We start from the raw sequence: 57671 nt of genomic DNA on the forward strand, positions 1-57671 counted from the left end.
GCGTGTGCCCATCGCCCGTTTCCGGCCGCCACGCTTGCGGACCGACAGCCCCTCTTCGCGATAGAGCCGGAACAGCTTCTTGTGGTTCATCGCCATTCCTTCCCGGCCGAGCAGGATATGCAGTCGCCGGTAGCCAAATCGCCGTCGCTCCTGAGCCAGTTCGCGCAGCCGCCCGCGCGCTGTGGCATCATCCGGGCGCCGGCGATGCTGCCGCGTATTCAGGCCAGAAAGCGGCATGCCGCCTGATGCCGCGTTCCTCCTGCGCGATGAAGCCCAGGGAGAAACCGGCCGCTCCGGCGGCGTCTTTCAGGGTCAGGCCACGCTCCTGGCGGACGGCACGCAGCCTTTATCCTATTGGAGCAACGCCATCCGCCTGCGCTAGTCGAGAGGTGCGTTAACCCTGTTGAGACATCGCAGATCGCAGCATACACAGTTCGTTCCGTGATGCGATTGAAATGTTCCTTCAAAGTGTCAATCAGAATTTTAGTATGGGTAAAATTTTGTTCGTGAGGAGGTTCGGGTAATGAGCCTCTCTCTCATGGCGTGCTGCCGGCATGGTGTGTTGCTGGCGGAAGGTGGCAGCGGCCGGCCCACTCATGGATCACGACGGCAAACAGGATGGTTGCCAGGTCGGCCGAAGCAGTGGAAAGGTGATGCTGCCCTCCGAACGGGCCGGCGCGGGAGAGAACCATCAGGCCCGTGAAATAGACGAAGATCCAGCCGGCATGGCGCAGGTCGTGACGCAGGGTAACGCGCCCGTCGCGTCTGAAGCGCAAGGCAAGCATGATCGTTGAGAGCCCGAGCAGCATGGGCAGCAGCCATCGCAGGGTCGGCCAGCCTGTCCAGAGTAAGACCAATGTTGCGATGGCGAATGCGAGCGGAGAAAGCAGGGTAAAGCCTATGACGCGGAACGGACGCTCCATGTCTGGGCGGTTGCGTCGCAGTGCGACGGCGCAGATCGGTGCGAAGGCGTAACTGAGCATGAGAGCGGAGGATACGACGGAAATAAGTGCCTGCCAGGATGGAAAGGGCAATGTCCAAAACAGCGCCAGCCCGAAGGTAAGGAGCAGGGCGCCGTTCGGCACACCGGTACGGGGATGTACCCGGGCGAAGGCGGAAAAGAACGTGCCGTTCCGGGCCCATGCATAGATGACGCGGGGCGTCGCCGACATATAGATGTTTCCTGTGCCCGCGGGGGACAGCATGGCGTCCGCGACCACGAAGGTTGCCAGCGTGCCGAGACCCAGCGCCATCGCGATGTTGTGGAATGGCAGGGGTAGCCGGGTGCCGATGTCTGTCCAGCCGCCGGCTAGGAAGGCCATCGGCAGGGCACCGATGAAAGCAGCCTGCAGCAAGACGTAAACGATGCTGGAGAGCCCGACGGATGCGATCAGGGCGATGGGAATGGTACGCTGTGGATGGCGCACTTCGCTGGCAACGGACAGGATCGGTGTTAGACCGAGATAGGCGAAGATGATGCCGCCGGTGGCGACGGCGCTCTGCACGCCCGCTGCCCCCTGCGGAGCGAAACCGTGTGCGGTGAAATTGCTGCCGTGCAGATGGGCCAGCAACACCACGACGACCATGGCAGGTACGCAGAATTTGAAGATCGTCATGAGGGTGTTGACGCGGGCGAAGGTCGCGATGCCGCGCCAGTTGATCCAGAACAGGGCAGCGAGCAGGGTCGCCTGCGCGCACCAGCCGGCGATCGTTGGATCGCCCGCCGCGTCGCGCGTCAGGCCGCCAATCCAGGCGCCGGCATATTGGCGCGCGGCGACGATTTCGATCGCGATCAGACTGGAGAACGCGATGGTGGTGATGAGGCCCATCAGGAATCCGGCGATCACACCGTGAGACTGTTCGGGATAGCGTACCACCCCGCCCGTGAGCGGCAGCGCCGCGCCGAGTTCACAGTAGATCAGGCCGATCAGGAGCACCGCGACGCCGCCTATGACCCAGGAGATCAGGCTGGCAGGCCCTGCGATGTCCGCAACATGGGCGGCTGCGAACAGCCAGCCGGACCCGAAGATCGCGCCGAATCCGATCATGGTCAGATCGAGCAATCCCAGATCGCGTTTGAAACCGTCAGGGGGCATGCATGCCAAATTCTGTCTGCTCGCTGTTGTGGGGGGCTGTGTGGATCAGTCCGTGCCGTCGATCATACGGTGGAGCGCCAGGGGATTGCCGTCCCGCAGGGCTGCCGGCAGCAGGGCGTCGGGCAGGTCCTGATAGCAGACCGGACGTAGGAAACGCTCGATGGCGCCTGTGCCGACCGAAGTCGTGCGGCCATCGCTGGTGGCGGGGAAGGGGCCGCCATGAACCATGGCCGGGCAGACCTCGACGCCGGTTGGCCAGCCATTCGCCAGGATGCGGCCCGCCTTGCGTTCCAGCACCGGCATGAGCGCCAGGGCCTGATCGGTGTCGGTCGCGTCCATCTGGAGGCTGACGGTCAACTGGCCTTCCAGCCGACGCGCGACGGTGTGGAGCGTCTCGAAATCGGGGCAGGAAACGATCAGGGCGCAGGAGCCGAAAATCTCGTGTGACAATACCGGATCATGCAGGAAGGCGTCTGCGTCCGCAGTGAACAGGGTGGCGTGGCAGGCTCGTGGTCCTGACTCGGGGCCGGTTGCCAGCAAATGGACGCCAGGACGTGCCGCCAGCGCGGCGACCCCGGCCTTGTAGGTTGCGTGGATGGACGATGTCAGCATCGTCTGGGGTGTTACGGTGGCCAAGGCCCGTGCCGCGGCGGCCTTGAAGCGGTCCAGGCTTTCTCCCGCGATCGCCAGGACCAGGCCCGGTGAGGTGCAGAACTGGCCGGCGCCCATGCTCAGGGAACTGATGAAAGCGCTGGCCAATGCATCGGCGCGCGTGGCGAGAGCGGCAGGCAGCAGGAAGACCGGATTGATGCTGCTCATCTCCGCGAAGACGGGAATCGGAACCGGGCGTGCCGCCGCGATGGCGGACAGGGCGAGGCCGCCCGCGCGCGAACCGGTAAAGCCCACGGCCGCGATGGCACCGTCGCTGACCAGTGCAGCGCCGATGGCGTGGGCGGGGCCGCCGAGCAGCGAGAACACGCCATCTGGCAGGCCGCATCGTTCCACCGCCCGCAGGATCGCCCGGCCCGCGAGTTCGCTGGTTCCCGGATGGGCCGGGTGGGCCCTGGCGACGACGGGGCAGCCGGCGGCAAGGGCGGATGCCGTATCGCCGCCGGCCACGGAGAAGGCGAGCGGAAAGTTGCTGGCGCCGAAAACCGCCACCGGTCCTATGCCGATGCGGATCTGGCGCAGGTCGGCGCGCGGTATCGGCGTGCGTTCGGGCTGTGCCGGGTCGATACGGGCGTCGACGCAGCGTCCGGCGCGCAGAAGCCGGGCGAACAGGCGCAACTGGCCGGTGGTGCGCGCCCGTTCGCCCAGCAGGCGCGCCATCGGCAGGCCGCTTTCCCGATGGGCGCGCTCGGGCAACGTGTCGCCCAGGGCGTCCAGTTCTTCCGCGATGGTGTCCAGGAACCGGGCGCGCTCCGCGGGGGATGTCGCGCGGTAGGTGTCATAGGCCGCGTCGGCCAGCATACAGGCCTCGCCGACGTCCTCGGCCGTCGCGCATGAGAAGGCGGTGGGCAATGTCTGGCCCGTGGTGGCGTCCACCGCATGGAAGGTCTCGGCGCGCGCGCGCGGGCGTGAACCGACAAGAAGCTCGCCTGTCAGGGTCATGATGTTCCCCTCATTCTGGGATGAAACCGATCTGGAGACAGGGCAGGCGGAATCGGCGTGCCCTCCAGCATGTGGGCCGCCATTTGCTCAGCGGTGGTGGCTGCCAAGGTCAGGCCCAGATGATTGTGCCCGCATGCCACGAAAAGGCGCGGCTGACCGGCCGGTCTGCCCAGCATCGGAAGATAGTCGGGCAAGGTCGGACGCGACCCGTGCCAGCGTGCGATCTCGGAGGCGATCGGCAGGCCCAGCGCATGGACATGTCGTTCGAGTGCTGCCCATTTGCGCGGGTCTGGCGGTGCGTCGTGGTGCGTGAATTCGACGAAAGACGTTGCGCGGAGCCGTTTGCCGAAGCGGGTTACCACCAGGGCGCGGTCTTCGAACACCATGTTCGGCAGGTCATAGGCGTCGCCGTGATCCCATTCGATATGATAGCCGCGTTCGGCAATCATGGGGAGCCGAAGACCGGGAAGCAGGCGCCTCGAGGTGACGCCGCCTGCGACCAGTACGGCGTCGGCCCGCAGGACGCGATCCGTGTTGCTGACGGTGATGCCGTCGGCGTTTGCGTGCAGGACTGTCGCTTCGTCGGAAATCCATGTCCCGCCCGCATTGATAAAGGCCTCGGCAAGTCGTTCCAGCAATTCAGTGGGTGAGACGACATGGGCCGTGCCGCCATAATGTACGCCCGCCGCGACCAGCGCGTGCAGGCGGCTATTGATCTGGGCGCATTCGCTCTCGGTCAACGGCCTGGTGGTCGCGGTGCCGCAATCGGCCTGGCAGGCCGCGTGGGCGCGCAACGCGGCGCCGCTGCCTTCCCAGAGCTTCGTCGTGCCGTCGCGCTGGAGCAGCGTGGGGCCGGGCAGCGAGTGATCGAGTCGTTCCCATGCTGGAAGGGACTCTGCCTGAAGGGCGCGGAGCGCCTGGCGCCCGCGCGTTACCTGGTCCGGCAGGCAGGCGCGCAGGAAACGGAACGACCAGGGAAGCCAGGCTGCGGGATGGTGCCAATCGACCGCCACCGGACCCCGGGGGAACCGGAGGCGCGGAAGGGACAGCAGGGTCGAAACTTGGGGCAGGGGCTCGACCTGTTCCGCCGCGATATGGCCGGCATTGCCGAAGGACGCCGGCACGGCATCAGGTTTGGCGATGATCGTGACGGCGACGCCACGGCGTTGCAGGGCCAGGGCACAACTGCGGGCGATGACACCGCCACCGACGACGGCAACCGATTTCAGGCCATGGGTCATGTCGTCTCCGCCGGTCGTTCAATGCCCGAATGCCGGCGATGTGGAATATGGCAACCGTCCATGCTTTCTCATTTTCACACAAAAACGAATTACGTATACGATAGACGTAGTGCGCTTTTCCTGACAAGGTATGACGCGATGCGTCAAGGGGGAGAGGCGATGAAAATGCTTCGGCATCCGCGAGCGGGCTGTGCGACGCGATCGGTGCGGGGGCGCCGCAATGGTCGCGCGGACAGCGTGGTGCGCGGATATCGCCTTTCGTGCGTGTGGCGATCATGTCGTAACGGGACTTGCGGGGATGCATCATGATCAAAGTGTTGTGGATCAACCCCGTTTCCGATTCCGGGCAGAATGCGGGCATTGCACGGGAACTGGCGGCCATCCGCCAGCCCGGGACGGAAATTCACGTCTGCTCGCTGGATCTTGGCGATCTCGTTCTCTCAAGTATAGGGCGGCGCGCGCCACAGAGTGCCGTCTGGTTTCCGATCGTGTCGTCTGTCTATCATGCGCAGGCCGAAGGAATTGATGCGATCGCCATCGGCTGTTTTTACGATACCGCTCTTGATGAGGCGCGTGAGGTCTCGGGTTCGGCGATCGTCTGCGCGCCATGCCACAGCGCCCTGGAAATCGCGACCAGGCTCTGTCATCGCGTGTCCATCATTATTGCCGATGGATCCTATCGCGTGCAGATGGAGGAGACGATCCGGAAGTATGGCTTGTCCCATCGTATCGCCTCGTTTCGTGCCATCGACGCAACGGTCGAGAGTCTGCAGCAAGACGGTGTCGCGACTTATGAGCGCCTGCGTCGCGTGATCGGTGCGGCCATCGTCGAGGATGGTGCCGAAGGAATTGTCCTGGGATGCACGAGTGCGTTCGGCTATGCGGTCCGCCTGCGCGAGGAATTCGGCATTCCGGTCGTCGATTGCCAGCAAGCCGCGTTCAAATGTGCCGAATTCATGGGGCGGGCCCGTGAGGCGCTGCACTGGCTTCCAAGCCGGAAGGGAAGCTGTCAGGCGCCGACGAAGGATTTTCTCGAGCAGTCGGGTCTCTTCGGGAAACCGTCTCCTCTTGCGGGACGAATCGTTGTCCCGGCGGTCTAGGGCATTTCCACCGAACGCAAGTTCGGTGGAAATGCCCTGGTTTATTGTTTCTACACGCATCTTCACCTGTTCGAACGCAAACGTTCAAACAGAATCTGTTCCAGGTCGCCAGCGGAACCAGGATGGGCCCATGGATATCTCCCACGACGAATATGTGCAGACACCTGTTCCATATGAACGGCGCGGCAATGGCTGGAGCGTGTTTCTCATCATCCTCGGCACGCAATGCGGCCTGCCGGGGATTATTCTTTCCGGAGAGATCTTCAGGTCCATGGGGATCGGCATGGGGTGCCTGGCCATTGTCGCGGGTACGCTGCTGACGGGGGTGTTGTCCAGCGGCACGTCCTATCTGGGGGCGAAGAGTGGATTGAGTTTCGCGGTCATAACCGAATCCGTTTTTGGACGTCGGGCCTCAATGCTGGTGAAATTGGCAATCGGCCTGGCGCTGGTAGGGTGGTTCGCATCGACATGCGGTCTGCTTGGGCAGAGTGCCTCGGCCATCCTGCGGGCCCATTATGGCCTCGATATCAGCCCGCTGGCGATTTCGGCTCCGATCAGCGTCCTGATTGTCGCATCGGTGCTGTTCGGGGCGGAGGGACTGGAGCGGATCGGCACCATCGCGGCTCCTGCCGTCGGGCTTGCGATCACGGGTGTGATGTGGATGGTCTGGCGAGGGGGAGTCCCGCATCACGCCGAGGCGGCGGCTTCGGCGGGCATCTGGCATGGGTCGTCAGAATTCGGTCGCTTCGTATCGGCCGTTGTCGGGTCGTACGTCGTTGGCATTCTCATTCAGCCCGATTACAGCCGTTATGTCCGCAGGCCGATCGATGCGATGGCCGGCACGTTCGGCGCGCTTTCGATCGCCTGGCCGCTGGTCATGATCGGTGGCGGAGTTCCGGCCGCGATCAGCGGCCATGCCACGCTGATCGAGGCGCTGCCTGACGCGGGCCTGACGCTTCTTGCCGTTCTGATCTCGGTGCTCTGTGCATGGGTCGATGCGGCGGCCTGCCTCTATTCAGGCAGTCTTGCGCTGGCGAATCTTGGAGGATGTGTTGCAGCCTTGCGGGGCGGGGATTGTGGTGCCGGCCGCCGATGCGGTGGCGCTGGCCGACGCCATGCAGGCGATGCTGACCCCCGGTGTCCGCGACGGGATGGCGGAAGCTGCGTTGAAGGTGGTGCGGGAGACGCTGAGTGCGCCCGCGCAGTCCGCGCGGCTGGAGGCGCGGCTACTGTCTCTGCTGTAGATGTTCCGAAAAGTCACGCTTGCATAGTGACTTTTCGGAATGAATTTTATAGATGCCAGTTGAGTGTCATACCGATCAGGCGTGGTGGCATGAGGTAGATCTGATCGAGCGATGGGGCGCCGTTGAGATAGCCCATAGTCACGCCCCGCGACTGGTTGAGGTTGTTGACGTAGAGGCTGATGGACGAGTTGCCAATGGCGCTGTGGAAACTGCCGGTGACCCGGACATCGACCGTATTATAATTGCCGATCCTGAAGCTGTTGCCCATCAGGCCAGGCGCGCTGCCCTGGTAATGGTGCACTACCGAAAACTGCGGATGTAGCGGCAGGCTCTCGCTCTGGTAGGTCAGGACCTCGCTGAATTGCCATTTCGGACTGGAGGCCAGTTGTGATCCCTTGGCTATGATGTTGCCAAGGCCACCATTGATGTTCTGTGTCGTATGAGCGTCGGTATAGGTTGCGTTTGCATTGAGGCTGAGGCCGGGGAGGGGGGTGGCCCATGTACCGGAAAATTCGAAGCCTCGACTGACGGCATTGCCGACATTTGTCCCATACGTAATGCCGTCGGGCCGTGCCAGGCGGGCCTGCATGTTGCTCCAGTCAATCCAGTATAAGGTCGGTTCCAGGACGAGGTGGCTATTGAGCAGGGTCAGGCGGGTGCCGACTTCGTAATTGATCAGGCTGTCGGATTTCGTGCCCTCGGGCGTGGGGTATTTCGGATTGACTGGATTGGTGTTGGGCGCGCCGAACCGATAGCCCTCGGAGAGTTGGAAATAGGCCATGATCTGGCGGTTTGGCTCGTATTTGAAGGAGAATTTCGGCAGGGCGCTGGTCTGCGAGACGAAACCGGCGCCGCGATGATACAGCGTACCATAATCCAGATACGCGCCATAGCCGCCGAGCTGGCTGGAGGAGTTCTGCGCCATGTTGAACACGCGCGCGCCGCCGGTGACGGTAAAATCCTTCAGGAAACGGTAGGACATTTCGCCGAAGATGGATTTTTCCGTCCCGTCGTATTTGGCCATGTCCGGGTTTTCCCAGTCGTCGCCGTTTCTGACCATCTGCTGGGCAAGCGCCGCCCCGTAGATTCCGGTCAGGGCGGTTTCGATGCCCGGTGTCAGGACGGGGGCGCTGATGCGCTTCCATGTGTCGTAATAGGCAGCGCCGATCAGCCAGGTGAAGGGTTTGTGCTGATGCGATGTGAGCCTGACTTCGTAATACATCGCCTTGCTGTCGCCCTCCTGCGGGGCGTAGGTCGGGCTGTTGAGGCCCGGTACGACCGAGCCGAAGAAGGGGGTGTCGTCCCAGTAGCTGCTCTGCCCCTTGCGCAGGAATGCGCCCATGGCCGACAGCGTGGCGAACGGCAGCTCTTGGTCCAGCCGGAGTTCGTGCATCTGGGTCTGGGTATAGACGCGCTCGGTCGTCAGTCGCTGCTTGACGTAATTGCCCAGCGCCTGCGGTTCCGAATAGGGATCGTCCGATACCTGGACGCTCTGGCCCAGATAGGTATAGGCGAGCTTTGTGCCTTCGAATGGCGTGAAGACAACGCTGACCCGAGCATTGCGCGTATAGGTGGTATTGGTGTTGCGGCCGACGCCCAGGTTGGTGATGTACCCCGGGTCCTGCCGGTAGTCGAGCACGCCGCGAATGGCGAGTTTACCCTTGATGATGGGAATGTTGATCATGCCCTTCTCGCCATATCCGACTTCGTGGCCGGGCATGCCGTCGATCGTAGATTGCGCGGCGGCATCCAGTTTTGAACTGTCGGCCTGGTTGGGAATGTAGTCGATGGCGCCGCCGAGTGTCGCGGAACCGAACAGGGTGCTCTGCGGGCCGCGCAGCGCCTCGACGCGGGCGACGTCGAACGTATCGATATTGGGAATGTTGATGGCGAACCCTGGCTCGGTCAGGGGAATGTCGTTCAGAAAATAGCCTGTCGTGCCCTGGCCCTGATCAAGACCTGCCGTGGTGGAGATGCCGCGGAAGGTGATGGTGGAGATGCCCGGAACCGTGGGCGTGAAGGTCGCGCCGGGGATCAGCTTGATATAATCCTCGTAGGACTGGGCGCCGAGTTGTTCGAGCTTTTTGCCGCTCAGCACCGTCACCGAATCCGCGACGTCGTGCGTCGTGGTACGCCGGCGCGTGGCGGAGACGGTGATGGCCTCGCCCGGTATTTCCTTTTCCTCGGCGGCCGGCTGCGGTGCCTGGGGTGGAGCAGCCTTGGCGGGCACGGGGCGGTGCGCGACCTTCGTCGTCGCCGGGTCGCTCGATTGGGCGGCGGCGGCATGGGTGAGGGCCAGCATGGCCGCGCCTGAGGCGAGAAGACCCCGCCTCAGGGAGAGGAAGGTACGTGTTTTCATGGATTCTTTCCCGTCAGGGACGCGATTGCGGATGGGGGCTCATGGCGCGGCGCGGGTGCCCGCGTAGGCACTCGGCGCTACGCCGAAGATCTTGCGGAAGACGGCACTGAAGGCGCTGGGGCTGTCGTAGCCCACTCCGTAGGCGGCCTCGGTAACGGAGGCGCCCTGTTCGAGCAGCGCGATCGCCTCGACCATGCGCGCCTGCTGCCGCCAAGCCGCGAGGCTGGTGCCGGTCTGTTCGCGGAACTGGCGGGTGAAGGTGCGGCGGCCCATGGCAGCCTCGCGCGCCCAATGGTCGAGATCGTGCATTTCCGTGGCGTCGGACAGGATCGCTTTGCAGATCCGTGCCAGGCGGGGGTCCTTGGGCATCGTGACCTGTAGCTTGAGCTCCGGCATACGGTCCAGTTCGTCCAGCAGCAGCGCCGTCAGCCGTCCTTCTCGGCTTTCGGGCGCGTAAGGGTGAGTGAAATACAGGATCTCGCCCACCAGGGCACGGACGAGCGGCGTGGTGTCGAAGACGCGGCAGTTCGCCCCCCACTGCCGGAGCGCATTGTCGATATAGAGCGTGTGGAAATGCACCGTTCCGCGCGTCGTGACCTGATGATGCGTCGAGGCCGGAATCCACATGGCGCGAAAGGGCGGCAGAATGAAGCTGTTGTGTGCCGTCATCACCGTCATCATGCCCGACAGCGTCAGGACGAGCTGGCATTGTTCGTGGGCATGCAGCGGGTCCATGAAGCCCGAAGGGTAGCGGTCCTCCAGCCCGACGACCGGCTGCGCGCCAAGCGGCAGATCGGCGCTGCGCTTGAAAGGCACGATTCGAGCCTCCTTCGTCATCGCGATTTGCTCCCGTTACATTCCATATGAGAAACGTAATGGAAGACGGTCGCCGCTGTCTTCTTCGCGAGGGCCAACAGCAATCTTGAAAGGGCCATGCGCGGCGATCGCGCCGTCGCATTCAAGCCGCAAATCCGTTCCCACGGGCCAAAATTCGGGCGGCTGGCGCATCAAGATACTGGGGCGGAATGATTTTCTCGGAGTGGGGGGCTTGGCGGCCGGGGAGGGTGCATGGACATTGGGCCGGCGTAATGGAACATTTTCCATCATGTTCAGTATTTTTTCGCCCCCTCGCCGTCTTTCCCTGTTCTGTTGCCTCGTTCTGCCTCTGGCCTTCATCCCGTCGGCACAGGCCGCCCCGGTGGCCGAGGAGGTGACGCCCGAGTCCGTCAGCCACTTGCTGCGCCCCGAGAACGTGTCGCTTTCGGCGGATGGGCAGCATTTCGTCCTGGATGTTGCCGGCTTCTCCAAGGCCGGGGCGCCGCCGGTTTCGCGCATCGTCATGGGCGACGTGCAGGCGCCGGGCCGGGTCGTGCCATTGCGTTGCGCGGCCGACGGCGATCACGATCCGGCCTGGTCGCCTGATGGCGGGGTTCTAGCTTTTGTGGGTAAGCATGGAGCCGCTGTTGCCGGCCTGTGGATCTGCCGGCCGGGAGAGACACGTGCCCGGCGGGTGGCCACGCCGCCGGGCGGGGTGGTCGCCTTTCGCTGGGCCCCTGATGGCCATGCGCTGCTCGCGATCGTGACCGATGCGGCGAAACCGCCGCCCTCTGGTGCGTCGGTCACTGGAGCCGCGTCCGGCGGGGCGGTGTTCATCGTGTCGCTCGACGGCACGGCGCCCCGGCCCGTGAAGGTTGGACAGGGAGTGGTCTTCGATGCCGACTGGTCGCCCGACGGGCGGCGCCTTGTTGTGCGGAGCGGCGACGATGCGGGGCTGGACGCGCTTTGGTACCGATCGCGGCTGTCGATCGTCGATCTGGACGGCAGGGTTGTGGCGACGCTGCCCGTTCATGCCACGGCGGTTCATCCGTCCTTCTCGCCCGATGGGCGGCATCTGGCCTATGGCGCGTTTGACGAGGACGGCATCACCGGTGCGGCAGGGCGCTATGACCTGGATGACGGGTCGCTCCATCCGCTGGGCGGCCGCTGGGACGGCTCGATCCGCGCCATGCACTGGGATGCCGACGGCATGAGCCTGACCGGCCTGGGACTGGATGGACCGTCGCCGCGCATGATCAGGATTTCCGCTGCGGATGGCGCTGTCACGCCGGGTGCCCCATTGGGCGGCGAGCCGTACGGATTTTCGGCCGCGGCCGATGGGACGGTGGCCGTGATCGCCAGTGCGCCCGATGACCCGGACAATGTCTGGCTGGTCCAGGGAGAGCGCAAGACACGTCTGACCGACTTCAATCCGCAGGTGCGCCGCTGGTCGCTGGGGGCGCAGAAGATCGTCCACTGGCGCAGCAGCCGCGACGGGACGGTTCTGGACGGTATTCTGGTTCTACCGCCGGGCCGCCAGACGGATCTGCCGCTGGTGGTGCAGATTCATGGCGGCCCGTACGATGCATGGGCAGATGGCTGGCTTGCCTCGTGGCACGACTGGGCGCGGCTTCTGGCTGCACACGGCATTGCGACCCTGATGCCGAATCCACGGGGCTCGGACGGCCGGGGCCGCGCGTTTGCCGACGCGACGCGCCACGGCTGGGGCGACCTGGACGGGCAGGACGTGCTGGATGGTGTCGACGCGCTGGAGCAGGCGCATGTCGCCGATCCGAAGCGGCTTGCCATCGCAGGGTGGAGTTATGGCGGGTTCATGTCGGCGTGGCTGGCTGGTCATGGCGATAGGTTCCGTACCGCCATCGACGGGGCGGGGCCGGTCGAACTGGCAGGGATGGCGTTGACCACTGATGTCGCGACCGGTTTTCTGCCGCCCTATTTCGGCGATCCGGTCCGTGATCGGGCGGCGTATGAGGCGCGTTCGCCGCTGTCGTTCGTCGATGCGATCCATATTCCCGTCCTGCTGCTGCACGGTGCGGCCGATGCGCGGGTGCCGCCCGACCAGAGTTTGATGTTCTATAATGCGCTGAAGACCCGTGGGGCGACGGTGACGCGCGTGACCTACGCGGGGGCGCCGCACTGGTTCGGCGGTTCCGTTTCCGCAGCGACGGAAATCGATGTGCAGCAACGCGTGCTGTCCTGGCTCCAGCATTCTCTTCTGCATTGACGGCCGTGAAAGGGATCCCCGATGACTGTTCCTGCTGAGACGGGTCCTGCTGGTCTTCGGCGCCACCTTGGCACCGTCGACCTGCTGCTGCTGGGAGTGGGATGCGTGGTGGGGGCGGGCATCTATATCCTGCCCGGTGTCGCCGCGGCCGAATATGCCGGGCCGGCGATCTCGGTCTCGTTTCTGCTCGCTGGGCTGTGTTGCAGCCTGACGGGGTTCTGCTACGCGGAACTGTCGTCCGCCATGCCTGATGTCGGGGCGGCCTATCTCTATACCAACCGGGCCTTCGGCGCGCGGGCCGCGCTGGGTGTGGCCTGGATGCTCATGCTGGAGTACTGGCTGGCCGGGGCAACGGTCGCGACCGGGTTCGCCGCCTATCTGGAAAGCCTGCTGGGCAATGTCGGACTATCGGTTCCGTGGGCCCTGCGCACCGCGACCCTATCGCCGCCGAGTGAGGCCGGCGGGACGGGCGTGTCGCTGAACACGGTTGCGCTGCTGGCGATCCTGCTGCTTGCCTTTGCCCTGACGCGCGGCATTGCCGCGACCGCGCGGGTCAATACCCTGCTGGTCACTGTCAAGATCGGCGTGCTGCTGATCTTTCTTGGCATCGGGGCTTTGCATGTGAATCCGGCATTGTGGCACCCGTTTCTGCCTCCTACCGAAAGCGGGTTCCGTTACGGCCCGGGGGGCGTGCTGCGGGCCACCAGCATCGTCATCTTCGCCTATCTGGGCTTTGACGCCGTTGCCAATGCGGCGGCGGAAACGCGCCGGCCGAGGCGCAGTGTACCCGTGGGGCTGATCGGCACGTTGCTGGTCAGCACGCTGCTCTATGTCGCTGTGTCGCTGGTTATTACCGGGCTGGTGCCCTTTCGCGCACTCGACGTGCCGGACCCGGTGGCGCGTGCGATGGCGGCGATCGGGTATCCGCAGGTCGCGATCATCCTCAAGATCGGCGCGTTGACGGGGCTGGCGTCGGTCATTCTGGTCAATGCGTATGGTCATTCGCGGATCTGCATGTCGATGGCGAAGGCTGGCATCCTGCCTGGATGGATGGCGCGCCTGGATCGCCGCACGGGGGTTCCGCGACTGGGGATCATGGCGACGGCGCTGGCGGCGGGACTGGCGGCGGCGCTGTTTCCCATCGGCATGTTGGCCGATGTCGTCAGCGTCGGTACGATGTGCGCATTCGCGAGCGTGGCCCTGAGCACGATGCGGTTGCGCGTGACCGCCCCGGAGATGACGCGCCATTTCCGTGTGCCGCTGGACGGTCCGGTCCGGTTCGGGTTGTGGTGTGGCCCGATACCGGTGGCGGCGCTGGTCGTCTGCGTCGTCATGATCGCCACGGTTGTCAGCGATCTGATCCTGCAGGCACGCCACGGGCATGCCGTGGCTCTGACGTTCCTTGTCCTTTACGTGCTGGCCGGTGTCGGGCTGACCGAAGCCCTCATGCGTCGGACAGGCCAAGCGTGTGATCGGCGGATGCCAGACCGTCCATAGCGCGCGCGACGCGGCGTTGCTGCAATGAGCCCCGCGCCAGCCGGGCCATGACGCGTAGCCGGTCGTCGTTGCTGTTCTGCTGCCCCAAGCGCAATTGGCCGACCAGGTGGGCGACCGGGATTTCGAACCCGACGATGGCGGGCAGCAGGCGGTCGATATAGGCATCGACATCGTCCGGGCGCCAGGTGGTGTGCGGCCCGGTGGCCAGGTCGCTCGATTTCGCCACGATGTCGCGCACCCCGTCACGCGAGCGGATCATGACCGGCCGGCCGCGGGCCTCGACCGCGACATACAGCCAGGTTGGCACGCGCGGGGCGGTGCCGTACCAGTCCGGGGACACGCCGCTGTCTGGACCGACGAAGGAGACGATCGTCTCCGTTCCATTGTCCAGCGCGGAGACGTGGGGATTGCGGATGTCGAGATGGCCGATCAGCGTCCCGAGACGGCCGCGCGTGCGGTCCAGCAGGATCGGCAGGTGGCTGACCTGGATCGTCCCGTTGTCGTCGACTGAAATGACCGACCCGAGCCTGATGCCCTCGATCAGCGGCCAGAGGTGCTGCGGATCGTCGACATGGTAGGGGGGTGGTGCGAACATTGCGCGAAATCCTCTCGAACAATCAGGAACCACATCATACAGACCGTTGTGGCGCGTTGAATGCGCGGTCGCGTCACTTGGCCCGTGCCAGCCGAACTTTGTCCTGTCTCGTAGAGCCTGAAATGCGTGCGATGGTAGGATTTCAGACATGATCTCGATGATTGCCCTGCCATGACGCGCGCCGCGCTCGACCCTGAAATCGCGGCTTTTCTCGATCGTATCGAACGTATCCGTTCGGATCTGCCGCCGTCTGATCATCCGACGATGCAGCAGGTGCGCCAGCAGGCCGAATATGTTCGATCCCGTCTGCGGAGCGCACCGCCGCATCCGACGATCCGGGTGGAGGAATATGTGCTGCCCGGGATTTCGCCCGCTTTGCGTATTCGCGTCTATATACCGCCGGGGCCGGCCGGCGGCATGCTGGCTTATCTGCATGGTGGCGGCTGGGCGCTGTTCAGCCTCGATACCCATGATGCGCTCATGCGCGAATATGCGTGGCGTTCGGGTGGGATCGTCGTCGGTCTTGATTACGCCCTGGCGCCGGAACATGTCTTTCCCGTTGCCCTGGAGCAGATCGTCGAGGCGTTGAAGATGCTTCGTGGATCGGAGATTTTTCCCGAGCAGGCGGGGCTTCCGCTCTGTGTCGGTGGTGATTCGGCGGGCGGCAATCTTGCGCTCTGCGCCGCTCTGTCCCTGCGCGACCAGGGAGAGACGGGGTGTGTCAGCGGGTTGCTGCTGACCTATGGCGTCTTCGATTCGGTGTTCGGTCGGTCGTCATTCGATCTCTATGACGGCAGCGACTACATGCTCACGAAGCAGGAGATGGAGACATTCTGGGCGGTGTACTGCCCGGACGAGGCCATGCGGACGTCGCCGCAGGTCGCGCCCTTGCGGGCCGCGTTGCAGGGGCTGCCGTCGGTTTCCATGACCATTGCGACGCATGACGTGCTTGTGGATGAAAACATGCTCATGGTGGAGCAACTGAGGCAGGCCGGCGTGGATGTGGTCTGGACTGTCTATCCGGGTACGACGCATTCCTTTATCGAGGCGTTCGACATGGCGGAGGTGGCGCAGCGCGCCGTTCTCGACCAGTCCCGGTGGCTCCGCCTTATCTGGAGCGGGCGTACGGACGGCCTTGCCTGAGAGGCTGACCGTCCAATGCGCGCTGGTGGCGATCCAACCTGCGTTTCCTATGCTTCGGTGCTTTCGGCCATCAAGGCCGATCCGTGCGGGTGCCCGGAAACACACGACGGCCGCGGCCCGTTCTGGGCCGTTCTCGCGCATCAGTCCACATTTTCGGTCAGGCTCTGAACGGTTCTGTCCGAGGCGTATTGCATCAACGACAACGAAGGATAATGGTTGGCGCGCGAATGCCATGCGACCATCCGGCTGAAGGCCGGCGGCCGGGGGGCTAGCAAGGAGAATCAGGACCGCTATGACCATCGATCTGATTACGGCGTTGCGTGCGCGGCTGGGGGAAGACCGGGTTTCGACCGCGGAGGCGGTGCGTGAGCAGCATAGTCATGGCGAGGGCCATCATGCCCCGAGCCTGCCGGGGGCGGTGGTGTTTGCGCAGAGCACCGATGACGTGGCGCAGACGCTCGCGCTGTGCAGCGCCCATGGCGTGCCGCTGACGGCGTTCGGGGCCGGGACGTCGCTGGAGGGGCACGTCAATCCGCCGGAAGGCGGGATCAGCCTCGATCTGTCGCGGATGACGGACCTGCTGTCGGTCCATCCGCAGGATATGGATTGCCGGGTGCAGGCGGGGATCACGCGGCAGGCGCTGAACCAGATCCTGCGCGATACCGGGTTGTTCTTCCCCGTCGATCCGGGTGGGGAGGCCACGATTGGCGGCATGTGCGCCACGCGCGCTTCCGGCACGGCGGCGGTGCGCTACGGCACGATCCGCGAGAATGTGCTGGGACTGACCGTGGTGCTGGCCGATGGGCGGGTGATGCGGACCGGCGGGCGGGTGCGGAAATCCTCGACCGGGTACGACCTGACGCATCTGCTGATCGGCTCGGAAGGCACGCTGGGGGTGATTACGGAAATCCATTTGCGGCTGCACCCGATTCCCGAAACCATTGCCGCCGCCGTGGTGCAGTTCGAGACGCTTGCCGATGCGGTGGCGACGGCCATCGACATCCTGCAGTTCGGCGTGCCGATCGGGCGGGTCGAACTGCTGGATGATGTGCAGATGGATGCCAGCATCCGCTATTCCAGCCTGACGGGATTGCGGACGCTGCCGACGCTGTTTCTGGAGTTCGTCGGTGGCCCGGATTCGGTACGCGAGCAGATTGCCGCGGTGGAGGCCATCGTGGCGGATCGCGGGGGGCTGGGTTTCGACTGGCATACCGATCCGGACCAGCGCGCCGCGCTCTGGCGGGCGCGGCATCATGCCTACTGGGCCTGCCTGGCCTATCGGCCTGGTTATCGCGCCATGACGACCGATGCGATCGTCCCGATCTCGGCGCTGACGGAACTGGTGACCGGGGTGAAGGCGGATATCGCGGAATCCGGCCTGACCGCGCCGATTGTGGGCCATGTCGGGGACGGCAATTTCCATACGATCATCCTTGCGCCACCGACGCCGGAAGGGCTGGAGCAGGCCTGGGCGCTGGATCGGAAGATCGTCCGGCGGGCATTGGCGCTCGGCGGGTCGTGCAGTGGCGAGCATGGGGTGGGATTGGGCAAGCGCGCGTTCATGGCGGACGAGCATGATCCGGTGGCGCTGGACGTGATGCGGGCGCTGAAGCGCACGCTTGATCCGAACGATATTTTGAATCCGGGGAAGATGTTGCCGGGGAATGTCCGTTCAGACAGGTGAAGACGCTCGTGGGAAAAATAAATTAGAGGATGTTATGTAATTTTTGCGTGATTGGTTCGGTAGTGACGGGTGGTGCGAGTTCTGAAACTGTATTCCGCTGACGTATTGGATGAAGAGTAGCTGTTGGTTGTCCTCTATCTTGTTCTGATGTGTGAAGACACGGAACAGAGGCGCCATAATTTACGCGAACTGTTCAACGGTCTGCGCTACGTGATCCGCTACGGGATTGCCTGGCGCACCATGCCAAAGGATCTGCCGCCCTGGTCGGCGGTCTGTCAGCAGTCTCGTCGTTGGATGGAGGCAGGTTGTTTCGAGATGCTGGCATCCGACCAGCGGATTGTGCTGCGCAAGGCCGGATCCAGGGGGCCATCCTCGGTTGCCGAACCTTGCGTTCGACACCGGAGAGCGCAGCGCGCGCCGGCTATGATGGGGCCAAACGCAAAAAGGGGGTCGAAGCGGCATATGGCCGTGGACATGTTTGGCCATCTGATGGCACTGCGCGTCACGCCAGCCAACCGGGATGATCGCGCCGAAGTCGGAGGTCTCGCCGTCGCCATTGATGAGGTGACGGACGAAACTATCTAAGAGTCTGACCGAAAATGCGGTCTGGTGAGCGAGAGTGGCCCGTCAGGGCCGCGTCCGGCGTGTGTTTCTGAGCATCGGAACGGAGCGGCCTTGATGGCCGTGAGCACCGAAGCGCAGGAAACGCGCGTCGGATCGCCACCAGGGCGCATTTTCGGTCAGGTTCTAACTGGTCAATGTCGATCAGGGATGCGGAGGCGAGAAGCCGGCCGAGGCAGCACGGGCTTATGGTAGCGCCCTTGATGTCGTCAAATTGGCGGAAGACAAACTCGGCTTTGTCCTGCTGCTGCGCCGATGGGGCGTAGAACGATCTTTTGCATGGGCGGAACTGGTCAAGGTCCCACCGGCAACACTGATGGAATGCCAGTGGAAGCGACACGATACCGTAGACTCGTCGAAGATTACGAGCGCTACGCTTCAACGCTCGCAAGTCTCCATGTCATCTTCTTCGCACGCTCCATGCTCAGGAAGAGCCACTCGTAATCCAAGCCTCTGCCAACGCCTGTTTCGACATGTGGGGGAGCAGATGCCGGCGTGATGCCGTCTCCGATGGAGAGACGGCAGGACGCAGGGGTGGGAAGATTTCTCTTCAGTTAAAATTAATATCATTAGAAATCAATTTGTTGGCTTTTCCTGGCAAAAAAAATACTGAAAAATTTCATTGCAAAACCGGATATTATCTCTTATCGGAATAACGACATCGTATCGATATTGGATAATCGAATAGTGGGGATGCATGGCCGGTCATGGAACTGTTCGCACAGTGCAAACGCGCAAACTGCACCTGATGGTGTCGGCCCTCGGCATCACGCTGACTGTTGGAGCTCCGCTATTCGGCGCGCATGCGCAGAGCACTCCCCGCGATACTGAAAAGGGCAGCCACCGCCACGCGCCGCGTGCCAGGAGAAGTGTGCCGCACGCGGTTTCTGGTGAGGGCGGCAGTGATGCGGGGGAAGCGATCACCGTGAACTCTACACGGCCAGCCTTCAGTTTTTCAAAAGCCCAGCATGAGGCCGATTCCGTCACGCATATTTCGGCCGACACGCTTGTCAACAGAGGGGTATTTGACGTCAAGGGGCTCCAGCGTGTTGCACCGAATGTCACCATCCAGAGCATGAATGGAACCGGTACCACCAACTTCTTCATCCGTGGCATCGGTTTCAACGATTTTACGCAAAACAATATGTCTTCGGTGATGACCTATATCGATGACGTCGCGTTTCCGCTCAGCACCATGATGAGCGGACAGATGTTCGACCTCTCCAATGTCGATGTCACACCGGGGCCGGTCGGATTTACCCACGGCATGGCCGATACGGGCGGCGAGGTTTCCATTCATACCAATGATCCCACGTCCGACTGGCATGGCGGCGTGACGGAGGATATCGCCAGTTATGCGCGATCGAGAACCGATCTGTTCATTTCCGGTCCCATTGCCCGCAACCTGTCCTTTCGTATCGCCGGCCAGACCGTTCATGGGGGCGGCTGGCAGTACGATCCGCAGAACCATACGCATCTGGGCAATGCCAATGATGGCGCGCTGCGCGCCAAGATCAAATGGACCCCGGACGCGCACACCACCATCAAACTTACCGGCCACTGGATGCAGGATGACGATCAGGTGGTGACGGGGCGCCCTATGCTGGGTTTCGTTGCCTCCCAGCCCATTCCGAAACTTGGATATCAGCAGGCCCAATGGAGCCTGCGTCCGCAGTTTGTCCAGATGATCGGACGATCGGCCAGCCTTATGCCCAGCGAACACAACACGCTCTGGGGTGCCGACCTTAATATGAGTCATGATTTCGGAAAGGTGACGCTTTCGACCATCAGCGCCTATGAGACGGAGCGTGTCGGCGAGTTTACGGACCAGGATGCGACGGCACTTTCGACCGGCGACACCTACCGTAATATCGTCGCCAATGTGTTCTCGCAGGAGGTGCGGCTGCATAATTCAAGCGCCAGTGACCGTCTGCAATGGGATGTCGGAGCGTTCTATAACCGTACACGCATGTTGCAGAACTACTATTTCGATTTCACCGACTATCTGCCGCAGCGCGGTTATCTCAGTGAGACCGCATTCCGTTCCACTCAGCAGAGCATTTCGGAATACGGGCATATCAGCTACAGGCTGCCGTACAATGTCACGCTGTTCGGAGGGCTGAACCACACGCTGGATCAGCGCGCGCTGATCGGCCTCAGTACCGTGCACTTCGGTATCAACGACAAGCAGTTCAATAACGAATCGACTCTCTCTGCACAGGTATCGGGCGTTCTGGGCGTGCAGTGGCAGGCCACGAAGGGAACTCTGCTCTATTTCAAGGCCAGCAAGGGCTTCAAACCTGGTGGCTTTACGGCCAATAATACCGTATCGCAGGCGCAGCTCGCTCCGTTTGAACCTGAAACCGTTCTGGCGTTCGAAGCTGGCTTCAAGAGCGACCTCATTCCCAACCGTCTGCGCCTGAATGCAGCCGCCTTCTATGACGATTATCATGGACAGCAGGTCGTTGGTACCTTCCTGGTGCCGAATTACGGGCCGCTATCGCAGATCGTCAATGCGCCGAAATCGGAAATCTGGGGCTTTGAGACAACCATTGAGGCGCATCCTCTTCCACATGTTTTCCTGACGCAGAATCTTGGATGGGAACGCGGTACCTATCAGGTCTTCAACAATATCGATCGTGGGCAGACCAATGCCTACTTCGCGAAGACAGGAATCTGGCAGGGTTTCTACGACAGTTTCGCTGGTGTCGATTCCGGCATTCCCAAGCTGACCCTGAACGGTGAAGCCGATTATCGTAGCGACGTCTTTGCCCGCTACAATGTCGAAGGTGGCGTGGACTGGATGTACCGTGACAGCCAGGCGATCACGCCGGGTGGTGTCGGGGTTTACCGTCTACCGACCTATTTTCTGCTCGGCGCGCATCTGACGTTCCGGCCAAAAAATGGTCCATGGTCCGTCACGGCCTATGCGAGCAATATCCTTAACCGGCAATATGCCGAAACGGCCGGGAATGCCTCCACCACGTATTTCTATATTCCTGGACCTCCCCGCTTCATTGGCGGTCGCATGTCGCTGACATATTGAAGGTCGAACACATGAGCCCGACACCCGCATCGTCCCGAAGGAACATCGTTGGTGCCGCCGTCGGAAACGCGTTTGAATTGTTTGACTTTACGGCCTATGCCACGTTCGCGACCATTATTTCGCACACCTTCTTCCCCGCCGGGCACAGTGATACCGCGCTGCTACTGACGCTTGCCACCTTTGGCATCGGCTTTTTTGTCCGCCCGCTCGGGGCTTTTATCATTGGCGCCTATGCGGACCGGCACGGTCGCCGTGCGGCTATGACACTGACTGTCTGGGTCATGGCGGCGGGCAGTGCGATCATCGCCTTCCTGCCCGGTTATGCTACGATCGGCATCGTCGCGCCATTCGCCCTTGTCGTCGCGCGGCTGTTGCAGGGGTTCGCTGCAGGCGGGGAACTCGGCGCGGCGACGTCCATCCTTGTGGAAAACGCCCCAGAAGAACGGATGGGCCTTGCCGGAAGCTGGCAGACTACGGGGCAACATATAGGCGCGTTGATTTCCGGGCTTCTGGGATTGGTTCTTTTTCTATGCTTCGATGAGTATACGATTCGCGAGTGGGCGTGGCGGTTGCCGTTCGTCTTTGGAATGCTGATCGCTCCGGTCGGGATCTATCTCAGGAAAACACTGGAAGAGGCCGTTCCGTCCGATGACGAGCGCTTGTCTTTTGCCGATTTCCTGCGGCGGTTTCACGGCCATGCGGTCAGGCGCCTGCCCATCGGAATCGTCTATGAGGCTGGAAGCACCATCCAGCAATATTTCTTTCAGTTCGTCGTTACATATGCGGTCCATACGTTGCATATGCCAATTCGCAAGGCATTGCTGATCAATATCAGCAATGGTGTCGTCGGGTTTGCGGGTTCGGTCGCCGGTGGTCTGCTGGCCGACAGGTATGGTGCGCGCCGGGTGATCGTCATTTCCAGACTGATCAATGCAGCGATTTATTTTCCCGTCTTCTGGCTCATGCTTCAGGCGCCCTCTCTGGGCAGTCTCACCCTTGCGTGTGCCATTCTCATGATCGGCAATGCCGTATCAGGCGGTGCGGGCATGGCGTTCCTGGCTTCGCTATTTCCGAAGGAGCAGCGGGCCTTCGGCATCGGTCTGTCCTACTCTATCGGTGTCACCCTGTTCGGATCCACCGCGCAACTGGTCTTTGCGTGGATCATCGGCCTGACGGGCAGCCGATTGTCATGGATCGGATATGTGATAGCCGTCTGCGTCCTGTCCGCCATGATCCTCGTATCCGCACAGCGGACTGCGAACATGCATGTTGCAAGCAAGAAGAAAGAAAGAGCAATATGACGTCTTTCCTGACACGCCCTGAACTCTCTGGCACCTTTGGTGCCGTTGCCAGCACGCACTGGCTCGCCAGCAGCGTCGGACAGGCTGTACTGGAACGAGGGGGGAATGCATTCGACGCTGCCGTCGCCGCCGGATTTGCCTTATGGGTCGCGGAACCGCATCTGAACGGGCCGGCCGGAGATGCTCCTATCATCGTCAGTCATGCCGAAACCGGCCGGCAGCATGTGATCTGCGGGCAGGGTGTTGCTCCTGCTGGCGCGACCATAGACGCCTATCATGCTCTTGGTCTGGACGAGATTCCGGGAACCGGGCATCTGGCCGCCGTCGTTCCCGGCGCCTTCGATGCCTGGTGCCTGATGTTGCGTGAGTTCGGCTCCTGGGATTTCGTGGACGTTATTGAATATGCGATCTTCTACGCCGTGCGGGGGGTGCCCGTCATGCCGCAGATGGTTGCGACTATCGCCAGCGTGGAGAGTCTTTTTCGGGAACACTGGCCTGAGAATGCGAGGACTTTCATGCCTGACGGCAATGTTCCGGCCGTGGGTTCGCTTCTATGCCGTCCGGTGCTGGCGGAGACTTTCGAACGTCTGAAGAGTGCTGCAACCGGTGCGACGCGTGAGGATCGCATCGATGCCGTCCGGCATGCCTGGTATAATGGCTTCGTCGCGGAGGCTATCGACCGTTTCTGCCGGATTCCGATGATGGACAGCAGCGGAACGGCGCATGTGGGGTTTCTGACGTCGGCGGACCTCGCCTCATGGCGGGCTACCGTTGAGGAACCGGTTTCATTGCGAGATGGTCGGTATACCGTTCTGAAATGCGGTGCATGGAGCCAGGGGCCGGTGTTTCTTCAGCAGCTTGCGCTGATGCAGGGATTTGATGTCACGGGCATGGATCCTTGTGGCGCCGATTTTCTCCACACCGTTACCGAATGCGCCAAACTGGCCTATGCCGACCGCGAGGCCTTTTATGGCGACAGTCCTGATGTCCCGCTCGTAACGCTGCTTTCCGATGGCTACAATACTGTGAGAAGGGGGCTGATCGGAGATCGGGCTTCGCTCGAACTGCGTCCGGGACACCCGGAAGGCAAGACGCCGGAGTTCGGATTCTGGCCTGTTGCGCAGTTGGATGGTGGCAATGCAAGCGGTGTCGGTGAACCGACCGTTTCCAATATGGGGGTCACGAAGGGGGATACCTGTCATATCGATGTGGTGGATGCCCAGGGCAACATGGTGAGTGCCACGCCATCGGGCGGGTGGCTCCAGTCCGCGCCCGTGATCCCGGAACTCGGTTTTGGCCTTGGCTCTCGTGCCCAGATGTTTTCGCTACGGTTGGGGCATTCAAATGTCCTCATGCCCGGTAAACGCCCCCGGACCACCCTGACGCCCAGCTTCGTGCTCAAGGATGGAAAACCATGGATGGCTTTTGGCACGCCGGGTGGCGACCAGCAGGATCAGTGGTCGTTCATCTTTTACATGCGCATGACCCGTTTCGGCATGAACATTCAGGAAGCGATCGATGCCCCTAGCTTTCATAGCGAGCACTGGCCCGGCAGTTTCTGGCCGCATATCGCGCATCCCGGACGGCTTGTTGTCGAAGGTCGCTTCGGTGCGAATGTCGTGGACGATCTTCGGGGCCGTGGACATGATGTCGTGGTCGGTGGGGACTGGAGCGAAGGTCGGCTCTCTGCGGTTCGTCGCGAGGCAGACGGCAGGCTTTACGCAGGGGCCAATCCGCGCGGCATGCAGGGCTATGCGGTCGCCCGTTGAGGTGTCGCAAGCGCCGCAGGGATCTCGCCTCCCTGCGGCGCGACGCGTGAGACGTTTTCCATCAATGTGCGCATCAGGGCTCTGACCGCCCGTGTCGAGCGTCCCGGCACCAGAAGAAATTCCAGTTCTGGCAGCGGAGGCAGTTCGGAGGCTTCCACGGGGACGATGCTGTCGTCGATCAGCAGCGCGGACTGCATGAATACCCCGTAGCCAGCCCGGACGCCCGCGATCAGCGCGCTCAGATGGTCACTGACGAATGAGAGTTGCCACGCGAGACCGGCCTGGTTCAGGGCCTCGATCGTCCGGCGGCGATTCAGGCTTTCTTTTTCATATGCCACCAGCGGTACGGGCATGCCCTCTTGCAGGTCGAACCCTCTGGCGCCGAGCCAGCGCAGCCGTTCGCGCCACAATACGCATTCGCCTTCGAATACTTCGCTCGATGGCAGGAAACGTTTTGTGCAGGCGACATCCAGTTCCCCCGACTGCAGGCGGTTGTTGAGTTCCGAACTTAGTCCGACGACCAGGGAGACGTGCACGCTCGGGTACATGGAGCGGAATTCGCGCAGGACTTCGGGCAGGTGGGAGAGGACCAGATCGTCCGATACGCCGAAACGGATATGACCCGAAAGGAAATCGGGTTCGAATTCGTCGAACGCAGCCTCGCATGCCGCGAGAATCTGCTTGGCATGCGGAACGAGCATCTGCCCGTCCTCCGTCAGCCGCGTGTCCTTTGTGCTGCGCTCCAGCAGGGAGCGGCCGAGTATTTTTTCCAATCTGTTGATATGCTGACTGATCGTCGACTGGCTGACCCCACGCATATGCGCTGCCGTAGTGAAGTGAAGCGTGTCCGCTACGGCCAGAAAAGACCGGAGCAACTGAGGATCGAGGTCGTGGTCGCGGGACATGCGCAGTCGTCTTTCAGCGTATCCGGTGTATCGGTCGTCAGCGGGCAGTTCCCGTAGCACATTCGCTCCTGGACTTCATATTGCTGATCCGTCTGCGGAGAGGCGTGTCTGTTCCGGTGCGGCGGAGCCGCCAGTATCGAGGAAGCGTCTGATACGTCGTGGCGGTGTTTTATTCGGGACCCTCGTCCTCGCTGGTTTCGACCATTCGCACGCCGTCGATTTCGCTTAACCTCTCGACGAGATGCGTTATCGGGCGCTTGCCCCTCACGCGCATGAACAGGGTTACGGTTGCGGAGTGGGAAATGGGTGCCACGGGGCTGCCGTCGCGCGTGAGTGGCTCTTCGTCGTTAGAAAGGTGGCTGCTTACCCGGACCTGTTCGATCGTGAAGCGGCATTGGGTGCAACGGAGTAGAATCGTACGCAGGAGGCCGCGTCCATCTTCGTAGACCAGGCGCAGGATCGTGTCGTTCTTTCGGTTGATCCGGAGGCGGCTGATGATCTTCGGGAAGCCGAACATGATGACGAAATGGCCGATGGTGGTGGCGATGGCGAGGAGCGGCATGCCCGCGCCGCAGGCCATGCCCAGCGCGGCAGTGAGCCATACCGACGCCGCCGTGGTGAGGCCGCGCACGATGTCGCGGCGCATGAAGATGACGCCGCCGCCGATGAAGCCGATGCCGGAGACGATCTGGGCCGCGATGCGCGACGGGTCCACGACGATGGCCTGCGGGCGCAGCACGTCGTCGAAGCCGTATTTGGACACCAGCATGAACAGCGCGGCGGCGACGCCGACCAGCGTGTAGGTGCGCACGCCGGCACTTTTCTGCCGGATTTCGCGCTCGATGCCGATCAGGGCCGACAGGACGAAGGCGAGGGCCAGTTCGCCGAACTGGGGCCAGCCCTGGCCGTGGAGTGCATTCATCGGACCCTCCCTGCCTGCAATGCCTCTGGGGAGAACGCGGGGGACGGGCATTAAATTCCCCGGTGACGCGATTTCGGGGAAATCCCGTGTCTGGTGCAGGGCGGGGGATCGTCGTGCGGTCTTGTCGGGGGAGGGGGATGGGAGTACCTCGCGGGGAGGCGACAGGCTGCGAGGGACCGATGCATTACGACCTGATCATCCGCAATGGGATTTGCGTGCTGCCCTGGGGCGAGGCGCGGACCGATATCGGCGTGCGTGGGGGGCGGATCGCCAGCCTGTCGGTCAGCATGGCGGACGAGGCGGACGAGGTGATCGACGCCGCAGGGCTGCATGTGCTGCCGGGGCTGATCGACCCGCACGTGCATCTGCGCGATCCGGGCAATGCGGCGGTGGAGAGCATTCCGACCGGCACGCGGGCGGCGGCGCTGGGGGGCGTGACGACCGTGTTCGACATGCCCAATACCGCGCCCTCGATCACCGACGGGGACATGCTGCGCTGGAAGCAGGAATATGCCTCGCGCGAAAGCTGGGTCGATTTTGCGATGTATGTCGGCGCCACGCGCGGGAACACACCGCGTCTGGGCGAGTACGAGCAGTTTGACGGTGTGTGTGCGGTCAAGGTCTTTGCCGGGTCTTCGACCGGCGACCTGATGATCGAGGATGACGAGGGCATCCGCCAGGTGCTGGAGCACGGGCATCGGCGCGTGGCCTTTCATTCCGAGGATGAATATCGCCTTCAGGCGCGCAGAAAGCTGCTGACCGAGGGGATGTCGTACGAGAGCCATCCGTTCTGGCGCGACGAGGAATGCGCCTTTCTGGGCACGCGGCGCATCGTGGGGCTGGCGCGGCGCGCGCGGCGGCCGGTGCATATCCTGCACACCTCGACCGCGGAGGAACTGGACTGGCTGGCGGGGCATCGGGATATCGCCACTGTCGAGGTGCTGGTGAACCATCTGACCCAGGTGGCGCCGGACTGTTACGAGACGCTGGGGGCGCTGGCGGTGATGAATCCGCCGATCCGCGACCGGCGGCATTACGAAGCCTCGTGGGAAGCGGTGCGGAGCGGCATGGTGGACACGATCGGCTCGGACCACGCGCCGCATTCCCTGGAGGCGAAGGCGAAGCCCTGGCCGGCCACCCCGGCTGGGCTGACGGGCGTGCAGACGCTGGTGCCGGTGATGCTGGACCACGTGAATGCTGGCCGGCTGTCCCTGGGCCGGATGGTGGACCTGATGGCGGCCGGGCCGGCGCGGGTTTACGGCCTGCAGGCCAAGGGGCGGATCGCCATGGGGTATGATGCCGATTTCACGCTGGTCGACATGGCGGCGAAGCGGCGGATTACCAATGACTGGATCGCCACCCCGGCCGGCTGGACGCCGTTCGACGGCATGGCGGTGACCGGCTGGCCGATGGCGACGATCGTGCGCGGGCAGGCGGTGATGCGCGAGGATACGATCCTGGGCGCGCCTGTGGGCCGGCTGGCGTGCTTTGCGCCCTGATTTCGACATCTTGTCGGCATAGGCGGCACCGTCCGCGATTTCCGTCATCGTGACGGCGGGACCGTAGTCGAGAAGGATGTGTCTTGCGTGCTATGATATCGGCCCGGTTGTCGGGTTGTGCCGCTGCCCTGTGTCTGACCGTGGCCCTGGCGGGCGGCCCTTCCGTGGCGCGTGCGGCGGATGCCGCGTGGGCCGCGCCGGCCTGCGGGAAGGAGCCGGTGGCGCCTGCCGTCGATTCCAGTTCCGTGGCGAAATACAATGCCAGCGTGGACGCCGTGACGGCGTATGAAAAGGCCGCGCGGACCTACAACGCCTGCGTCAGTTCCGCCGCCGCGCGCGACGAGAGCGCGATCAGCGCCGAGGCCAAGGCGCGGATCGGGCAGGTCCATCAGACCAGCGTGGCCGTGCAGCAGCGGATAGCCGGGCATTTCGCGAAGCTGACGACCGACCTGAAGGCCGGGGCCGCGCGCTTTTCGCACCCCTGAACGGGCGCGCCGTCCGCGCGCCTGAACCGGGGCGGCCTGATGCACGCGGGTTTGTTGCCCGCGTGCGCCGGGACGGCTATGGTCCGCGCTTGGAATGACGGGCCATTGTCCGTTTGGGCTGGATGCGGAGAGCGGTTGAGACGTGGCTGACGACATCTTCAGGGAAGTCGACGACGACATGCGCATGGAGCGTTTGCGGCTGATGGCCCGGCGCTATGTCGGCGCGGCAGTGGCAGTGGTGGTGGTGGCTGCCGTTGGTGTGGGTGGCTGGCAGTACCATGCCTGGCGTGGCCGGCAGGATGCCCAGGCATGGGGTGCGACCTATTTCGCGGCGCTGCATCTGGCCGATACCAGCCATATCGCCCCCGGCGAGACCAGTGCGCTGACGCCCCAGCAGAAGGATGCGATGGCGCGTCTGGCGACGCTGGACACCGTGCCTTCCGGATTGCGTACGCTGTCGCGGCTGGAACGCGCGGCGCTGCTGGCCTCCAGCGGCGATACCAAAGGCGCGCTGGCGCTGTGGACGCAGGTGTCCGACGACCAGGCGACCGACCCGCTGCTGCGCGGGCTGGCGAGCCTGCTGTGGGTGCAGCACCAGATCGACGACGGGGACCCGGCGGTGCTGCGCTCGCGTCTTGCCACGCTGGACGGCGCGGGCAAGCCTTGGCGCGGACTGGCGCAGGAAAGCGAGGCGATGCTGGACCTGCGGCAGGGGCATCTGGCCGATGCGCGCCGGAAGCTGAGCCAGATCACGACCCAGATCGACGTGCCGGAGGGCCTGCGCAGCCGGGCCGGCGGCATGCTCCAGACGTTGAACGCCGCGCCGTCCTAGTCCGTATCCGGCCGGGGCGGGGCGCATGGATGCGTCTTCTCCGGTCGATCTCTCTACTGGCGGTGTCGCGCGGACGGTGTTTTCATGCCGTTGGGCGTACCGAGACCGAAATGGCCCCATTTTCCTTTCGTAGCGCAGGATTTACATGAACAAAGTTCTGACCCGCCGGCATGCGCTTCTTGGTGGCGCGATGGTGCCGGTCCTGGCCGGATGCAGCCTGTTCGATGATGACGAAAAGCCGCTGATGGCAGGCAAGCGCGTCGACGTTCTGACGACGGGTGCCGGCCTGATGGTCGACCCTGAGGACAAGACGCCGATCGCGCTGCCTGCCCAGACCACGATCAGCGAATGGTTGCAGCCGGGGCGCGTGGCCTCCCACGAAGGGGTCAACATGGCCTGGGGCGGCCAGATGCGGCGCGAGTGGTCGCACGGCATCGGGGCCGGGGTGTCGGAACCCGAACTGCTCTCGTACGCAGCGCTGGGCGATAGCGGACGTGGGGTGTTGCAGGCGACGCCGATCGTCTCGGGCGGGCGGATCTTCGTCGGTGACGCGCAGGGGGTGATCCGGGCCTATGAATGGCCGCGCATGCGCCAGATCTGGCAGTTCAAGCCGAAGCCGAAGAAGATGCGCTCCAGCAATCTCGGCGGCGGGATCAGCATTGCCGGCGACACGCTCTATATCGTCGACGGCGTGGGGCAGGTGCTGGCAGTCGAGGCCGCGACCGGCAAGGTGAAATGGCGGGTCGATATCGATGCACCGGGCCGCTCGGCGCCGACGGTGGTGGATGGCCGGCTGTTCTTCGGTACGATCGACGAGCGCCTGATGGCGCTCGACGCGGCGACGGGGAAGGTGCTGTGGAGCTACACCGCCACCGAGGCCGTGACCGTGATCTTCGGCCAGCCGGCCCCCGCCGTGGTGGGGGATGTGGTGGTGGCCGGGTTCGGCTCCGGCGATCTGGTCGCGCTGCGGGTGGCCAGTGGCGAGGTGGTGTGGAGCGACACGCTGGGCAGCACCAACGGCCAGGAATCGACGGTCGATTTCTCCTGCGTGCGCGGGATGCCGGTGATTGTGGACAATACGGTCTATGCCATCAGTGCCGGTTCGGTGATGGTGGCGGTCGATCTGCGGTCGGGCCGCCGGCTGTGGGAACGCACCGTGGCCGGGCAGGACACGATGCTGGTGATCGATAACTGGGTCTATGTCATCTCGCTGGACCAGCAGCTTGCCTGTCTCGACCGGGTGAACGGCCATGTGCGCTGGATCACCCAGTTGCGGCGCTATCGCCGGGTCGAGGCGCAGAAGGATGGCGTGACCTGGACCGGGCCGATCATGGCCGGGGGCAAGCTGGTGTGCATCAGCACCATACCGGAGACCGGTTATGCGACGGTCGACCCCGCGACCGGGGCGCTGCTGACGATCGGCAAGCTGCCGGGGGTTGCCACGGTGGCACCGATCGTGGTGGATGGCCGGCTGCTGATCGTGACCGATGACGGCAAGCTGAACGCCTATAGCTGACGCTGTGGCCGACGCTGCAACGGAGCCTGATCGCCCTGGGTCGCTGCGACCCGAGGCGTGAATCGGGCTCTGAAACGATGTAAAGAGAGAGCGGGATGCGCCAGCATGGGCGAACGCATCGTTGCTCCAGGGACAGTTTCATATCTTGGCCAAGCTTCCTTCCGTTCCGACCGGGGATGACCTGCCGATCGTCGTGATCGCCGGGCGTCCGAATGTCGGCAAGTCCACCCTGTTCAACCGCCTCGTGGGGCGGCGGCAGGCGCTTGTTGCCGATACGCCGGGCGTGACCCGCGACCGCAAGGAAGCCGAGGCCACCGTGCGCGGGCGGCGTGTGCGGCTGATCGATACCGCCGGGCTGGAGGAGGCCGCGCCCGATACGTTGTATGGGCGGATGCGTGCGTCGTCGGAATCGGCGGTGGCGCAGGCGGATCTGGTGGTGTTCTGCATCGATGCGCGAGCGGGCATTACGCCGGCCGACGAGCATTTCGCCGCGTGGATCCGCCGCCAGGGGCGGCCTGTGTTGCTGGTGGCGAACAAGGCCGAGGGGCGCCAGGGTGCGGCCGCCGCGATGGAGGCGTTCGCGCTGGGGCTGGGAACGCCGCTGGCGATTTCCGCCGAGCATGGCGAGGGCCTATCGGAACTGATGGGCGAGATCGCGGACCGCATGCCGCCCGAGGCGCCGCCGGAGCCGGTGGAGCCCGTGGCCTATGGCGAGGATGGCGAGGAACTGGACGAGCGGCCGCCCGGCCCGCTGCGCCTGGCGATCGTCGGCCGGCCCAATGCCGGCAAATCGACCCTGCTGAACCGCCTGCTGGGTGAGGAACGGATGATCACCGGGCCGGAGCCGGGGCTGACCCGTGATTCCGTCACCGTGCTGCTGCATGACGAGCAGGGGCCGATCCAGCTTGTCGACACCGCCGGGCTGCGGCGCCGGGCGCGGGTGGAGGACGGGCTGGAGAAGATGTCCACCTCCGCCACCATCGAGGCGCTGAAGATGGCCGAAGTGGTGGTGCTGGCGCTGGATGCCACGCTGGGGGTGCATGAGCAGGACCTCCAGATCGCGCGCCTGATCGAGCGCGAGGGGCGCTGCTGCGTGCTCGCGCTGAACAAGTGGGATGCGGTGGAAGACCGGATTGCCACCCGGCAGGCAATCTCCGACCGGATCGAGACCTCGCTGGCGCAGATGCGCGGGATTCCGGTGGTGTCGTTCTCGGCGCTGACGGGGGCCAACGTGCACAAGTTGCTGCCGGTGGTGCGGCGGGCGCATGAGGTGTGGAACAAGCGTATTCCTACCGGCGCGCTGAACCGCTGGTTCGAGATGATGCTGGAGCGGCATAGCCCGCCGCTGGTGAGCGGGCGCCGGCTGAAGCTGCGCTATATGACGCAGGCCAAGGCCCGGCCGCCGACCTTTATCCTGTTCGGCACCCGCGCCGAACTGCTGCCCGAGGATTACCAGCGCTATCTGGTGAACGGCCTGCGCGAGGAATTCGACCTGCCCGGCACGCCGATCCGGCTGCTGCTGCGCGGCACGCGCAACCCGTATGCCGAAGGGGGCTCCTGACTCCGCAGGCACCCACCCCCTGCGTGGGTGCCTGGGGTGACGTGTGGGCGCGGGTCAGGCCAGGTCGTCGATAATCTGCCTGACGGTGCCGACCATGTCGCGCAATTGCTGCGGTGTGGAGATGAAGGGCGGTCCGAACGATACCGTGTCGCCGGTGCAGCGCAGCAGAAGTCCGTGTTTCAGGCCCTGTTCGAAGAGGGCCGTGCCGCGGGCGCCGGGTGCGTCGGGTGCAGGTACGAGGTCGATTGCCGCCGTCAGGCCGATATTGCGTATGTCGGCGACGCCCGGCCGGCCGTCGAGCGTGTGGATGGCGTCTTCCAGCACCGGCTCCAGGCTGCGGACCCTGGCGATGAGGGAATCCTGCTCCATCGCGTCCAGCACCGCGTGGCCGACCGCCGCCGCCAGCGGATGGCCGGAATAGGTATAGCCGTGAGCGAACTCGATGGCGTTTTCCGGGCCGGTCATGAAGGTTTCGTAGATCGCATCGGTGACGATGACGCCGCCCATCGGGACCACGCCGTTGGTTACCGCCTTGGCGAAGGTGATCATGTCCGGTTTGACGTTGAAGCGCTGGGCGGCGAAATTCTCCCCCAGTCGTCCGAAGCCGGTGATGACTTCGTCGAAGATCAACAGGATGCCGTGACGGGTGCAGATCTGCCGCAGGCGTTCCAGATAGCCCACCGGAGGAACCAGCACCCCGGTCGAGCCCTGGACGGGTTCGACGATCACGGCGGCGATGGTCGAGGCGTCGTGCAGGGCGACCAGGCGTTCGAGGTCCTCGGCGCGTTCCATGCCCCATGTCGGCTGGCCCTTCGAGAAGGCCATGTGCGCCGGATCGTGGGTGTGGCGCAGATGGTCGACGCCGTTCAGCATCGCAGTGGCGAACATCCTGCGGTTGGGTACGATGCCCCCGACCGACATGCCGCCGAACCCTACGCCATGATAGCCGCGTTCGCGCCCGATCATGCGGAAACGGCCGCCTGCGTCGCGCAGGCGGTGGTAGCCCAGTGCGATCTTGAGCGCGGTATCGACCGATTCCGAGCCTGAATTGGCGAAGAAGACGTGATTGAGCCCGTCGGGGGCAAGGTTGGCAATGCGTTCGGCGAGCCGCACCGTGACCGGGTTGGTCATCTGGAAAGCCGTGCAATAATCGAGCGTTTCGGCCTGCTGCTTCAGGGCTTCGACGATTCCGGGGTGCGCGTGGCCCAGCGGCGTGCACCACAGGCCCGACAGCGTGTCGAACAGGGCGTGGCCATCCTGCGTATGGTAATATGGCCCGGCGGCGGATGTGATGATGCGTCCGGCGGGATTCGCGCGGACGCGCCTGTTCGCGGTGAAGGGCATCCAGTAGGTGCCGTTGGCGATTGTCTGCTGGCAGTCGAATGTGTTTGCGCGGTCGTTCATCGTGAGGTTCTTCCGTCGGTCGGTCTGGCGGTCAGGATTGCGCGGCGTCCGGTTGCACGGTCAGTTGCAGGAGCAGGCCGGCGAGAAGCCTGGCGCGTGGCAGCAGGCTGTCGACCTGGAGATGCTCGTCGAGCGTGTGGATGCCGCCGCCGAGGACACCCAGCCCGTCGAGCGTGGGAATGCCCATTGCGCCCGTGAAATTGCCGTCCGATCCGCCGAAGCCGCTTTCGGCGGCGGTTGCGAGGCCGAGCGTGTCGCAGATTGCCTGCGCGTGCGTGACCAATTGGCGGCATCCGTCTCCCGGCGTCCAGAGGGGACGCATGACGGTGGGCGTGATGGTGAGCGCCACGTCCGGCGAGGACGGCTGGAGCGCCAGGAGGCGCGCGATGCCGGCCTGACGCTCTTCTTCCGTCCGGGCGCCGCTCATCAATATCCGGGCGTCGCAGGTGGTGGCGACGCAGTTTGCCCATTCGCCGCCCTGGATGACACCGACGGAATAGGTGCAGCTTTCCGAGGACAGGTCTTCGATCCGCAGGACCTGATGGCACATTTCGCGGATCGCGCTGCGCCCTGCGGAGAGATGGGCTCCGGCGTGGCTGGGGCGGCCGGTCGTGCGGATGGCGAAGCGCGAAACCGGATAGCGTCCACTGGCGAGATTGCCGAAAGGGGTGTCGCCTGGTGTACCGGGCTCGGGCACGAGGACGATTCGGTGGCGTCGGGCTTCGGCCTCAATGATGTCCTGGGTGCTGGGGGTGCCGATTTCCTCGTCCGGCGTCAGCAGGACGGTGACGGGCAGTGCTGTCCGCAGTCCGGCGGCATGGATCACGCGCAGGACTTCGACTGCGAGCCAGGTTCCGCCCTTCATGTCACAGACGCCGGGACCGAACAGTTTGCCGCCTTCAACGCGGATCGGCAGACGGTCGCGCGTGCCCAGTGGATGAACGGTGTCGAGATGGGCGAGAATGAGGATGCCGGGTGTGTCCTCCGCATTGCCGAAACGGGCGCGGACGCAGCCCCCGAGCCCCATACGACCGGGCAGGCGCTCGATCCTGCCTCCTGCGATGGCGAGGTCGCGTGATGCCAGATCGAGCATCCGGTCGACGGCGCAGGCATCCCATGTCGGGCTTTCGCAGGCGGCCCATTCCGAAATGCCCTGCACCGCGGCTTCGAGATCGAAGGGCAGGGAGGTCAGGGGGGCCGGGCTTTCGTGCAGGACAATGGGCATCGGAGGTCTCCTGATGACGAGAAGACCGTTTTGCCTGAACATGACATTGCGAATCCATAATGATTATGATGACACTGCGCCACGGTTTTCGATCCACTGATGCGGAGTGTTGGCATGCATGTAAGAGCGTTCGATTATCTGCGCGTCATTGCGGAAACTGGCTCGTTGCGCGGAGCGGCCCAGAAGATCGGCGTGACGGCGACCGCGTTGACGCGGCAGATCGAGCATCTGGAATATTTCTTCCGTATGAAGCTGTTCGAGCGTGACCAGCGTGGAATCCGGCTGACGGCGGCGGGCGAGGTCGTGATGGAGACGGCCGAGCGGGTTTCGCGCGAACTGGATGTGACCCGCCAGCGGGTGGACGACCTGAAGGGATTGCGCAGCGGAATCGTGAATATACGTGTTTCGTCGAGTACTTTGACCAGTGTGCTGGTACCTGCCCTGACTGCGCTGAACGATGAATATCCGGGTTTGCGCTTTATGGTCGAAGTCGCGACGGCACCGCTGGTAGGAGAGGCGCTGGTGGCGGGAAGGGCCGATCTGGGGCTGACGATCTTCGCGCCGGACCTGTCGGAACTGACGCTGTGCGCACGCATGCCGGTGGTTCATTCGGCCATCATGGCGCCGGCGCATCCGTTGGCCGGAAACGACACGATCTCGCTGCGCGACTTGCAGGATCATCCGCTGTCGATGCCTGACAGTGCCTATTTCGTGCGGCGTGCGTTCGACCGGGCGGTGAAATCGAGCGCCATGTCGCTTGATCCGGTGTTTGTCACAGGGTCGTTTGAATTGCAGATCGAACTGGCGATGCGGGGACGGGCCATTCTGTTTCTGCCCGCCTTTTCCTGCCGGACCTATATCGAGCGCGGCCAGTTGTGTGCGGTGCCGCTCGGCCCCGATCTGCAGGTGCCCACGTCGCTGGACCTGCTGAGAGCGTCGCACAAGCCGCTGTCGGCCGCGGCGCGGGTTGTGAGTTCCCGGATCGCCGATGTCATGGCCAGTATGGATGCGGCAGGGCACTGGGCCGGATAGAGATTTATTTTCAAAGAGAATTTTTTGTATTGTCCTATCGTTTCCGCGTCCAGTTCGGCCGCCTGAACAGATTGGTTGTGCAACGAATAGCGTGGCACGCTGCCCACAAAAAGTAGGTATCCATGATACAATCGGGTTCGTAACGTTATCGCAGGGCACGGACAGCGCCGATGCCCCGGTAGAAATCGACGCGGGCGGACGATTGACGTGCATGCACGATCATACTGTTCCGACGCCCGCTTTTCTTGTGTCAGCGCCCGGCAGGGCGGGGCATTGCTAATGCGAGAGACGGGAAGGGGCGGCGATGTGCCGGGAGCCCGATCCGAACGGTTCAGAACGCGATCAGAGAGGGTGAGACGAGCGATGGTGAAGCGCACATGCCGCAGGTCGATGCTTCTGCTTTCCAGCATCTTCGTCTCGGCCCTGGCATTGCCGCGTGCCGCCGACGCACAGGCCGTATCGGTACACAAGACCGACGCGCATCCAGGCAAGAAGGATGCGGCGATACCGGCGGCCAGGGCAGCAGGGAGTGCGCGCCCGACGCGGACGGACGATGCGGTTGCATCGGCCGGTGCTCCCGCGACCGCGGCGCCGGAGCAGATCCTGGTGCATGGTGCGCAGAATAACGGAGCGCGGCTGCAGCATTCCGGTGTGGCTGTTTCGTATCTGAGCAAGGAGGTGTTGGCGCGCGCCGGCGTGACCACCATCAACGACCTGCAACGGCTGGTGCCGAATCTGCAGATCGAGCCGGCGATGGGTGGCGGGCAGCCGCAGTTCCATCTGCGTGGAATCGGATTCTTTGATTATGGTTCGAACAACATGCCCGATGTCATGACCTACGTGGACGGCGTGGCGTATCCGTTCGGTATCATGACGCAGGGTGTGATGTTCGATCTGGCAGGGGTCGAGATCGAACGGGGGCCGACCGGCGTTGCGTCGGGGCGCAATACCAGTGGTGGCGATATCGATATCATTACCGCCGAGCCGACCCATCGCTGGACGGCCGGAGTGATGGAGGACATTGCGAATTATGCGCGTAGCAAGACCGACCTGTATGTTTCCGGACCGATTTCGCGCAAGGTGACGTTCCGGCTCTCGGCCGAGACCAACCATGGCGGCGGTTATCTGCACAACCGCGACACGGGCGAGCATATCGGCAATGCCAACCGGGGCGCCGTGAGAGGCAAGCTGAACTGGGAAGTGGACGAGACGACCAGGGTTTCGCTCAACGGCCACTGGGCGATCGATCGGTCTGATGCGACGCCTGGATATCTGATCAAGCCGCTGGCGACGGCGTTGGGCAATGGACCGACCATTCCGGCAGACCGCGACCATTACGCGACGGGGTGGGGAATTTCGCCGGAATTTGCTAACATGATCGGCGTATCGCCCGACCAGAAGCCGTTCCGCAACAACCAGAGCTGGGGTATCGACCTGTCGCTGACCAAGGATTTCTCCTGGGCGCGTCTGAGTGCGATCAGTGCCTTCGAGGCGATGGCGCGGCGCGAGATGAATGACTGGGATGCATCGTCATCCTTCGAGGCAGACAATTTCTTTGACAGCAATGTCAGCGTTTTTTCGCAGGAGCTGCGTCTGGCATCGCGTCGGCAGGGACCGATTACATGGTCCACTGGGATGTATTTCTATGAGTCGTCTCTTCAGGACAAGATGATTACCGACTATATGTCGACGCATCATTTCATCAATACGACGCGCTATGGACAAGGGAGCCAGTCTCTCTCGGAATTCGCGCAGATGGTCTATCGGCCGATTCATAACCTTCGGATTATTTTTGGACTGCGGCATGAGAATGCGTGGAAGTATCTGAACGATTATTACACCCAGCGCAGCACGCTGCCGCGCGCCAACCGCTATGACCGTTTCGTCGGCATGGACCAGGTGACGGGCAAGGCGGGGATCGAATATGACGTGACGCGCGATGTCATGGCCTATTTCAATGTCCGGCGGGGGGCGAAGGAGGGCGGGTTCTCGGCAGTCAATCTGACGACGCCGTCGCAGATCGACGGGTTCAAGCCCGAATGGTTGATGGCCTACGAAGTGGGCATGAAGACCGAGTTCTTCCAGCACCGGCTGCGGTTGAACGGCACGCTGTTCAAATATGATTATCACGACCAGCAGGTGCAGAGCGCCGTCGTCGATTCGGTGTTGGGTCCGGTTGCGAAGATCGTGAATGCGCCGCGATCGACCGTATGGGGGGTGGAGGGCGAGATGCAGGCCGAACCCGTCAAGGGTCTGGTCCTGTCACAGACCTTCGGCTACGAGCAGGGGCAGTATAACAGGTTCCAGATTGCCGACCTGACGGCGACGCAGGCGGCGCATCAGGCCGGCATGCCGTGGACGACGATCTATGCCGACATGAAGAATCACGACATGGGCTTTCCGCGTCTGTCGCTGAACGGGTCGATCAGCTACGATATACATCTGCCCGGTCCTCTGCACGGTTATGTTCTGACGCCCCAGGCCGACTATTCCTACCGGAGCCTTCAGAGAGCGGTGCTGCTGGGAAATCTGTTCAATATCAAACCGTATTTCCTGCTGAACACGAGCCTGACCTTCCGGCCGGAGCATGGGCGCTGGAGCGTGTCGGGGTATATCCAGAACGCGCTGAACCGGACCTATGACCTGACGCGGAATTATTTCACGACGGCGGATTTCGGCATCGTTGGACCGCCGCGTTTCTACGGTGCGCGCCTGAGCTATACCTACTGAGCGTTGCGGGTGCATGGGGAGGCTGGAGCCATGGATGAGCAGCGTAGTCCGTCGGCCGAAGGCGGCGGAGCGCGTGGCCGGCAGGTGGTGCGGCTGGCTGTCGGGCTCGGGATTCCGTTCTGCGTGATCGATCTGGCGATCCCGTTCACGACGCGGGTCGACCGGACCGTATTGGGCGCGGCATTTCCGGTCTTCTGGATGTTTCTGTCATTTGTCATCACCTCCGCCTGCATGTTGGCGACATGGCTTCTGTTCGATCGCGCAGATGAGGCGGGAGAGGAACACGATGCCGGGATGGCGGCGTCGGAGACGAGGGAATGAGTGCCAATATCGTCTTCTTCGCCGTCATTATGCTGGCATTCGTCATCGTGCTGTATGCCAGGCGCGGGCATGGCGAAGGCGGGGCGCGGGACTATTTCGTCGCGTCAGGGCAGTTCGGCGGCTTTCTGCTGTTCTTTCTCTCGGTCGGCGAGACGTACAGCATCGGCAGTATCCTGGGTTTTCCGGCGGCGACCTATGTGCAGGGCACGCCGTTCGTCCTGTGGTTTCTCGGTTATATCGTGCTGGCCTTTCCGCTGGGTTATTTCGTCAATCCCCTGATCTGGCGGGCGGGACGGCGTGTCGGCGCGATGACGGGGGTCGATCTCTTCCGTTTTCACTTCGATAGTCGCGGGCTGGAGAAGCTGGTCGCGTTGAATGCGATCATCTGCCTGGTGCCGTTAGGTGAAATGCAGTTCGTCGGCCTGCTGGGTGTGCTGAAGGCGTTTCACTGGCCGGTGAGCGGATTTGTCCCGATGGCGGGGGCGGCGGGGGTGACGTTCGTCTGGATCCTGCTCTCCGGCATTCGTGCCCCTGCTTATGTTTCTTTCATCAAGGACACGCTGGTAGTGGTTGCCGTGCTGCTTGTCGGGATGGCGGCGTTGCGGGCGCTGGGAATGGACGGAGCGGCGACGCAGACCGTAGCGGAATCTCCGGTCCATCGGCCGGGTGAGGGCAATCTGCTGGTGATGTCGACGATCCTGTTTCAGGCGGCGGGTTTCTGCGTCGCGCCGGCCAATATCGCCTTTCTGTTCACGGCGCGCTCGGACCGGATCGTTCGTCGCAACCAGATCGTCATGCCGCTTTACATGCTCATGTTCCCGTTTCTGTACGCCGTGGCGATGTTTGCCCGTCATGGTGGCGGGGCGGGGACGGTGGCAAATGACGTGTTCATGACCTCGGCGACCACCCTTTTGCCGGGCTGGGCCGTCGGTCTGGTGGCTGCGGCATGCGGGCTGTCTGGACTGGTGATCCTTGCCGGGAACTGCCTGACACTCGGCCCGCTGGTGTCGCACAACCTGCTGCATGGTCTGTCCGATCGGGGGCAGCGGCGCGGGGCGCAGGTCGTGATCGGCGGCTATCTGTTGTTTTCGGTCGTGGCGGCGGACCATCTGACGTCGGTCATGACGGTTTTGAACACGCTGTTCTATATGGGAATTTCACAGATTATTCCAGCTATGATCGCAATCGTCCTGCGGAAGGGAGTGGGCGCGTTCCCGATCGGAGCCGGGCTGGTGGTGGGAGATTGCGTGTCGGCGGGGCTGGCCCTGTTTGGACCGCAGCCGGCGGCGGTCAACGCCGGCATGGTCGGCCTGCTGTGGAATTTCGCGATCGTAGGCGTTCTGGAAGGTATTCGCCGCTATCAGGCTGGAGAGGCGGCGATGCGGACTGCAGGCCGGAAATAGTCACGGACAATAGTCCCGGACGGCCGGGGGCTGGTTGGTCCCCGAGCGTGCATCATGACGATATGGAGGAAAAAGATGCCTTTATTGCGTTTCGACCTGATCGAAGGACGAACGGCCGAGCAGGTCGCGACACTGCTCGATGCGGCGCATGACGCGATGCTCGAAGCATTCAGGGTTCCGGCGCGCGACCGGTATCAACTGGTGTATCAGCATCCCGCCGAACAGACGCGCATCGAGGATACGGGGCTGGATATTCCGCGTACGCGCGATGTCATGATCGTCTCCGTGACGACGCGGCCGAGGACGCGTGAGGAAAAGCAGGCCTTCTACAGGTTGCTGACCGAGAAGCTGCAGGAACGCTGCGGGACCGCACCTAGCGACGTCATGGTCAATTTCGTGACCAATACCGATGATGACTGGTCGTTCGGCTATGGCGAGGCTCAGTTTCTGACCGGAAAGCTCTGAATGGCGGCCCCGTGCCGGCTAGAGCAGATCCTGTTTGAATGCGTGCGTTCAAACAGGTGAAGATGCTGGCAAAACAATAAACTGGAGCATTTCCATCGAACCGGTTTCGGTGGAAATGCTCTAGGTCCGGTGCGGGGGCATCGGGGCGATTCCGCGGACAACGCACGTAATTTCGGATACGGAAAATGACGACAACAGGAATGAGCCGGGACGAATGGTCCGCCTGTGACGCGACCCGGCTGGCAGAACTGGTGGCCCAGGGTGCTGTGACGCCTTCCGCACTGGCGCAGATGGCGGTTGAGGCGAGCGCGTGGGTGAATCCGCAGATCGGCTCGGTCATCGAACTGTTCGACGATGCCGTGGCCGCGCCGGAAACGGGTGGAACCCGGCTGGACGGACCATTCCGTGGCGTGCCGTTTCTGATCAAGGACCTGGGCGCGACGGTCGCGGGGCGTCTGCAGGAACAGGGATCGAAATTTCTCCGTGGCAACCGGTCGGATCGGGATGCTTTCCTGACGGCGAAGATGCGTAACGCGGGACTGAACATCATCGGCCGGTCGACCGTGCCCGAATTCGGTGTCTGCGGATCGGCGGAGAATCCCAATATCTATGTGACGCGCAGCCCGTGGAACCCGGATTATACGACGTTCGGTTCTTCCGCCGGCGCGTCGGCTTCGGTCGCTGCCGGTATCGTGCCGATGGCTCATGCGACGGATGGCGGCGGATCGATCCGGATTCCGGCGGGGGCGAACGGGCTGGTCGGGCTGAAATGTTCGCGCGGCGTGTTTTCGATCGCGCCCGGTCTATCGGACATTACCGGCTATGTTTCCACCCAGGGATGCGTGAGCCGGTCGGTGCGCGATACGGCGCTGTTCGTCGATTCCTGCCGGGGTGGGGCGCCGGGAGAATTCATGCCGTACTGGAAAAGTGACGGGTCATACACCACGCTGATCGGCCGGGACCCGACGCCGCTGCGGATCGCTGTGTCCCATGAATGGGGGCGATATGCGGCCGATCCGCATTTCGTCGCGGAACTGGAAAAGACTGCGCGGTTTCTGCAGGAACTGGGACATGTGGTGGAGTGGGTGGTCCCGGACATTGATTTCGAGGAGGCATTTCGCGCGCAGACCGCGTGCTATATCGGCAATTTCGCGCAATTCATCCAGCGTATGCTGGACAAGAGGGGACTGTCCACGCCGCCTGAGGATCTGATCGAACCGATCAATATCAGGATATGGGAAAAAGGGATTGGCATGTCTTACACCGAACGGTGGAAGATGCAGGATGTCTTCAATACCGTTTCGCGCCGGCTGGGGCAGTTTTACGAAGAATGGGATGTGATTCTCACCCCGACCTTCTCGAAGCCGACGCCCCGGCTCGGTGAGCGGAAATATCTGACGCTGAGCGATAATCCCGACGTGCTGAACTGGTTTTACGAATTGTGGGAGATTTTCTCCTACACCCCGCTGGGCAGCCTGACCGGCACGCCGGGACTCTCGCTGCCGCTGGCCTGGCAGCAATCGGGACTGCCGCTGGGTATGCATTTCCAGACGCGGCAGGGGAATGACGGCTTGCTGCTGCAACTCGGGGCGCAACTCGAACGGGCGATGGGCGGGCGGTTCTGGAACGGAAGGCGGCCCGCAATCTATGCGGGCCTGTAAGGCTGCCCGTCGCTTCCGGTGACGACAGAGCCGTCAGTATGCGTGCGGGTGGCTGGGTGGTGAGCGCGTGGCGGGCGGCAATGACGCCGGCGGGGTTTTCGGCGGGGGTGCTCAACTCAGCACGCATAGGCTCCTGTTGCCGGGAAATGCCTCTGCGATGCGTCCTTGCACTGCAAGCCGCACGGCGCGCCGTGCGGCGAGTGTCGTCGCGTCCGCTTCCACGCTTTGCTCGAAAGCGTCTCCTTCCTGCGCGTAGGCGCGCTGGGCCGATTCGAGGACCCGGCGGTCCTGCGCCAGGATTTCCGGTTCCTTGTCCGACCATATCGGCGCTGCCGGCTCGTGGGTCGGCTCCCGTTGCAACAGCCAGTGCTGGAGGCATCGGCCGGGCATGGTGGGAACATGGTGGAGGATGAGCCTGAAGGCTTCGCTGCCTCCGACTGTCACCCGGTCGGGCAGGTCGAAGCGCAGCAGCGTGCCGGGCGCGCTTACGGTCAATCCTCCCGGATCGGTCGCCAGTTCGTACCGGGTCGGCTGGAAACCGGCGGCCTGTGCGCGGAACCATTGCGGGTGCATGTGCGGGTGGGTGAATGCCGCGTGGCAGATGTCGAGATTGTTCTCGATCGGCATGATCGCTTCACAGGCGAGCGCAGTTGCGCCTTGCAGCCACGTATAACGATCGAACCCCTCGATCGGCAGCGGTTGTCCTGTCGGTGCGCCTTGACCCGTCCATACCCAGACATAGCCGTCGCGCTCGGCTGTGGGATAGGTGCGTGCTGGCGCCGTCTTGACCGGCTGCTCGGAGCGCAGGGAGGGGATGTGCCGGCAGCGCCCCATGCCATCGAACCGCCAGCCATGATAGGCGCAGGCGATCAGGCCCTCGGATACCGTACCGAGCGACAGGGCGACGCCGCGATGCGGGCAGCGGTCGTGCAGGGCGTGCGCGCGTCCCGCGCTGTCGCGGAACAGAACGATGGCCTGCCCGTGTATCACGATCGCGAGCGGTGCATCCGCGAGGCGCGAGCTGGCCGCGCCGACATACCATGCCTGCTGGGGCAGCGGTACACGGTCGGCGGGGGCGTTGGTCGGCGTCGCCGTCATGATGCGGAATCTCGTGCGGGGTGAAAGAAGCCGAACCGCTGGCACAGATCGAACACATGGCGCCCGTTGATGCTGACCAGCAGCATCGCGCCGAGGCTGACCCAGGCGACCACCGTTCGGATCGCAGCCGCCTGGATCAGGGGAAATGCCGCCATGATCCATAGGAAGGCCGCCGCCCGTGCGACGAAGTAGAGCGACCACGCATAGGTAAAGGCACGAAAGAAGCGTACGATCTCCGGACGTTCGATGGGGATGTCCGGACGCCTTCGGCGGGCGAATGTCATCACGAGCGGTTCGCGGCCCGATGCGCCGGCCGCGAAGATCGCAGCGGTGAGGAGATTGAGGATCGCCCCCTCATAGCGGAGCATGAAGGGCGTGCGTGCCCACAGGTCGATGCATCCGAAAACAAGGGCAGTGCCGTTGGCGAGCAGCCAGAGCGGCGGGAAGGGGCGATGCGTCAGCAGTCGCCATGCCCCTTCGAGCACCATGAACAGCAAGGTTGCCGCGATGGCCGGTTTGACCCCGAACGCAAGAAGGACCGTCCAGTAGAGCGCCAGCCCGCCGAAAGTGTGGAAGAGGCCGCGGAGCGTGGCCAGGACGCGGTTCATCGGGCGGTCTCCGCTCGTGCGTGCGCTGCCATCGCCTGGCCGAGGAATTGCCAGCCCTTCTCATCCATCGGCAGTGATCGTGCGATTTCGGGGACGGCAAAACCGTCATGCCAGAAGCGCGCAAGCGCGGTGCGCATGGCGGGGTCGCCGGCCGTCATACGGTTGATCAGCGTGGCTGCTTTTGCACCCAGCAGGCGCGCGCGCGGCGTGTCGGGTGGTCCGTCGAGGATGAGCGCCAGTTCCTGATAGACGGCTTCCCATTCCGTCTCGATCGACGGGGCGACGCCTGCCAGCAGGCGTTGCTGGTCGGGTGTGAAGCACCGTGCCGCAAGCGCCCGGAGTGCGGGCGTCCAACGCAGCCGTGCCGGCTCGGCCCGCGCGAAGGCTGCCAGCGTTTCGCGGTCGATGCTGCCATGCTCGCTCAGATGTCGGCGGGCGCGGCCGATCAGCGACAGCGTTTCACGGATGCGGGTCTGCTGTTCCGTCAGGGCTTCGGCCTGAAGGTCCAGCATGGCTGCGAGATCTGGCTGCCCTGCGGCGAACATTTCAGCAATGCGGGCAATCGTAAGGCCGAAGCGTCGCAGCAGCAGGACGAGGTGAAGCCGTTCGCACTCCGCCTGGCCGTAAGTCCGCCAACCATGACCGTCCCGCACCGGCCGGATCAGTCCTGCGTCCTCGTAGACACGGAGGGTTTTTACCGTCACCCCGAAACGGCGGGCGACGGCGGCTGCTCCGTCTGGAAAGGGTGACGCCATGGAGTGATTTTTTGCCATGGAATCGGTGGTAAGGTCATCCCCAGGGGATGACGCAAGCTGTTTCTTGCGAGGGGCCTCGTCTGTTCCTGGCTCGGGCGGTCAGGCTCTCAGTGGATGAAGAGTGAGGCCAGCAGACAGAAGACCAGGCCCAGTACTGCGATCAGGGTTTCGACGACCGACCAGGTCTTGATGGCCTGGCCGACGGTGAGGCCGAGATATTCCTTGATCTGCCAGAAGCCGGCATCGTTCATCGGGCCCAGGGCGACCGAGCCGGCGCCGGTGGCCAGCACCATCAGCTCGGGCGACGTGCCGTGGCTGTGCAGCAGGATCGGGCCGACGATGCCCGATGCGGTGCTCATGGCCACGGTGGCCGAGCCCGCCGCGACGCGAACCACCACCGCCACCAGCCATGCCAGCACCAGCAGCGGCACATGCGCGCCCACCGCGACATCGGTGATGGCCTTCGACACGCCGCTGTCGATCAACTCGCGCCCGAAGCCGCCGCCGGCGCCGACCAGCAGCATGATCAGCGCCGTGGGGCCGAGACATTCGGTGGTGAAGTGCAGGATCGTCTCACGCGAGAAGCCGCGCGCCAGGCCGAGCACGTAGAAGGACAGGACCGTGGCCAGCAGCAGGGCGATGTCGGTATTGCCCACGAAATGCAGGACCGTGTTCGGCATGCTGCCGGGCGGCGTGACAAGGTCGGCGGCCGAGCCCAGCAGCATCAGCAGCACCGGCGCCAGGATGGTCAGCACCGTGGTGAGGAAGGGCGGCATGTCGGTTGGCCGGTCCTTGCTGGCGAACTGCTCGGCCAGGGCGGCCTCGCCTTCCAAACGGATGTGCGGCGTGATGAAGCGGGCATAGACCGGGCCGGCGAGGGCTGCGATCGGCGTGCCGATGATCACGCCCCAGAAGATCGTGCGGCCGGTATCGGCATGATATGCCGCCAGCGCCAGCAGGGTGGCCGGATGCGGCGGGACCATCGCATGGGTGACGGAGAGCGCCGCCGCCATCGGCAGTGCCACCAGCAGCAGGGGCGTGGATGTGCGCCTGGCCAGGGTGAAGGCCAGCGGGATCAGCAGCACGAAGCCGACTTCGAAGAACACCGGCAGGCCGATCAGCAGGCCGATGACCATCATGGCCCAGCTGATGCGCTTTTCACCGGCCAGGCGGGTGATGGTGAGGGCGATCTGGTCCGCTCCGCCGGATTCGGCCAGCATCTTGCCCAGCATGGTGCCCAGCGCGATGACGGTCGCGATGTGGCCGAGCACATGGCCCGCGCCTTCCTCGAACGAGGCGACGGCCTTCTGGGGCGGCATGCCGGCGCAGATCGCCAGCAGAATAGAGACGCAGACCAGTACGATGAAGGGATTGAGCTTGTAGCGCCCGATGAGGAGCACGACCGCACCAATCGCCGCGGTCGCCAGGGAAATTGCCAGAATTGGGGACATTGGACCGCGTCTGTAGTGAATGTGAACGTGCATCAGCGCGGAACGGGTGCACGAATGTCAATGGTTTCGCTCTCACATCCGGGAGAGGTGGATCGGTTCACTGTCCGGGCATTTTTTTTCTTCACGGGGCGGCGTGGCATGGTGTCTGGCCATGCGTGTGGATTTGGTTCCATAACGGAGCGATTTCCCTGCTTCGCGGTGCCGGGATCGGGTTTGCATGGAACGACACAGGACAGACAGGGCGGGAGACAACCCGCCTGGACGCCCCGCCGGGCGCCGAATCCGGGAAAGGACACCATGACATGACAGCGGATCAGACGAAGGTGCCCCAGCCGGCAGTGGGGCAGCCGGCAGCGGGCGAGACGGCGACGGGTCTGGCGGCGGGCGGGTCGCATGCGGCTGCGCGGGCGGTGGTGGTCGGCATTCTGGCGGCGATGGCCGGGCTGATGTTCGGGCTGGATACCGGCGTGATCGCCGGGGCGCTGGGCTTTATCGGCGATGAATTCCATGCCGCCGCCCGGACGCAGGAATGGATCGTCTCGTCGATGATGGCCGCCGCCGCGCTGGGTTCGGTGGTGGCGGGGCGCATCTCGTTCCGGCTGGGGCGGCGGCGGGCGCTGCTGGCGGCGTCGCTGCTGTTCGTCGCGGGCTCCGGGTTGTGCGCGCTGGCGCCGTCGGTGGCGGTGCTGATCGTCGGCCGGGTGCTGCTGGGGCTCGCCGTCGGGATCGCGGCGTTTGCGGCGCCGCTCTATATTTCGGAAATCTCGCAGGAATCGGTGCGTGGGGCGATGATCTCGTTCTACCAGCTCATGGTCACGCTCGGGATCTTTCTCGCCTATGTCACCGACAGCCTGCTCGCCTATGGCGGGCACTGGCGCTGGATGCTGGGGCTGATGGCGGGGCCGGCGGCGCTGTTCTGTGCTGCCTGCCTGTTCCTGCCCGACAGTCCGCGCTGGCTGATGATGCGGGGCGAGCGGAGCCGGGCCAGCCAGGTGATGCGGCTGCTGCGCGTGAGCCCGGCGGAGGCCGATGCGGAAATCCGCGACATTGCGCAGGAACTGAAGCGGGAGGGGAGCAACGGGCTGGCGTTCTTCCGCAGCAACCCGAACTTCCGCCGCTCGGTGCTGCTGGGGGTGGCGTTGCAGGTGATGCAGCAGGTCACCGGCATCAACGTGCTGATGTATTACGCGCCGAAGATCTTCCAGGCCGCGCATTTCGGGGTGTCCGCCGCGACCTGGGCCACGGCGCTGATCGGGCTGGTCAACATGGCCGCGACCGGTCTGGCCATTGCCTTCATCGACCGCTGGGGGCGGCGCCCGCTGCTGGTGCTGAGCTGCGCGATCATGACCGCCGCGATGCTGATGGCCGGTGGACTGGCCGCGATCGGCGGGGAGTCGACGCTGATCCTTGGCGGCATGGTGGTGGCGCTGCTGCTGTTCGTGGCCGGGTTCGCCATCGGGGCGGGGCCGATGGTGTGGACGCTGTGTTCGGAGATCCAGCCGCTGCGGGGCCGCGATTTCGGCATTGCGTGCTCGACCTTCACCAACTGGGCGGCGAACTGGCTGGTTAGCAACATTTTCCTGAGCGTGATGGCGGCGCTGGGGCAGAGCTGGACCTTCTGGCTGTTTGCCATCATGAACGGCGTGTTCATCCTGATCACCCTTGCCTACGTGCCCGAGACCAGGGGCGTGTCGCTGGAGGAGATCGAGGCGCGGCTGATGGCGGGCCGTCGGCTGCGGGATCTGGGACGATAGGGCGGGGCGACGGCGATGATACTGCGCGGGGACGAAACACAGGATATCGCGACGGCGACCGGCCCGATGCGGCTGCATGTGCTGCGCCCGGCGGCGGAAGGGCGCTTTCCCGGCGTGGTGCTGTTTTCCGAGATCTATCAGGTGACGGCGCCGATCCGCCGGCTGGCCGCGATGGTCGCCGGGATGGGCCATGTGGTGGCGGTGCCGGAAGTCTATCACGAATACGAGCCGGCCGGATGCGTGCTGGCCTATGACACGCCGGGGACCGATCGCGGCAATGCGCTGAAATATGCCAAGCCCCTGGCGGCCTATGACGATGATGCCCGTGCGGCCGTGGCGTGGCTGGCGGCGCATCCGGCCTGCACCGGGCGGATCGGGACGATGGGTGTGTGCCTGGGCGGGCATCTGGCCCTGCGGGCGGCGATGAACCCCGCCGTGCAGGCGGCGGCGTGCTTCTATGCCACCGACATTCATTCCGCGTCGCTGGGCGAGGGGCGTGCCGACGATACCCTGTTGCGGCTGGGCGAGATTGTCGGCGAGGCGATGATGGTCTGGGGGCGGCAGGACCCGCATGTGCCTTTCGCGGGGCGGCAGACGATCCGTGCGGCGCTGGAGGGGGCCGGGGTTCGGCATGAATGGTACGAGGTGAATGGCCAGCATGCCTTTCTGCGTGACGAGGGGCATCGGTTCGACCCGGTGCTGTTCCTTCAGGCCATGGCGTGGGTTCAGGCGCTGTTCGCCCGTGCCCTGCGGGCGGACTGAGCGGCCATGACGGGGAAAGTCCTGCACGAAGGCGAGGGTCTTTACGGTCTGCCTCGGGCGCTGGCGATGTTCGCCGTGGCGCTGTCGGTCCTGCTGTCGGTGCTGGATTATGCCATCGCCAACGTCGCGTTGCCGACGATCGCGCAGGATATCCATGCCAGCCCGTCTTCGTCGATCTGGGTGATCAACGCCTATCAGATGGCCTGCTTGGCGACGCTGCTGCCGCTGGCCTCGCTGGGGTCGCGGCTGGGCTTCGCGCGGCTGTGCCGGATCGGGCTGGCGACGTTCGTGGTGGCGTCGGTGTTCTGCGCGATGTCGCATACGCTGCTGGAGCTTGCGCTGGCCCGCGCGCTTCAGGGCATCGGCGGCGCGTGCATCATGAGCGTGAATATCGCGCTGGTGCGCTTCATCTACCCCCATGCCGAGATCGGCAAGGGCATCGCGCTGAACGGGGTGGTGGTGGCGACGGGCGTGGCGCTTGGGCCGACCATTGCCTCGGCGGTGCTGTCGGTGGCGGACTGGCCGTGGATTTTCCTGATCAACCTGCCGCTGGGCGGGGCGGCGATGGTGGCGGCGCTGGTTTATCTGCCCGCCACGCCGCGCAGCCTGTCGTCATTCGACCTGCCCAGCGCGGCCCTGAACGTGGTGGCCATCGGCTGTCTGGTGGTCGGGCTGGACAGTCTGGCGCATCGCAGCGGCCCGGTGGTGGCGGTGTGGCTGCTGCTGATCGGCGGCGCCGCGTTCTTCCAACTCGCGCGGCGGCAGACGGGGCGTTCGGACCCCATGCTGCCGCTGGACCTGCTGGCGGTGCCGGATTTCCTGATTGCGTTCAGCGTCGGCTCGCTGGCGTTCGTGGCGTCCAATTTCTTCATCATCTCCATGCCTTTTACGCTGGAGACGGTGCTGCATCGCTCGGCGGTGGCGACCGGGCTGCTGATCACGCCGTGGCCGGTGGGCATCGTTGCGATCTCGCCGCTGGTCGGGCGGCTGGCGGACCGGGTGCCGGCGGGCATTCTCTCGTCGATCGGGCTGTGCGTGACGGGGACGGGCTTCGTGCTGCTCTGCCTGCTGCCGGCGGATGCCGGGAATTTGGACATCGCCTGGCGGATCGCCATCGCCGGGATGGGATTCGGAATTTTCCAGGCGCCGAACAATCGCGCGATGATGGTGGCGGCGCCGCGTGGGCGCTCGGGCAGCGCCAGCGGCATGGTCTCGGTCGCCCGGCTGTGGGGGCAGACGATGGGGGCGATGTTCGTGGCCCTGACCTTCGGCTTCGTCCGCCATGATCCGACGCTGCGTTGCCTGGAACTGGCGGCGGCCTGCGCCTATGGGGCGGCGCTGATCAGTTCCAGCCGCCTGGTGCGCGGGCGGCATCGGGGCGGCTGAGACGCTGTTTGCATGGTTACACGTCTGCCGGCGTGTTCTCCGTGCCCTGTGCTGCGGGCGTCAGGGCTGCTCCGCCCGGAGGCTCGACAAGACCCGCCAGCCATGCTGCCTCCCGGCACGCTCGCTCGGCAGGATGAGTGTTTGAATAGCCTCCGACCGTAAAGGCCAGTTGCGGGCATCGGGGGTTGCTCCCGCTTGCCAGCCTACATTTTCGGTCAGGCTGTGAGAACGTGATCGGAATTTGAGCAATTGTTTGAATTCATGAATATGACGCTGGCGCGGCGTGGGTTTTCGGTCAATCTTGTGCGGAATGTAATTTTCTATTTCGAGAGCTGGACTATCTGATGCGTCTGCCGCGCGTTTTGTTGCCTGCATCGCGTCGTCGCCTTGCGACGCAGGCCGAAGGCGAACCCGAGCGCAGCGGTGAGGACGGCGGCCCACGCCATCGCAGGCGGTTTCAGCAGCTTTATCGTCTGAATGGCTTCAATAGTTTCCTGGCGCGTGTCGGCATGGCGTTCGATCCCGCATCGGACGAAACCGCCATATTGAGTGCGGCGTGTGAGGCCGCGACCCGGAATGCGCGGCTGCGGGCGGCCTTTATCGCACGGCCGGATGCGCAGGGGGCGTTTCATCTGCTCGCGGAAAGTGGGCCGGTCGTGCAATTGCATGATCCTGTTTTTTCTGCCCGGCCGGACTTGGCGGGACAGTACGGTCTTGTCGGGCGTGTCTGGCATGGGGGGCAGCCGGTCTTTTGCGCCGATGTGGCGCGGGAGGACGCGTTGCTGCCCTGGCGGCCGCGGATGCGGGAACTGGGGGTGCGATCGTGCGCGGTGTTGCCGCTGTGGCGCGGTGGCGAGGTCTGGGCCGTGTTCGGCGTTTATGACGGGCAGGCGGATGCATTCGATCCCGCGATCTCGACGATCTTGCTGGAGGCGGCGACCAGCCTGTCGCGTGGGCTGAAGACGCTTGACGAGCGGCGGCTGAAGGCCGCCCAGATCGACCGGGCGCAGGTGGGGATCGTACTGCTGCGCGATGCGCGCATCCATGCCGCGAACAGCTTTGCTGCCGGCCTTGCGGGTTGCGCGCCCGATGGCCTGCATCACGCGCCTGCGGAACGCATTGTGGGCGGCGATGAAGCCCGTCTGGAGCAGGCGCGGACGCAATTGCGGGAGACGGGTCGGGCCAGGCTCTCCGGTGTGCCGTTGCCCCGGCCGGACGGGCATGACCTGATTGCCGATCTTTCCGCCGTGGCGCTGGACGATCCGCCGGGTGCGGACTCGGTGTGGACGATGGAGGACGTGACCGGGCGCGATGAAACGGAGCGTTTGTACCGCGCGCTGATCAATGCCGTCTCCGCCATGCTGGCCGCCGAGGACGAGGCGGAAAAATGCCGTGCCGTGTGCGAGACGCTGGTGGATGGCACGCTGTTCAATGCCGTGTGGCTGGTGCAGCCCGACCTGTCCGGCCGGATGGTGGTGCGGGCGCACGCGGGCCGGGGCGGGGATATGATCGCCCGGCTGAACTGGCGGATCGATCAGGATTCCGGCCCCCTGCCGATGACGGTGCGGGCCTGGCGGGACGCGTGTCTGGTCCATACCAACGATATGGCGACCGATCTTGTCGGGATCCCGGGATATGGGACGGTGATGCGCTACGGATGGCGTGCCGTGCTGTCGGTTCCCGTGCTGCGGGGGGGGCAGATCTGGGCCGTGCTGACGCTCACGACGCTGCGGGCCAGTGGCTTCGAGGACAAGAGCATCACGCTGTGCCGGCGGCTGGCGGAATTGCTGGGCCGGAGCTTCGATCGGCTGGATACCAGCCGCAATCTGGAACAGTTGCGGCAGGAGGAAGCGAGGCGGGCCCGGCGCGACGTGCTGACCGCGCTGCCCAACCGGCTGGCGCTGGAGGAATATCTGCCCAGGGCACAGGAACGGGCACGGGCGCGCGGCATGTCCGTGGCAGTGGGGCTGATGGATCTGGACGGCTTCAAATCCGTCAACGACACCTATGGCCATGCGGCCGGGGACAAGGTGCTGGTCGAATTGAGCCGGCGGTTATGGGAGGCGCTGCGCGAGAACGGCTATATTGCCCGGCTGGGAGGCGACGAGTTCGTGGTCGTTCTGGAAAATCTCGACAAGGATACGGCAAACGAGCAGGCCTCGGTAGAACTGGACCGTCTGTCGTCGGTCGTGGGGGAGCCGTTCGTCCTGGAAGACGGGACCACCGCCCGGGTGGGGCTTGCCATGGGGGTGGCGTTTTATCCGCAGGACGGTGAAAAGCCGGAGGCGTTGCTGCGCCAGGCCGATAACGCGATGTACCAGGCCAAGCAGGGCCAAGGGCCGCGCGACGCCAACTGGCATTTCGCGGGTGCCCTCGACGAGGCGCGGATTCTCGACGACGAAGCGGCCGCGGACCTGTTGCCGATCGCGCCCTACGGGACGGTCGCCGCCGACCTGCTGGGTCGGGTGGTTGCGGCCGTCGCGCGGATCGGCGAACGCATTCGCCAGGGCGTGATTCCGGCGCTGTGGCAGAAAAGCGGCGGCGCGCCGGTGCTCGCCAATCTGACGGCCGAGCAGCATGAGCGCCTGACCGAGCGCGAGGTGAAGCATCTGGAATTCATGGTCGCGCCGGTGATCGTTCGGGAGGATCTGCTCGGGGAGGCGCGGAGGCTGGGTTCGATGTATGCCCTGTTCGGCGTCGATGCGGCCGTGATCGTCGCCGAACAGGGCTTCTATCTGCGCCTGCTGCTGGCGGAGATGGAAGCCGGCGGGATGGACGGCGACGACCGCTATCGCGTGCAGCAGATCGTCGAAGCCCGCTACCGGGATGATCGCAGGATGCGGCGCATGATCGCGCAGCAGGTGCGCAAGGCCTATATCGCCGCCCTCTCCGACGAGATGCCCGGCGGCGCGTGGAGCGCGGTCAGTAACGACGCGCTGACCGCGCTTGCGAAACTGCCCGGTATTCGGTCGGCATTTCTGATGCGCCCCAACGCGGCGGGGGAACTGGTCGCGCAGACCATTGCCGGACCCTGTGCCACGGCGCTGGACGAGGCGTTGCTGCGTGGCGAGGTGCGGCCCGTGATTGCCTCCAGTGCGCGCCGGGGCAGCTTTATCGGTGCCCAGGCCTGGCGCACGGGTGCGTGGCAGAGTTGTCCGTCGGTCGAACTGGATGGTGCCATGGCACCGTGGCATGCACTGATGGCCAATCTGCGCATCCGTTCGGCCATGAGCGTGCCGATCCGGCGCCTGGACGGGACGACGGCGCTGGTGCTGACCCTGTTCGGTGCCTGCCCCAACCAGTTCGAATCCGCCGACATGCGGCAGTTCATCGTTGGATTGCAGGAAAAATGGGAACGCCTGTGGCGGGATGGGCAGGACATGTCCGACGCGCGTGCGGGCCGCCTGCGCGAGCGCCTGTTCTCCGGGGGGCTGCGCATGTTCATGCAGCCGGTCATCGACCTGCGCACCGGGCAGTTGCTGAAGGTGGAGGCGCTGGCGCGGCTGCAGGATGCCGACGGCACCATCCTGCCGCCCGCGACCTTTCTGGCATTGCTGGGGCATGATGAACTGGACCGGCTGTTCCAGTTCGGGCTCGAGCAGAGCCTGTCATGGCTGCGGTCGTGGGACGGCAAGGGTCTGTCGACCGAAATGTCGGTCAATCTGCCGCCATCCTGTCTGTCGAACACCAATGTGTTGCCCATGGTCGACGACATGCTGAACCGTCACGATATCGCCCCCCGCCGGCTGACGCTGGAAGTGCTGGAGACCCAGGGCCTCGATTCCGCCAAGCAGAAGGCGGCGCTGCGGGATTTCCGCTCCAGGGGCGTGCAGATGGCCATCGACGATCTCGGGGCCGGCCATAGCACGCTGCTGCGGCTTTCCGCGGCGCCCTTCGACTGCATCAAGGTGGATCAGGGCCTGCTGCGCTATGTCCGCGACGTGCCCTTGCAGGTCTTCAGCGTGATCCGCTCGCTGCGGGAAATGGGCCGCGATCTGCACAGCCAAGTGGTGGTGGAAGGGCTGGAAGATGCCGACATGATCGAGGCGATCTGCCATCTCGGCTGCCAGTACGGGCAGGGGTTCGGCATCGCCCGGCCCATGCCGCCAGATGATTTCCTGGACTGGCATCGCGCCTATGCGGAGCGTGATCCGGGCCGCGACCGGGTGGAAGAGGACAGCGAAATCCGCAGCGTTCTCGGTGCGCTGGCCTGGCTGTGGACGGCTACGCGCGACTGCCCGCCATTGGGGCAGTTCGCGTTCGGGGACGGACCGCTGACGCGATGGCTGGAACGGTTGGGTCGCGATGATTCCGAGGCAGCGCGATGGTACCGCATCTGTTCCGCCGGCCCGGTGCCGGAGGAGATGGCGCGCGACATGCGGGACTGGCTGGAGGACCGCGTGGTCAACGCCGCGCACGGATGAGGGGCCTTGGTGCCGATGCGCAGGAAGCGGGTGTCGGATCGTCGCCTGCGCCTGTTTCCGGGCGGATCAGGGGGTGACGCGGTAGAGGGTGGTGCGTCGTGCGTCGCGGTCTTCGAGTTCGCGGGTGGTCGGGATGTCGCGGGTGACGATCGGGTGCAGGCCGGCGCGGGGCAGGTAGGCGCGGCCGGGATCGGCGATCCAGACCTCGGCGGTGCGCGCGCATGCGCGCAGCCAGGGGAGGATATGCTCGGTCATCGGGTTTTCGTAGCAGACATCGCCGCACAGGATCAGGTCCCAGCGCGGCGCGGTGCCGACGAGGTCCGCGCCGGTGGCGGTGACGGCCACGCCGTTGGCACGCGCGTTCAGCGTGGTGGCGGCGACGGCCAGCGGGTCGATTTCGGCGGCCTCCACCATGCTGGCGCCGACCTGCGCGCAGGCGATGGCGGCGATGCCGCAGCCCGCCGCGAAATCCAGCACCCGGCGGCCGGCGACCAGGGCGGGATTGTCCAGGATATGGCGGGCCAGCAACTGGCCGCCGGGCCAGGCGAAGGCCCAGAAGGGGGGCTCGATATCCTGCCGGGTCAGCCAGTCTTCGCTGGCCTGCCAGATCGGGGTGATCTCGGTGGCCAGGTGCAGCGTGATCTCGGGCACCAGCGGGGCGTGGGCCGGGCTGGTGTTGGCGAGGATGAAGGATTCGGGATCGGGGCGGGTGCTCATCGGCCGGTCAGCCCGGCCAGGATAGCCAGGGCCACGGCCAGCCCCGTCTCGCGGTTGGAGCGGAACAGCATCAGGCAGCGGCGCGGATCGGTGCTGTCGAGATGGGCGACCTGCCAGCCCAGCGCGATGGCGGGCAGCACCATCGCCACCCAGAAGCCGATGGTGCAGCCGGCCAGCCAGCCCGCCAAAAGCAGGGCTGCCACGGCCAGTCCGTAGCAGGCCCCGACGAACTGGCGGGGTTGGCCCGCCCACAGGCGGGATGTCGATTTGACGCCGATGCGCGCGTCGTCCTCCATGTCCTGGAAGCCGTAGATGGTGTCGAAGCCGAGCTGCCAGAGGATGGTGGCGGCATAGAGCGCCGCCCATGCGGCGTCGATCCGCCCGGCCGCCGCCGCGTAGCCCATCGGGGCGCCGAAGCCGAAGGTGAAGCCCATGACGAGCTGGGGCCACCAGGTGAAGCGTTTGGCCAGCGGATACAGCCCCACCAGCAGCAGCGAGCCCACGCCCAGCAGGCGGCAGAGCCCGTTGAGTTGCAGCAGGATGACCAGTCCGATCGCCAGCAGCAGGGCGAGGAACCAGGCGGCCTGGCGCATGCGCAGCGCACCGGAGGCCAGGGGGCGGCCCGCCGTGCGCGCCACCATCCGGTCGATATCGCGATCCCACATGTCGTTGACCACGCAGCCGGCCGACCGCATCACCACGCTGCCGATCCCGAACAGCAGCGCCAGCCGCAGGCGCTCGCCGGCCTCGACCCCGCCGGGCAGCAGGATGCCCCACAGGCCGGGCAGGAACAGCAGCCAGGTGCCGATGGGCCGGTCCAGCCGTGCCAGCAGCGCGTATGGGCGCAGCGCCGCGGGCAGGCGGCTGATCCAGCCTGTGGTCCGGATGTCGGTATGGGGGAGCGGGGTCACGCTGGGGTCTCCGTCTGGACACGCGGGCACAATAGAGGCATCGGGAGCAGCTTGTGCCCGCGTGTGAATGGGGCGCGGGATGGAAGCGGTCAAGGGCCGGGTGCGGGAGGGCATGTTCCCGGCCGGTCGGAGGTGGTGTCGTCATGAAGGATTGTCCTCGCCTGTTCGCCGATCCGGCTGGAAAGCCGCCGATGGAGGCGGATGCGGTGCGCGATCTGGAGCCGGGGCAGGCCCATTACCTTGGCACCGTGATGCGGATGGCGCCGGGGGCGGAGGTTGCGCTGTTCAATGCCGGGGACGGGGAATGGCTGGCCAGTCTGGTGGCGGTGCGGCGCGACCGCGCGCAGGTGCAGCTGCTGCATCGCCGCCGCGCGCCCGAGCCCGCATGCGGGCCGGTGTTGCTGTTCGCGCCGCTGAAACGCGATGCCACCGACATGGTGGTGCGCATGGGCACCGAGCTGGGCGTGACGCGCTTCCTGCCCGTGCTGACCGAGCGTACCAATACGCATCGCGTCAATGTCGGGCGGCTGGAAGCCATTGCGATGGAGGCGGCGGAGCAGTGCGAGCGCCTGGACGTGCCGACGATCGGCGAGCCCGTACGCCTGCCCGAGCAACTGGCGGCGTGGCCGGCCGGGTGCACCCTGTTCGTGGCGGCGGAGCGCGACGGGCCGGATGACGGGGTGGGGGAGATCGACCGCGTGGCCGATGGCGACGGGCTGCTGGTCGGCCCCGAGGGCGGGTTTTCCGACGCCGAGCGGCGCATGTTGCGTGCGCGGCCGTTTGTCAGGATGATCACGTTGGGAAAACTGATCCTGCGGGCGGATACGGCGGCGGCATGCGGCCTCTCCCTGATGGGGGCTGGCTTCCGGCGCGCGTCTGGTGCAGATTCGCGCTAACCGACCGGTCGGTCGCATGGCTGCGGCGGACCCTTCCGTCGATCCGTTCTGTCTTTGAAGGCTTGTTCAGAAACGATGTCGAACCCCGGCGAGCAAGATACCACCCCTGTTGAATCGATCGGCCAGTTGGCCGGGTTGCTGGCGGAGGGGGGCAAGCCGCGCGAACGGTGGCGGATCGGCACCGAGCATGAGAAATTCGGCTTTGTCCTGCCGGCCGCCGCCGGGCCGGAGCGGACGCCCTGGATGCCGCCGCCCTATGCGCCCGACGGAATCGGCGAGATCCTGACCGACCTGAACCGCCAGGATGGCGGTGGCAGATGGGAAGCGATCGAGGACAGGGGCAAGCTGATCGGGCTGAAGGGAATCGGCCCTGAACGCGGCGGGTCGGTGTCGCTGGAGCCGGCGGGGCAGTTCGAACTGTCGGGCGCGCCGTTGGCCAGCCTGCATGAGACGGGCCATGAGATGGCCCGGCATTTCGAGGCGATCCGCCCCGTCAGCCGCTCGCTGGGCATCGGCTTCGCGCCGCTGGGCTTCCACCCGATGGCGCGGCGCGCGGACATGCCGTGGATGCCCAAGAGCC

General features: G+C 64.5%; 44 protein-coding genes and 2 pseudogenes (1 of these 46 running past the window's edge). 28 read left to right on the forward strand and 18 right to left on the reverse strand.

The features are described 5' to 3' along the window. The 5 genes and pseudogenes from C7453_RS15020 to C7453_RS15040 all read right to left on the reverse strand — a co-directional run. Positions 1-198: pseudogene (locus C7453_RS15020) on the reverse strand (IS3 family transposase); the annotation flags it as partial. Then, positions 188-343, reverse strand: a complete 156-nt coding sequence (locus C7453_RS19820) for a helix-turn-helix transcriptional regulator (protein ID WP_114728650.1) — start codon at positions 341-343, stop codon at positions 188-190. The gene C7453_RS19820 and the pseudogene C7453_RS15020, both read right to left, overlap by 11 nt. 193 nt (positions 344-536) lie before the next feature. Continuing rightward, positions 537-2096, reverse strand: coding sequence for an APC family permease (locus C7453_RS15030; RefSeq protein WP_114728458.1), 1560 nt, complete (start codon positions 2094-2096; stop codon positions 537-539). A gap of 45 nt (positions 2097-2141) precedes the next feature. Then, positions 2142-3707, reverse strand: a complete 1566-nt coding sequence (locus C7453_RS15035; protein WP_114728460.1) for an aldehyde dehydrogenase (NADP(+)) — start codon at positions 3705-3707, stop codon at positions 2142-2144. Next, entirely contained in the window at positions 3704-4948 is a 1245-nt protein-coding gene (locus tag C7453_RS15040) for an NAD(P)/FAD-dependent oxidoreductase (protein WP_114728462.1), read from the reverse strand. The genes C7453_RS15035 and C7453_RS15040 overlap by 4 nt, the downstream gene beginning before the upstream one ends. Before the next feature lie 305 nt (positions 4949-5253). Between C7453_RS15040 and C7453_RS18990 the strand changes: the two genes are divergently transcribed. Together C7453_RS18990 and C7453_RS19190 are read left to right on the forward strand one after the other, a co-directional pair. Then, complete coding sequence (locus tag C7453_RS18990) at positions 5254-6048, forward strand: aspartate/glutamate racemase family protein (protein ID WP_170143244.1); 795 nt, start codon at positions 5254-5256, stop codon at positions 6046-6048. Then, entirely contained in the window at positions 6017-7390 is a 1374-nt protein-coding gene (locus tag C7453_RS19190; protein WP_211311081.1) for a purine-cytosine permease family protein, read from the forward strand. Before C7453_RS18990 ends, C7453_RS19190 begins: the two co-directional genes overlap by 32 nt. Here the strand turns inward: C7453_RS19190 and C7453_RS15055 are convergent. Both C7453_RS15055 and C7453_RS15060 read right to left on the reverse strand, forming a co-directional pair. Next, positions 7339-9651, reverse strand: a complete 2313-nt coding sequence (locus C7453_RS15055; protein ID WP_114728464.1) for a TonB-dependent receptor — start codon at positions 9649-9651, stop codon at positions 7339-7341. The genes C7453_RS19190 and C7453_RS15055 overlap by 52 nt on opposite strands. A gap of 39 nt (positions 9652-9690) precedes the next feature. Then, complete coding sequence (locus C7453_RS15060; RefSeq protein ID WP_114728466.1) at positions 9691-10488, reverse strand: AraC family transcriptional regulator; 798 nt, start codon at positions 10486-10488, stop codon at positions 9691-9693. 268 nt (positions 10489-10756) lie between these two features. On the opposite strand from C7453_RS15060, the gene C7453_RS15065 reads away from it, so the two are divergent. Both C7453_RS15065 and C7453_RS15070 read left to right on the forward strand, forming a co-directional pair. After that, the gene (locus tag C7453_RS15065; RefSeq protein ID WP_114728468.1) at positions 10757-12712 is read left to right on the forward strand and encodes a S9 family peptidase; all 1956 of its coding nucleotides are present in this window, start codon (positions 10757-10759) and stop codon (positions 12710-12712) included. 21 nt (positions 12713-12733) lie between these two features. Next, on the forward strand, positions 12734-14209 hold the full coding sequence (locus C7453_RS15070) for an APC family permease (RefSeq protein WP_114728470.1): 1476 nt from the start codon (positions 12734-12736) through the stop codon (positions 14207-14209). On the opposite strand, the gene C7453_RS18995 is transcribed toward C7453_RS15070, so the two are convergent. Beyond that, positions 14157-14804 (reverse strand): FMN-binding negative transcriptional regulator, encoded by a 648-nt coding sequence (locus tag C7453_RS18995; RefSeq protein ID WP_170143245.1) that lies wholly within the window; start codon positions 14802-14804, stop codon positions 14157-14159. The genes C7453_RS15070 and C7453_RS18995 overlap by 53 nt on opposite strands. 171 nt (positions 14805-14975) lie before the next feature. Here C7453_RS18995 and C7453_RS15080 point away from each other — a divergent pair, with 171 nt between their 5' ends. The 7 genes and pseudogenes from C7453_RS15080 (at position 14976) to C7453_RS15110 (ending at position 24368) form a co-directional block, all read left to right on the forward strand. Next, a complete protein-coding gene (locus C7453_RS15080; RefSeq protein WP_114728472.1) occupies positions 14976-15947 on the forward strand; it encodes an alpha/beta hydrolase in 972 nt (323 codons plus the stop codon). 292 nt (positions 15948-16239) lie between these two features. After that, complete coding sequence (locus tag C7453_RS15085) at positions 16240-17631, forward strand: FAD-binding oxidoreductase (RefSeq protein ID WP_114728474.1); 1392 nt, start codon at positions 16240-16242, stop codon at positions 17629-17631. A 123-nt stretch (positions 17632-17754) separates the two neighbouring features. Beyond that, on the forward strand, positions 17755-18216 hold the full coding sequence (locus C7453_RS15090) for a transposase (RefSeq protein WP_371858488.1): 462 nt from the start codon (positions 17755-17757) through the stop codon (positions 18214-18216). Between the two features lie 166 nt (positions 18217-18382). Next, positions 18383-18696, forward strand: a pseudogene (locus tag C7453_RS15095) (hypothetical protein); the annotation flags it as partial. A 280-nt stretch (positions 18697-18976) separates the two neighbouring features. After that, positions 18977-21298 (forward strand): TonB-dependent receptor, encoded by a 2322-nt coding sequence (locus C7453_RS15100; protein ID WP_245949072.1) that lies wholly within the window; start codon positions 18977-18979, stop codon positions 21296-21298. A gap of 11 nt (positions 21299-21309) precedes the next feature. After that, positions 21310-22599, forward strand: a complete 1290-nt coding sequence (locus tag C7453_RS15105) for an MFS transporter (protein ID WP_114728478.1) — start codon at positions 21310-21312, stop codon at positions 22597-22599. Beyond that, complete coding sequence (locus C7453_RS15110) at positions 22596-24368, forward strand: gamma-glutamyltransferase family protein (protein ID WP_114728480.1); 1773 nt, start codon at positions 22596-22598, stop codon at positions 24366-24368. The genes C7453_RS15105 and C7453_RS15110 overlap by 4 nt, the downstream gene beginning before the upstream one ends. Here the strand turns inward: C7453_RS15110 and C7453_RS15115 are convergent. Beyond that, entirely contained in the window at positions 24350-25273 is a 924-nt protein-coding gene (locus C7453_RS15115; RefSeq protein WP_114728482.1) for a LysR family transcriptional regulator, read from the reverse strand. The genes C7453_RS15110 and C7453_RS15115 overlap by 19 nt on opposite strands. A gap of 169 nt (positions 25274-25442) precedes the next feature. Next, positions 25443-26195, reverse strand: a complete 753-nt coding sequence (locus tag C7453_RS15120; protein WP_170143246.1) for an MgtC/SapB family protein — start codon at positions 26193-26195, stop codon at positions 25443-25445. A 179-nt stretch (positions 26196-26374) separates the two neighbouring features. Between C7453_RS15120 and C7453_RS15125 the strand changes: the two genes are divergently transcribed. The 5 genes from C7453_RS15125 (at position 26375) to der (ending at position 32088) form a co-directional block, all read left to right on the forward strand. Then, positions 26375-27694 carry a dihydroorotase gene (locus C7453_RS15125; RefSeq protein ID WP_114728486.1) on the forward strand — a complete coding sequence of 440 codons (1320 nt, stop codon included), beginning with the start codon at positions 26375-26377 and terminating at the stop codon, positions 27692-27694. A gap of 92 nt (positions 27695-27786) precedes the next feature. Continuing rightward, the gene (locus C7453_RS15130; protein WP_114728488.1) at positions 27787-28179 is read left to right on the forward strand and encodes a hypothetical protein; all 393 of its coding nucleotides are present in this window, start codon (positions 27787-27789) and stop codon (positions 28177-28179) included. Positions 28180-28321: 142 nt separating this feature from the next. Continuing rightward, positions 28322-29011 (forward strand): tetratricopeptide repeat protein, encoded by a 690-nt coding sequence (locus C7453_RS15135; protein ID WP_114728490.1) that lies wholly within the window; start codon positions 28322-28324, stop codon positions 29009-29011. Positions 29012-29156: 145 nt separating this feature from the next. Next, the gene (locus C7453_RS15140) at positions 29157-30527 is read left to right on the forward strand and encodes a PQQ-binding-like beta-propeller repeat protein (protein WP_114728493.1); all 1371 of its coding nucleotides are present in this window, start codon (positions 29157-29159) and stop codon (positions 30525-30527) included. A gap of 145 nt (positions 30528-30672) precedes the next feature. After that, positions 30673-32088 (forward strand): ribosome biogenesis GTPase Der, encoded by a 1416-nt coding sequence (der, locus tag C7453_RS15145; RefSeq protein ID WP_114728654.1) that lies wholly within the window; start codon positions 30673-30675, stop codon positions 32086-32088. Positions 32089-32142: 54 nt separating this feature from the next. Here der and C7453_RS15150 read toward each other — a convergent pair whose 3' ends face one another. Then, positions 32143-33492: an aspartate aminotransferase family protein gene (locus C7453_RS15150; protein WP_114728495.1), complete on the reverse strand. Its 1350-nt coding sequence runs from the start codon at positions 33490-33492 to the stop codon at positions 32143-32145. A 31-nt stretch (positions 33493-33523) separates the two neighbouring features. Beyond that, positions 33524-34717: a M20/M25/M40 family metallo-hydrolase gene (locus C7453_RS15155; RefSeq protein ID WP_114728497.1), complete on the reverse strand. Its 1194-nt coding sequence runs from the start codon at positions 34715-34717 to the stop codon at positions 33524-33526. 114 nt (positions 34718-34831) lie between these two features. On the opposite strand from C7453_RS15155, the gene C7453_RS15160 reads away from it, so the two are divergent. The 6 genes from C7453_RS15160 to C7453_RS15185 all read left to right on the forward strand — a co-directional run bounded on the left by C7453_RS15160 (position 34832) and on the right by C7453_RS15185 (position 42329). Beyond that, positions 34832-35749, forward strand: coding sequence for a LysR family transcriptional regulator (locus C7453_RS15160; RefSeq protein WP_170143247.1), 918 nt, complete (start codon positions 34832-34834; stop codon positions 35747-35749). Positions 35750-36112: 363 nt separating this feature from the next. Further along, a complete protein-coding gene (locus tag C7453_RS15165) occupies positions 36113-38479 on the forward strand; it encodes a TonB-dependent receptor (protein WP_174787974.1) in 2367 nt (788 codons plus the stop codon). Between the two features lie 30 nt (positions 38480-38509). Continuing rightward, the gene (locus tag C7453_RS15170; RefSeq protein ID WP_211311082.1) at positions 38510-38800 is read left to right on the forward strand and encodes a DUF3311 domain-containing protein; all 291 of its coding nucleotides are present in this window, start codon (positions 38510-38512) and stop codon (positions 38798-38800) included. Then, positions 38797-40203, forward strand: a complete 1407-nt coding sequence (locus C7453_RS15175) for a sodium:solute symporter family protein (protein ID WP_245949073.1) — start codon at positions 38797-38799, stop codon at positions 40201-40203. Before C7453_RS15170 ends, C7453_RS15175 begins: the two co-directional genes overlap by 4 nt. 75 nt (positions 40204-40278) lie before the next feature. Then, positions 40279-40668 (forward strand): tautomerase family protein, encoded by a 390-nt coding sequence (locus C7453_RS15180; RefSeq protein ID WP_114728501.1) that lies wholly within the window; start codon positions 40279-40281, stop codon positions 40666-40668. A 185-nt stretch (positions 40669-40853) separates the two neighbouring features. Next, entirely contained in the window at positions 40854-42329 is a 1476-nt protein-coding gene (locus C7453_RS15185; protein WP_114728503.1) for an amidase, read from the forward strand. Between the two features lie 111 nt (positions 42330-42440). Here C7453_RS15185 and C7453_RS15190 read toward each other — a convergent pair whose 3' ends face one another. The 4 genes from C7453_RS15190 to C7453_RS15205 form a co-directional block, all read right to left on the reverse strand. Then, positions 42441-43427 carry an aromatic ring-hydroxylating oxygenase subunit alpha gene (locus tag C7453_RS15190; RefSeq protein WP_114728505.1) on the reverse strand — a complete coding sequence of 329 codons (987 nt, stop codon included), beginning with the start codon at positions 43425-43427 and terminating at the stop codon, positions 42441-42443. Further along, positions 43424-44035, reverse strand: a complete 612-nt coding sequence (locus C7453_RS15195; RefSeq protein ID WP_114728507.1) for a DUF3159 domain-containing protein — start codon at positions 44033-44035, stop codon at positions 43424-43426. Before C7453_RS15195 ends, C7453_RS15190 begins: the two co-directional genes overlap by 4 nt. Beyond that, positions 44032-44790: a MerR family transcriptional regulator gene (locus C7453_RS15200; protein WP_170143248.1), complete on the reverse strand. Its 759-nt coding sequence runs from the start codon at positions 44788-44790 to the stop codon at positions 44032-44034. The genes C7453_RS15195 and C7453_RS15200 overlap by 4 nt, the downstream gene beginning before the upstream one ends. Before the next feature lie 107 nt (positions 44791-44897). Next, entirely contained in the window at positions 44898-46241 is a 1344-nt protein-coding gene (locus C7453_RS15205) for a GntT/GntP/DsdX family permease (protein ID WP_114728511.1), read from the reverse strand. A 302-nt stretch (positions 46242-46543) separates the two neighbouring features. Here C7453_RS15205 and C7453_RS15210 point away from each other — a divergent pair, with 302 nt between their 5' ends. From C7453_RS15210 to C7453_RS19685, 4 genes are all read left to right on the forward strand, one after another. Continuing rightward, complete coding sequence (locus C7453_RS15210) at positions 46544-47995, forward strand: sugar porter family MFS transporter (RefSeq protein WP_114728513.1); 1452 nt, start codon at positions 46544-46546, stop codon at positions 47993-47995. 15 nt (positions 47996-48010) lie between these two features. Beyond that, positions 48011-48757, forward strand: coding sequence for a dienelactone hydrolase family protein (locus tag C7453_RS15215; RefSeq protein ID WP_114728515.1), 747 nt, complete (start codon positions 48011-48013; stop codon positions 48755-48757). A 6-nt stretch (positions 48758-48763) separates the two neighbouring features. Beyond that, positions 48764-50143, forward strand: a complete 1380-nt coding sequence (locus C7453_RS15220) for an MFS transporter (protein WP_114728517.1) — start codon at positions 48764-48766, stop codon at positions 50141-50143. Between the two features lie 344 nt (positions 50144-50487). Beyond that, positions 50488-54567, forward strand: coding sequence for an EAL domain-containing protein (locus C7453_RS19685; RefSeq protein WP_114728519.1), 4080 nt, complete (start codon positions 50488-50490; stop codon positions 54565-54567). Positions 54568-54633: 66 nt separating this feature from the next. On the opposite strand, the gene C7453_RS15230 is transcribed toward C7453_RS19685, so the two are convergent. Together C7453_RS15230 and ubiA are read right to left on the reverse strand one after the other, a co-directional pair. Then, positions 54634-55284 carry a class I SAM-dependent methyltransferase gene (locus C7453_RS15230; protein WP_114728521.1) on the reverse strand — a complete coding sequence of 217 codons (651 nt, stop codon included), beginning with the start codon at positions 55282-55284 and terminating at the stop codon, positions 54634-54636. After that, positions 55281-56195, reverse strand: coding sequence for a 4-hydroxybenzoate octaprenyltransferase (ubiA, locus tag C7453_RS15235; protein ID WP_245949074.1), 915 nt, complete (start codon positions 56193-56195; stop codon positions 55281-55283). The genes C7453_RS15230 and ubiA overlap by 4 nt, the downstream gene beginning before the upstream one ends. Positions 56196-56338: 143 nt before the next feature. Between ubiA and C7453_RS15240 the strand changes: the two genes are divergently transcribed. Next, positions 56339-57091, forward strand: a complete 753-nt coding sequence (locus C7453_RS15240; protein WP_114728524.1) for a 16S rRNA (uracil(1498)-N(3))-methyltransferase — start codon at positions 56339-56341, stop codon at positions 57089-57091. A 75-nt stretch (positions 57092-57166) separates the two neighbouring features. After that, a protein-coding gene (locus tag C7453_RS15245) for a glutamate--cysteine ligase (protein ID WP_114728526.1) crosses the window boundary here: on the forward strand, positions 57167-57671 show its 5' end (the start). It continues 908 nt past the right edge of the window; only the first 505 of its 1413 coding nucleotides appear in the window; the start codon lies at positions 57167-57169; its stop codon lies beyond the right edge, outside the window.

Origin of the sequence: Gluconacetobacter liquefaciens (genome assembly GCF_003350405.1) — a bacterium.
Lineage (GTDB): Bacteria > Pseudomonadota > Alphaproteobacteria > Acetobacterales > Acetobacteraceae > Gluconacetobacter > Gluconacetobacter liquefaciens.

What these genes read in the sequence shown, in the direction of transcription:
- C7453_RS15030 (WP_114728458.1), bottom strand. Translation starts at nt 2,096, where the DNA reads ATGCCCCCTGACGGTTTCAAACGCGATCTGGGATTGCTCGATCTGACC.
- C7453_RS15035 (WP_114728460.1), bottom strand. Translation starts at nt 3,707, where the DNA reads ATGACCCTGACAGGCGAGCTTCTTGTCGGTTCACGCCCGCGCGCGCGC.
- C7453_RS15040 (WP_114728462.1), bottom strand. Translation starts at nt 4,948, where the DNA reads ATGACCCATGGCCTGAAATCGGTTGCCGTCGTCGGTGGCGGTGTCATC.
- C7453_RS18990 (WP_170143244.1), top strand. Translation starts at nt 5,254, where the DNA reads ATGATCAAAGTGTTGTGGATCAACCCCGTTTCCGATTCCGGGCAGAAT.
- C7453_RS15055 (WP_114728464.1), bottom strand. Translation starts at nt 9,651, where the DNA reads ATGAAAACACGTACCTTCCTCTCCCTGAGGCGGGGTCTTCTCGCCTCA.
- C7453_RS15060 (WP_114728466.1), bottom strand. Translation starts at nt 10,488, where the DNA reads ATGACGAAGGAGGCTCGAATCGTGCCTTTCAAGCGCAGCGCCGATCTG.
- C7453_RS15065 (WP_114728468.1), top strand. Translation starts at nt 10,757, where the DNA reads ATGTTCAGTATTTTTTCGCCCCCTCGCCGTCTTTCCCTGTTCTGTTGC.
- C7453_RS15070 (WP_114728470.1), top strand. Translation starts at nt 12,734, where the DNA reads ATGACTGTTCCTGCTGAGACGGGTCCTGCTGGTCTTCGGCGCCACCTT.
- C7453_RS18995 (WP_170143245.1), bottom strand. Translation starts at nt 14,804, where the DNA reads ATGTTCGCACCACCCCCCTACCATGTCGACGATCCGCAGCACCTCTGG.
- C7453_RS15080 (WP_114728472.1), top strand. Translation starts at nt 14,976, where the DNA reads ATGACGCGCGCCGCGCTCGACCCTGAAATCGCGGCTTTTCTCGATCGT.
- C7453_RS15085 (WP_114728474.1), top strand. Translation starts at nt 16,240, where the DNA reads ATGACCATCGATCTGATTACGGCGTTGCGTGCGCGGCTGGGGGAAGAC.
- C7453_RS15105 (WP_114728478.1), top strand. Translation starts at nt 21,310, where the DNA reads ATGAGCCCGACACCCGCATCGTCCCGAAGGAACATCGTTGGTGCCGCC.
- C7453_RS15110 (WP_114728480.1), top strand. Translation starts at nt 22,596, where the DNA reads ATGACGTCTTTCCTGACACGCCCTGAACTCTCTGGCACCTTTGGTGCC.
- C7453_RS15115 (WP_114728482.1), bottom strand. Translation starts at nt 25,273, where the DNA reads ATGTCCCGCGACCACGACCTCGATCCTCAGTTGCTCCGGTCTTTTCTG.
- C7453_RS15120 (WP_170143246.1), bottom strand. Translation starts at nt 26,195, where the DNA reads ATGAATGCACTCCACGGCCAGGGCTGGCCCCAGTTCGGCGAACTGGCC.
- C7453_RS15125 (WP_114728486.1), top strand. Translation starts at nt 26,375, where the DNA reads ATGCATTACGACCTGATCATCCGCAATGGGATTTGCGTGCTGCCCTGG.
- C7453_RS15130 (WP_114728488.1), top strand. Translation starts at nt 27,787, where the DNA reads ATGATATCGGCCCGGTTGTCGGGTTGTGCCGCTGCCCTGTGTCTGACC.
- C7453_RS15140 (WP_114728493.1), top strand. Translation starts at nt 29,157, where the DNA reads ATGAACAAAGTTCTGACCCGCCGGCATGCGCTTCTTGGTGGCGCGATG.
- C7453_RS15150 (WP_114728495.1), bottom strand. Translation starts at nt 33,492, where the DNA reads ATGAACGACCGCGCAAACACATTCGACTGCCAGCAGACAATCGCCAAC.
- C7453_RS15155 (WP_114728497.1), bottom strand. Translation starts at nt 34,717, where the DNA reads ATGCCCATTGTCCTGCACGAAAGCCCGGCCCCCCTGACCTCCCTGCCC.
- C7453_RS15160 (WP_170143247.1), top strand. Translation starts at nt 34,832, where the DNA reads ATGCATGTAAGAGCGTTCGATTATCTGCGCGTCATTGCGGAAACTGGC.
- C7453_RS15165 (WP_174787974.1), top strand. Translation starts at nt 36,113, where the DNA reads ATGGTGAAGCGCACATGCCGCAGGTCGATGCTTCTGCTTTCCAGCATC.
- C7453_RS15170 (WP_211311082.1), top strand. Translation starts at nt 38,510, where the DNA reads ATGGATGAGCAGCGTAGTCCGTCGGCCGAAGGCGGCGGAGCGCGTGGC.
- C7453_RS15175 (WP_245949073.1), top strand. Translation starts at nt 38,797, where the DNA reads ATGAGTGCCAATATCGTCTTCTTCGCCGTCATTATGCTGGCATTCGTC.
- C7453_RS15180 (WP_114728501.1), top strand. Translation starts at nt 40,279, where the DNA reads ATGCCTTTATTGCGTTTCGACCTGATCGAAGGACGAACGGCCGAGCAG.
- C7453_RS15185 (WP_114728503.1), top strand. Translation starts at nt 40,854, where the DNA reads ATGACGACAACAGGAATGAGCCGGGACGAATGGTCCGCCTGTGACGCG.
- C7453_RS15190 (WP_114728505.1), bottom strand. Translation starts at nt 43,427, where the DNA reads ATGACGGCGACGCCGACCAACGCCCCCGCCGACCGTGTACCGCTGCCC.
- C7453_RS15195 (WP_114728507.1), bottom strand. Translation starts at nt 44,035, where the DNA reads ATGAACCGCGTCCTGGCCACGCTCCGCGGCCTCTTCCACACTTTCGGC.
- C7453_RS15200 (WP_170143248.1), bottom strand. Translation starts at nt 44,790, where the DNA reads ATGGCGTCACCCTTTCCAGACGGAGCAGCCGCCGTCGCCCGCCGTTTC.
- C7453_RS15205 (WP_114728511.1), bottom strand. Translation starts at nt 46,241, where the DNA reads ATGTCCCCAATTCTGGCAATTTCCCTGGCGACCGCGGCGATTGGTGCG.
- C7453_RS15210 (WP_114728513.1), top strand. Translation starts at nt 46,544, where the DNA reads ATGACAGCGGATCAGACGAAGGTGCCCCAGCCGGCAGTGGGGCAGCCG.
- C7453_RS15215 (WP_114728515.1), top strand. Translation starts at nt 48,011, where the DNA reads ATGATACTGCGCGGGGACGAAACACAGGATATCGCGACGGCGACCGGC.
- C7453_RS15220 (WP_114728517.1), top strand. Translation starts at nt 48,764, where the DNA reads ATGACGGGGAAAGTCCTGCACGAAGGCGAGGGTCTTTACGGTCTGCCT.
- C7453_RS19685 (WP_114728519.1), top strand. Translation starts at nt 50,488, where the DNA reads ATGCGTCTGCCGCGCGTTTTGTTGCCTGCATCGCGTCGTCGCCTTGCG.
- C7453_RS15230 (WP_114728521.1), bottom strand. Translation starts at nt 55,284, where the DNA reads ATGAGCACCCGCCCCGATCCCGAATCCTTCATCCTCGCCAACACCAGC.
- C7453_RS15240 (WP_114728524.1), top strand. Translation starts at nt 56,339, where the DNA reads ATGAAGGATTGTCCTCGCCTGTTCGCCGATCCGGCTGGAAAGCCGCCG.